The organism is Mycolicibacterium sichuanense (assembly GCF_033741125.1).
GTDB lineage: Bacteria > Actinomycetota > Actinomycetes > Mycobacteriales > Mycobacteriaceae > Mycobacterium.
Genome location: NZ_JAWQPU010000013.1, coordinates 1 through 55,490 on the forward strand (window position 1 = coordinate 1; position 55,490 = coordinate 55,490).

The 55,490-nt window shown below is 65.8% G+C and carries 58 protein-coding genes and 3 pseudogenes (1 of these 61 running past the window's edge); 37 read left to right on the forward strand and 24 right to left on the reverse strand.

What is annotated here, in order from left to right; all coding sequences use genetic code 11:
- Positions 1-809: 809 nt before the first annotated feature.
- The 5 genes from SBI80_RS25995 to SBI80_RS26015 all read right to left on the reverse strand — a co-directional run bounded on the left by SBI80_RS25995 (position 810) and on the right by SBI80_RS26015 (position 6,564).
- A complete protein-coding gene (locus tag SBI80_RS25995; protein WP_318977813.1) occupies positions 810-1,034 on the reverse strand; it encodes a hypothetical protein in 225 nt (74 codons plus the stop codon).
- A gap of 515 nt (positions 1,035-1,549) precedes the next feature.
- Positions 1,550-3,631 carry a transketolase gene (tkt, locus tag SBI80_RS26000; protein WP_318977815.1) on the reverse strand — a complete coding sequence of 694 codons (2,082 nt, stop codon included), beginning with the start codon at positions 3,629-3,631 and terminating at the stop codon, positions 1,550-1,552.
- 16 nt (positions 3,632-3,647) lie between these two features.
- On the reverse strand, positions 3,648-4,805 hold the full coding sequence (locus SBI80_RS26005; RefSeq protein WP_318977817.1) for a glycerate kinase: 1,158 nt from the start codon (positions 4,803-4,805) through the stop codon (positions 3,648-3,650).
- Positions 4,802-5,704, reverse strand: a complete 903-nt coding sequence (locus SBI80_RS26010; protein ID WP_318977819.1) for a 2-hydroxy-3-oxopropionate reductase — start codon at positions 5,702-5,704, stop codon at positions 4,802-4,804. Before SBI80_RS26010 ends, SBI80_RS26005 begins: the two co-directional genes overlap by 4 nt.
- Positions 5,701-6,564 (reverse strand): hydroxypyruvate isomerase family protein, encoded by an 864-nt coding sequence (locus SBI80_RS26015; RefSeq protein WP_318977821.1) that lies wholly within the window; start codon positions 6,562-6,564, stop codon positions 5,701-5,703. Before SBI80_RS26015 ends, SBI80_RS26010 begins: the two co-directional genes overlap by 4 nt.
- A 150-nt stretch (positions 6,565-6,714) precedes the next feature.
- Between SBI80_RS26015 and SBI80_RS26020 the strand changes: the two genes are divergently transcribed.
- From SBI80_RS26020 to SBI80_RS26045, 6 genes are all read left to right on the forward strand, one after another.
- On the forward strand, positions 6,715-7,644 hold the full coding sequence (locus SBI80_RS26020; protein WP_318977823.1) for a LysR family transcriptional regulator: 930 nt from the start codon (positions 6,715-6,717) through the stop codon (positions 7,642-7,644).
- A 210-nt stretch (positions 7,645-7,854) separates the two neighbouring features.
- Complete coding sequence (locus SBI80_RS26025; protein ID WP_318977824.1) at positions 7,855-9,453, forward strand: APC family permease; 1,599 nt, start codon at positions 7,855-7,857, stop codon at positions 9,451-9,453.
- Between the two features lie 65 nt (positions 9,454-9,518).
- A complete protein-coding gene (locus tag SBI80_RS26030; protein WP_318977825.1) occupies positions 9,519-10,442 on the forward strand; it encodes an aldose epimerase family protein in 924 nt (307 codons plus the stop codon).
- A complete protein-coding gene (locus tag SBI80_RS26035; protein ID WP_318977827.1) occupies positions 10,443-11,486 on the forward strand; it encodes an aldo/keto reductase in 1,044 nt (347 codons plus the stop codon).
- Positions 11,483-12,352 (forward strand): amidohydrolase family protein, encoded by an 870-nt coding sequence (locus SBI80_RS26040; protein WP_318977829.1) that lies wholly within the window; start codon positions 11,483-11,485, stop codon positions 12,350-12,352. The genes SBI80_RS26035 and SBI80_RS26040 overlap by 4 nt, the downstream gene beginning before the upstream one ends.
- Positions 12,349-13,623, forward strand: a complete 1,275-nt coding sequence (locus tag SBI80_RS26045) for an aspartate aminotransferase family protein (protein ID WP_318977831.1) — start codon at positions 12,349-12,351, stop codon at positions 13,621-13,623. Before SBI80_RS26040 ends, SBI80_RS26045 begins: the two co-directional genes overlap by 4 nt.
- A gap of 104 nt (positions 13,624-13,727) precedes the next feature.
- Here SBI80_RS26045 and SBI80_RS28265 read toward each other — a convergent pair.
- Positions 13,728-13,863: pseudogene (locus tag SBI80_RS28265) on the reverse strand (arabinosyltransferase C-terminal domain-containing protein); the annotation flags it as partial.
- A 412-nt stretch (positions 13,864-14,275) separates the two neighbouring features.
- Here SBI80_RS28265 and SBI80_RS26050 point away from each other — a divergent pair.
- On the forward strand, positions 14,276-14,482 hold the full coding sequence (locus SBI80_RS26050) for a polysaccharide deacetylase family protein (protein ID WP_318977833.1): 207 nt from the start codon (positions 14,276-14,278) through the stop codon (positions 14,480-14,482).
- Between the two features lie 694 nt (positions 14,483-15,176).
- Here SBI80_RS26050 and SBI80_RS26055 read toward each other — a convergent pair.
- Entirely contained in the window at positions 15,177-15,620 is a 444-nt protein-coding gene (locus tag SBI80_RS26055; RefSeq protein ID WP_318977835.1) for a MarR family winged helix-turn-helix transcriptional regulator, read from the reverse strand.
- A 234-nt stretch (positions 15,621-15,854) separates the two neighbouring features.
- Between SBI80_RS26055 and SBI80_RS26060 the strand changes: the two genes are divergently transcribed.
- The 3 genes and pseudogenes from SBI80_RS26060 to SBI80_RS26070 all read left to right on the forward strand — a co-directional run bounded on the left by SBI80_RS26060 (position 15,855) and on the right by SBI80_RS26070 (position 18,292).
- Positions 15,855-17,149, forward strand: a protein-coding gene (locus tag SBI80_RS26060; RefSeq protein WP_318977837.1) for an IS3 family transposase whose coding sequence is annotated in 2 segments (ribosomal slippage) — positions 15,855-16,128 and positions 16,128-17,149 — 1,296 coding nt in all. Because the reading frame shifts where the segments join, the coding sequence is not laid out codon by codon here.
- An 80-nt stretch (positions 17,150-17,229) separates the two neighbouring features.
- Positions 17,230-17,652, forward strand: a pseudogene (locus SBI80_RS28270) (NAD(P)-binding domain-containing protein); the annotation flags it as partial.
- A 286-nt stretch (positions 17,653-17,938) separates the two neighbouring features.
- Complete coding sequence (locus SBI80_RS26070) at positions 17,939-18,292, forward strand: alpha/beta fold hydrolase (RefSeq protein ID WP_318977841.1); 354 nt, start codon at positions 17,939-17,941, stop codon at positions 18,290-18,292.
- Here the strand turns inward: SBI80_RS26070 and SBI80_RS26075 are convergent.
- From SBI80_RS26075 to SBI80_RS26090, 4 genes are all read right to left on the reverse strand, one after another.
- A complete protein-coding gene (locus SBI80_RS26075; protein ID WP_318977842.1) occupies positions 18,289-18,648 on the reverse strand; it encodes a hypothetical protein in 360 nt (119 codons plus the stop codon). The two genes, SBI80_RS26070 and SBI80_RS26075, sit on opposite strands and share 4 nt — an antisense overlap.
- A 113-nt stretch (positions 18,649-18,761) precedes the next feature.
- Positions 18,762-19,313 (reverse strand): YaeQ family protein, encoded by a 552-nt coding sequence (locus tag SBI80_RS26080; protein ID WP_318977843.1) that lies wholly within the window; start codon positions 19,311-19,313, stop codon positions 18,762-18,764.
- Positions 19,314-19,398: 85 nt separating this feature from the next.
- A complete protein-coding gene (locus tag SBI80_RS26085; protein WP_318977845.1) occupies positions 19,399-20,238 on the reverse strand; it encodes an SDR family NAD(P)-dependent oxidoreductase in 840 nt (279 codons plus the stop codon).
- Entirely contained in the window at positions 20,235-20,579 is a 345-nt protein-coding gene (locus SBI80_RS26090) for a nuclear transport factor 2 family protein (protein ID WP_318977847.1), read from the reverse strand. Before SBI80_RS26090 ends, SBI80_RS26085 begins: the two co-directional genes overlap by 4 nt.
- A 151-nt stretch (positions 20,580-20,730) precedes the next feature.
- On the opposite strand from SBI80_RS26090, the gene SBI80_RS26095 reads away from it, so the two are divergent.
- From SBI80_RS26095 to SBI80_RS26105, 3 genes are all read left to right on the forward strand, one after another.
- A complete protein-coding gene (locus SBI80_RS26095; RefSeq protein ID WP_318977849.1) occupies positions 20,731-21,561 on the forward strand; it encodes a MerR family transcriptional regulator in 831 nt (276 codons plus the stop codon).
- Between the two features lie 92 nt (positions 21,562-21,653).
- Positions 21,654-22,553, forward strand: a complete 900-nt coding sequence (locus SBI80_RS26100) for an alpha/beta fold hydrolase (protein WP_318977851.1) — start codon at positions 21,654-21,656, stop codon at positions 22,551-22,553.
- Positions 22,554-22,706: 153 nt separating this feature from the next.
- Positions 22,707-23,615: an aldo/keto reductase gene (locus SBI80_RS26105; RefSeq protein ID WP_318977948.1), complete on the forward strand. Its 909-nt coding sequence runs from the start codon at positions 22,707-22,709 to the stop codon at positions 23,613-23,615.
- A gap of 41 nt (positions 23,616-23,656) precedes the next feature.
- On the opposite strand, the gene SBI80_RS26110 is transcribed toward SBI80_RS26105, so the two are convergent.
- The gene (locus tag SBI80_RS26110) at positions 23,657-24,514 is read right to left on the reverse strand and encodes a helix-turn-helix domain-containing protein (protein ID WP_318977853.1); all 858 of its coding nucleotides are present in this window, start codon (positions 24,512-24,514) and stop codon (positions 23,657-23,659) included.
- Positions 24,515-24,693: 179 nt separating this feature from the next.
- Between SBI80_RS26110 and SBI80_RS26115 the strand changes: the two genes are divergently transcribed.
- From SBI80_RS26115 to SBI80_RS26155, 9 genes and pseudogenes are all read left to right on the forward strand, one after another.
- Positions 24,694-25,605 (forward strand): coiled-coil domain-containing protein, encoded by a 912-nt coding sequence (locus SBI80_RS26115; RefSeq protein ID WP_318977854.1) that lies wholly within the window; start codon positions 24,694-24,696, stop codon positions 25,603-25,605.
- A 135-nt stretch (positions 25,606-25,740) separates the two neighbouring features.
- Positions 25,741-26,853 (forward strand): VldE C-terminal domain-containing protein, encoded by a 1,113-nt coding sequence (locus SBI80_RS26120; protein ID WP_318977949.1) that lies wholly within the window; start codon positions 25,741-25,743, stop codon positions 26,851-26,853.
- Between the two features lie 41 nt (positions 26,854-26,894).
- Entirely contained in the window at positions 26,895-27,410 is a 516-nt protein-coding gene (locus SBI80_RS26125; protein ID WP_318977856.1) for a DUF4262 domain-containing protein, read from the forward strand.
- A gap of 62 nt (positions 27,411-27,472) precedes the next feature.
- Positions 27,473-29,086 (forward strand): arylsulfatase, encoded by a 1,614-nt coding sequence (locus SBI80_RS26130; protein WP_318977951.1) that lies wholly within the window; start codon positions 27,473-27,475, stop codon positions 29,084-29,086.
- 19 nt (positions 29,087-29,105) lie between these two features.
- Positions 29,106-29,528 (forward strand): pyridoxamine 5'-phosphate oxidase family protein, encoded by a 423-nt coding sequence (locus SBI80_RS26135; RefSeq protein WP_318977857.1) that lies wholly within the window; start codon positions 29,106-29,108, stop codon positions 29,526-29,528.
- 436 nt (positions 29,529-29,964) lie between these two features.
- On the forward strand, positions 29,965-30,147 hold the full coding sequence (locus SBI80_RS26140; protein ID WP_318977859.1) for a hypothetical protein: 183 nt from the start codon (positions 29,965-29,967) through the stop codon (positions 30,145-30,147).
- Between the two features lie 11 nt (positions 30,148-30,158).
- Positions 30,159-30,422, forward strand: a pseudogene (locus SBI80_RS26145) (IS3 family transposase); the annotation flags it as partial.
- A 92-nt stretch (positions 30,423-30,514) separates the two neighbouring features.
- Complete coding sequence (locus SBI80_RS26150) at positions 30,515-31,360, forward strand: helix-turn-helix domain-containing protein (protein ID WP_318977952.1); 846 nt, start codon at positions 30,515-30,517, stop codon at positions 31,358-31,360.
- Complete coding sequence (locus tag SBI80_RS26155; RefSeq protein ID WP_318977860.1) at positions 31,314-31,715, forward strand: VOC family protein; 402 nt, start codon at positions 31,314-31,316, stop codon at positions 31,713-31,715. Before SBI80_RS26150 ends, SBI80_RS26155 begins: the two co-directional genes overlap by 47 nt.
- 486 nt (positions 31,716-32,201) lie before the next feature.
- On the opposite strand, the gene SBI80_RS26160 is transcribed toward SBI80_RS26155, so the two are convergent.
- Positions 32,202-33,092: a LysR family transcriptional regulator gene (locus SBI80_RS26160; protein ID WP_318977861.1), complete on the reverse strand. Its 891-nt coding sequence runs from the start codon at positions 33,090-33,092 to the stop codon at positions 32,202-32,204.
- Positions 33,093-33,218: 126 nt separating this feature from the next.
- On the opposite strand from SBI80_RS26160, the gene SBI80_RS26165 reads away from it, so the two are divergent.
- Together SBI80_RS26165 and SBI80_RS26170 are read left to right on the forward strand one after the other, a co-directional pair.
- On the forward strand, positions 33,219-33,935 hold the full coding sequence (locus SBI80_RS26165) for an SDR family oxidoreductase (protein WP_318977863.1): 717 nt from the start codon (positions 33,219-33,221) through the stop codon (positions 33,933-33,935).
- 14 nt (positions 33,936-33,949) lie between these two features.
- Entirely contained in the window at positions 33,950-34,687 is a 738-nt protein-coding gene (locus SBI80_RS26170) for an SDR family oxidoreductase (protein ID WP_318977865.1), read from the forward strand.
- A gap of 348 nt (positions 34,688-35,035) precedes the next feature.
- Here the strand turns inward: SBI80_RS26170 and SBI80_RS26175 are convergent, their stop codons facing one another.
- From SBI80_RS26175 to SBI80_RS26185, 3 genes are read right to left on the reverse strand one after another with little or no spacing between them, the layout of a single operon-like run.
- Positions 35,036-35,419 (reverse strand): DUF4267 domain-containing protein, encoded by a 384-nt coding sequence (locus SBI80_RS26175; protein WP_318977866.1) that lies wholly within the window; start codon positions 35,417-35,419, stop codon positions 35,036-35,038.
- Positions 35,420-35,447: 28 nt separating this feature from the next.
- The gene (locus tag SBI80_RS26180) at positions 35,448-35,765 is read right to left on the reverse strand and encodes an NIPSNAP family protein (protein ID WP_318977867.1); all 318 of its coding nucleotides are present in this window, start codon (positions 35,763-35,765) and stop codon (positions 35,448-35,450) included.
- A gap of 48 nt (positions 35,766-35,813) precedes the next feature.
- A complete protein-coding gene (locus tag SBI80_RS26185) occupies positions 35,814-36,290 on the reverse strand; it encodes a DUF1772 domain-containing protein (RefSeq protein ID WP_318977869.1) in 477 nt (158 codons plus the stop codon).
- A 103-nt stretch (positions 36,291-36,393) separates the two neighbouring features.
- On the opposite strand from SBI80_RS26185, the gene SBI80_RS26190 reads away from it, so the two are divergent.
- The 4 genes from SBI80_RS26190 (at position 36,394) to SBI80_RS26205 (ending at position 40,139) form a co-directional block, all read left to right on the forward strand.
- Positions 36,394-36,996 (forward strand): TetR/AcrR family transcriptional regulator, encoded by a 603-nt coding sequence (locus SBI80_RS26190; protein WP_318977871.1) that lies wholly within the window; start codon positions 36,394-36,396, stop codon positions 36,994-36,996.
- Positions 36,997-37,662: 666 nt separating this feature from the next.
- Complete coding sequence (locus tag SBI80_RS26195) at positions 37,663-38,364, forward strand: response regulator transcription factor (protein ID WP_318977953.1); 702 nt, start codon at positions 37,663-37,665, stop codon at positions 38,362-38,364.
- Positions 38,345-39,880 (forward strand): sensor histidine kinase, encoded by a 1,536-nt coding sequence (locus tag SBI80_RS26200; RefSeq protein WP_318977872.1) that lies wholly within the window; start codon positions 38,345-38,347, stop codon positions 39,878-39,880. Before SBI80_RS26195 ends, SBI80_RS26200 begins: the two co-directional genes overlap by 20 nt.
- A gap of 112 nt (positions 39,881-39,992) precedes the next feature.
- Positions 39,993-40,139, forward strand: coding sequence for a hypothetical protein (locus tag SBI80_RS26205; RefSeq protein WP_318977874.1), 147 nt, complete (start codon positions 39,993-39,995; stop codon positions 40,137-40,139).
- A 441-nt stretch (positions 40,140-40,580) separates the two neighbouring features.
- Here SBI80_RS26205 and SBI80_RS26210 read toward each other — a convergent pair whose 3' ends face one another.
- Complete coding sequence (locus SBI80_RS26210; RefSeq protein ID WP_318977876.1) at positions 40,581-41,132, reverse strand: YaeQ family protein; 552 nt, start codon at positions 41,130-41,132, stop codon at positions 40,581-40,583.
- A 146-nt stretch (positions 41,133-41,278) separates the two neighbouring features.
- On the opposite strand from SBI80_RS26210, the gene SBI80_RS26215 reads away from it, so the two are divergent.
- Positions 41,279-42,565: a spinster family MFS transporter gene (locus tag SBI80_RS26215; protein ID WP_318977877.1), complete on the forward strand. Its 1,287-nt coding sequence runs from the start codon at positions 41,279-41,281 to the stop codon at positions 42,563-42,565.
- A 245-nt stretch (positions 42,566-42,810) separates the two neighbouring features.
- Here the strand turns inward: SBI80_RS26215 and SBI80_RS26220 are convergent, their stop codons facing one another.
- Complete coding sequence (locus SBI80_RS26220; protein WP_318977879.1) at positions 42,811-43,383, reverse strand: PadR family transcriptional regulator; 573 nt, start codon at positions 43,381-43,383, stop codon at positions 42,811-42,813.
- A 114-nt stretch (positions 43,384-43,497) separates the two neighbouring features.
- On the opposite strand from SBI80_RS26220, the gene SBI80_RS26225 reads away from it, so the two are divergent.
- From SBI80_RS26225 to SBI80_RS26240, 4 genes are read left to right on the forward strand one after another with little or no spacing between them, the layout of a single operon-like run.
- A complete protein-coding gene (locus SBI80_RS26225) occupies positions 43,498-43,911 on the forward strand; it encodes a nuclear transport factor 2 family protein (RefSeq protein WP_318977954.1) in 414 nt (137 codons plus the stop codon).
- A gap of 9 nt (positions 43,912-43,920) precedes the next feature.
- Positions 43,921-45,132 carry an acyl-CoA dehydrogenase family protein gene (locus SBI80_RS26230; RefSeq protein WP_318977881.1) on the forward strand — a complete coding sequence of 404 codons (1,212 nt, stop codon included), beginning with the start codon at positions 43,921-43,923 and terminating at the stop codon, positions 45,130-45,132.
- Positions 45,133-45,145: 13 nt separating this feature from the next.
- Positions 45,146-45,562: a nuclear transport factor 2 family protein gene (locus tag SBI80_RS26235; protein WP_318977956.1), complete on the forward strand. Its 417-nt coding sequence runs from the start codon at positions 45,146-45,148 to the stop codon at positions 45,560-45,562.
- Positions 45,562-46,599: an LLM class F420-dependent oxidoreductase gene (locus SBI80_RS26240; RefSeq protein ID WP_318977883.1), complete on the forward strand. Its 1,038-nt coding sequence runs from the start codon at positions 45,562-45,564 to the stop codon at positions 46,597-46,599. The genes SBI80_RS26235 and SBI80_RS26240 overlap by 1 nt, the downstream gene beginning before the upstream one ends.
- 382 nt (positions 46,600-46,981) lie before the next feature.
- Here the strand turns inward: SBI80_RS26240 and SBI80_RS26245 are convergent, their stop codons facing one another.
- Genes SBI80_RS26245 through SBI80_RS26255 form a run of 3 tightly spaced genes read right to left on the reverse strand, consistent with a single transcriptional unit; the run spans position 46,982 to position 48,877 of the window.
- Positions 46,982-47,674: a TetR family transcriptional regulator gene (locus tag SBI80_RS26245; protein ID WP_318977884.1), complete on the reverse strand. Its 693-nt coding sequence runs from the start codon at positions 47,672-47,674 to the stop codon at positions 46,982-46,984.
- 58 nt (positions 47,675-47,732) lie between these two features.
- Entirely contained in the window at positions 47,733-48,335 is a 603-nt protein-coding gene (locus SBI80_RS26250) for a PaaI family thioesterase (RefSeq protein ID WP_318977886.1), read from the reverse strand.
- Positions 48,332-48,877 carry a flavin reductase family protein gene (locus SBI80_RS26255; RefSeq protein WP_318977888.1) on the reverse strand — a complete coding sequence of 182 codons (546 nt, stop codon included), beginning with the start codon at positions 48,875-48,877 and terminating at the stop codon, positions 48,332-48,334. Before SBI80_RS26255 ends, SBI80_RS26250 begins: the two co-directional genes overlap by 4 nt.
- Before the next feature lie 129 nt (positions 48,878-49,006).
- Between SBI80_RS26255 and SBI80_RS26260 the strand changes: the two genes are divergently transcribed.
- Positions 49,007-49,672 (forward strand): helix-turn-helix transcriptional regulator, encoded by a 666-nt coding sequence (locus tag SBI80_RS26260; RefSeq protein ID WP_318977890.1) that lies wholly within the window; start codon positions 49,007-49,009, stop codon positions 49,670-49,672.
- Here the strand turns inward: SBI80_RS26260 and SBI80_RS26265 are convergent.
- Positions 49,669-51,393, reverse strand: a complete 1,725-nt coding sequence (locus SBI80_RS26265) for a 3-ketosteroid-delta-1-dehydrogenase (protein ID WP_318977891.1) — start codon at positions 51,391-51,393, stop codon at positions 49,669-49,671. The genes SBI80_RS26260 and SBI80_RS26265 overlap by 4 nt on opposite strands.
- Positions 51,394-51,530: 137 nt before the next feature.
- On the opposite strand from SBI80_RS26265, the gene SBI80_RS26270 reads away from it, so the two are divergent.
- Together SBI80_RS26270 and SBI80_RS26275 are read left to right on the forward strand one after the other, a co-directional pair.
- On the forward strand, positions 51,531-52,667 hold the full coding sequence (locus tag SBI80_RS26270; protein ID WP_318977892.1) for a 3-ketosteroid-9-alpha-monooxygenase, oxygenase component: 1,137 nt from the start codon (positions 51,531-51,533) through the stop codon (positions 52,665-52,667).
- Positions 52,664-52,942: a ferredoxin gene (locus SBI80_RS26275; RefSeq protein ID WP_318977894.1), complete on the forward strand. Its 279-nt coding sequence runs from the start codon at positions 52,664-52,666 to the stop codon at positions 52,940-52,942. Before SBI80_RS26270 ends, SBI80_RS26275 begins: the two co-directional genes overlap by 4 nt.
- 24 nt (positions 52,943-52,966) lie before the next feature.
- Here the strand turns inward: SBI80_RS26275 and SBI80_RS26280 are convergent, their stop codons facing one another.
- Positions 52,967-53,569 carry a TetR/AcrR family transcriptional regulator gene (locus SBI80_RS26280; protein ID WP_318977895.1) on the reverse strand — a complete coding sequence of 201 codons (603 nt, stop codon included), beginning with the start codon at positions 53,567-53,569 and terminating at the stop codon, positions 52,967-52,969.
- 190 nt (positions 53,570-53,759) lie between these two features.
- On the opposite strand from SBI80_RS26280, the gene SBI80_RS26285 reads away from it, so the two are divergent.
- Positions 53,760-54,713, forward strand: coding sequence for a hypothetical protein (locus SBI80_RS26285; protein WP_318977897.1), 954 nt, complete (start codon positions 53,760-53,762; stop codon positions 54,711-54,713).
- A gap of 101 nt (positions 54,714-54,814) precedes the next feature.
- On the opposite strand, the gene SBI80_RS26290 is transcribed toward SBI80_RS26285, so the two are convergent.
- Positions 54,815-55,490, reverse strand: partial view of an SDR family NAD(P)-dependent oxidoreductase gene (locus SBI80_RS26290; RefSeq protein ID WP_318977898.1) — the 3' portion only. Its footprint extends 107 nt past the window's final position; only the last 676 of its 783 coding nucleotides appear in the window; its start codon lies off the right edge, out of view — the gene reads right to left on this strand; the stop codon is at positions 54,815-54,817.

Consider the following 55,490-nt stretch of genomic DNA (forward strand, 5'->3'; position numbering starts at 1 on the left):
TCGGTTATCGATGTGCGTGTGGTAACCACACCGATACCGGAGGTCCTCACCTATTTCCTCACGCCACGCCGTTCACAACCTGCCTGGCCATTACAGCTAGTCGGGTTCCGCTGTGGCTTCTCAAACTTTATGTCCAATTCTCAAATCAAATGTCCACATGATGTCCAATTGGACATGAAAGTGAGAATCCGGAAACTCCGTCGACCGCTGACGGGTGTAAGGAATCAGGCACTGGGAAGACGCGGGGGCACGACGTGAGTTCGGTTGATGAGCAAATCCAAAGCGCCGCGGACGCCATCTCGTCGAACATTGCTGCGTTAAGCCATGATCGTGCGCTGCTTGCGCAGAACATCCTGAGCCAACTGCGCAACCTGGTCGAGGGCGTCGCAGTGAAATTGCACGCGGGCAGCGGGGACGGAGAATTCCAGTACGCAAAAGTTGCTCCAGCAATGGCCCACGTCGGTGCAAGCGGGCAACTCAACGTAGTTCGGCCCGCAGATGGGAGTCTCCGACGTGCGCGGTGTCTGTTTCGTCCCCCCACCGTGTAATTCCAGGTCGCGTTGTCTCGTTTCCCCTCTCGCGCTGCGCGTCTCACATCTGATGGGCGTCCCCCAACCCCAATAGATTCTCGCTTTCAGTCCAATGGGACATCAGCTGGGCGGTGGCACCACGCGGCTGTCTTGCGTCTCTTGAAGCGAGTTGCCGGCACCAAACCAAGTCGATCAGTCGGTGAATCCGATCGACTCCGCGACGGACTCTTACGGCCTCAACCCCTGAGGCGCTCGGTCAGTGCAGACCGGATGGCGTGATTAGCTGTCCTCGCGGAGGACGAGTCGCAACGGCGAGCGCATTGCCGCGATCTCGGGGGCACTGCCCGCCGGCTGCGGCACCTTCGCCACCGATGCCGGACCGGCGCTGGACGCCGCCGCCAGGGCCGACGACGCCCTGGGCACCAATCTGCGTGACGCCGCCGCGGCGGAGCGCGGCCGTCGCGGCACCTCTGGTGCGGTGGTCAACGGCGCAGCCTCTGACACCGCAGCACTGGCTCCCTCCACCCAAACCGCCGGCGGCCAACGAGCACTGGTCAGCGCCTTGCGCGCCCGCCTGGCCCAGCAATAACAAGTCATCAGCGCGCAACGCGCGCATCTTTTCCGCGGCCGAGTCCGGCTGGGCCGAGTCAACCTTGTCGCTGAGGGGTTGCAGCCTCGACGATGGCGAGTCCGCGGATGACGAGATCCGTTGTTACAACTCGGATTGGCCTAACTTGATCAGTCTTTCCCGTAAGCAACATCGGGACGGCCATTTGGGGCAGAGATCACCAGCTCGGGCGGCAGGACAAGCGAGGAGCTGGTGCCAACCCCTTTGCCGAGTGCACCGCCACCAAGGGCGAGCAGGGCGATCAAGACGACACGGGCACGACCTTCGCGCCGGTGTGGGCACGCCGACGCAGATCCTCACGGCCCTTGCCCGTTTAGACGACCGTTACCCGTCGGGCGTCACGGAGGCGCCGCTCGGACCAGTCGCGCGTCGTCTGCGGCGCGCCGGAACCCTAGGCGGTGTCCAGGCCATGCTGGCGATCGGTGCGCCCGACGACCTCCAGGACCGTGCGCGTGACGTCTTCGACGGTGAAACCAAAGTGGCGGTGGACGTCGGCGACCGGGCCCGAGGCGCCGAAGCTATCAAGGGCGATGATGCGCCCCGCGGCACCGACGTGGCGTTCCCAGCCGAACCCGGAAGCGGCTTCCACGGCGACCCGAGCCGCAAGGTGGGGTGGCAGGACGTGGTCGCGGTAGTCCGAGGCCTGTTCGTCGAATAAGGCCCATGACGGCATGCTGACCACCCGGACTGGAACGCCGGTCTCGGCTAGACACTCTCGCGCCTGCATCGCCAGCGCGACTTCACTGCCCGTGGCGATGATCAGCGCAACCGGGTCGGTGCCGTCGGCCGGGTCGGCCAAGACGTACGCTCCTCGGGCCAGTCCGGCTGCCGAGGCGACGGCGGTCCTGTCGAAGACGGGCACGTCCTGCTTGGACAGGACTAACGCGACGGGCCGGTCGTCGAGGGACATGATGACCCGCCAGGCTTCGCGGACCTCGTTGGCGTCGGCGGGACGCAGGTCGACCAGGTTGGGCATGGCCCGCAGTGAGGCGAGCTGCTCGACGGGTTGATGGGTCGGGCCGTCTTCGCCCATGCCGATGGAGTCGTGGGTGAAGACGTGAATCACCGGTTGGCCCATCAACGCACCGAGGCGCAGTGGTCCGCGCTGGAAGTCAGAGAACACCAGGAAGCCGGCCTGAAACGGCCGAAGTCCGCACAGCGCGAGCCCGTTGGCGGCCGCGGCGGCAGCGGCTTCTCGGACGCCAAAGTGCAGATTGCGACCGCCGTAGTCCGTCGGCCCGAAATGCCCGCTGGCACCCTCGAGGCCCGTCTTGGTCGACGGTGCCAGGTCGGACGCGCCACCAATCAGCCATGGCACCGTCGCGGCGACTGAGTTGAGGACCCGTTGGTTGGCGATTCGTCCCGCCACCGGCCCGTCGGCGGGGGTGAATTCGGGCAGGTCGGCGTCCCAGTCCTCGGGCAGCGTCCGAGTGACCATCGACCAAAGCTCGTCGACCAGTTCGGGATGTGCACTCTCGTATCGGGCCATCGCGTCGTCCCAGTCGTTGCGCCGCTGGGTGCCCCTGGCGCAGACACCGAGGGCGAACTGCTCATAGGCGAGGTCCGGCACGTGGAACCGGGCTTCTTGCGGCCATTGGTAGAAGCGCTTCGCCGCGCGAGCCTCGTCGTCTCCTAAGGGCTCACTGTGCGCGGACGCGGTGCCCTGTTTGGTGGGTGCCCCGTAGCCGATGATGCTGCGGACGATGACGAGCATCGGCGACCCGGTGTGCGAGGTGAACTCGTTGAAGATTCGTCGTAGCGCGGCAAGGTCGTTGGCGTCCGCCACGTAGGTGACGGTCCATCCGTAGGAACGGAACCGTGTCGCCACGTCTTCGGTGAACGCGAGTGACGTCTCGCCCTCGATCGTGATGGCGTTGCTGTCGTAGATCCAGCAGAGGTTGTCTAGTTTGAGGTGACCGGCCAGCGACGCTGCTTCCTGGCCGATGCCCTCCATCATGTCGCCGTCGCCTGCGAGCGCGTACACGCGGTAGTCGAATATGTCGAAGCCAGGTCGGTTGAATCGTGCTGCTTGCCACTTGCCGGCCATGGCCATGCCGACGCTTGTTGCCACGCCCGTCCCCAACGGGCCCGTCGTGCACTCGATTCCGTCGGCCAGTTCATACTCTGGGTGTCCCGCGCATGGACTCCCGAGTTGGCGGAATTGGCGGATGTCGTCCAGTTCGATCGCCAGGCGGTCTCGGTCTGCGCTGCGGACGCCGGCCAGGTGCAGGAGGGCGTAGAGCAGCATGGAGGCGTGTCCCGCCGACAGGACGAATCGGTCGCGGTTGATCCAGTGTGGGTCGTTCACGTCGTAGCGCAGCGTGTGATTCCACAGGGTGTACCCGACCGGCGCCAAGGCCATCGCCGCACCGGGATGCCCCGACTTGGCCTGGGCGATGGCGTCGATCACCAGCGTTCTGATCGTGTTGACGGTGACGGTGTCGACGTCGACGGTGGCTGCCAAGTCGGTCATTGCAATTCCTTTGTCGTCAAGAGGCTTCGACGCGTCGTAGTGAAGTGAGAGTTGGCTGTGGGCCGAGGTGGCGTTCGGCGATACGGTCTCCGATCATCGTGACGAGATCGGCGGCACGGGACATCGCTGCGGCGCGGTTGGGCTCGACGTCGGTCAGCGCGTAGGTGGCGCTAAAACCCGCGGCGCGGGCCTGACGGCGGTCGAGGCGGACCGTCCCTGCGACCGCTATGACCGGTACTCGTTGCGCCCGTGCGCATTCTGCGACACCCATCGGAGCCTTGCCGTGGAGCGACTGGGTGTCCAGGCATCCCTCTCCCGTGACGACCAGTGTGGCGCCGGCCACCGCGTCGTCGAGCTGAACGACGTCGCGCACCACGTCGACGCCACGCCGGAAGCGCGCGCCGAGAACTGCCATGGCACCGAAACCCGTTCCGCCAGCCGATCCGGCGCCCGGTGCCGACGTCATGTCCGTGTTCGTGGCAGCGTTGACCAGCTCGCCCCATCGTCGGAGGCGGTTCTCGAGGAGCACGACCTGAGCGGGCGTGGCCCCCTTTTGCGGGCTGAAGACTGCCGCGGCGCCGCTGGCCCCCAGAAGCGGATTGGTGACGTCCGCAGCGAGGGTGAACGCGGTGCGTGAGAGCCGCGGGTCCAAATCGGTGAGGTCGAGGGAAGCGGCGTTGGCGATCGCGTTGTAGGCCAACGGCAGCGGCCGACCGCGGTGTGTCTGCAGCACGGCACCCAGCGTCTGGAGCATGCCTGCGCCACCGTCGGTGCTGACACTGCCGCCGAGCGCCAAGATGATGTCGGTGCAGCCCATGTCGAGGGCGTGCCGGACGAGGTGGCCCACGCCGAGGGTGGTTGCGGTCAGGGGGTTGTCCCTTCGGGGTGCGCCCCCAATCGACGCGGCCATCTCGACGACGGCGGTGGAGCCGCGGACTGCGATCCTGGTTGTATGGCGACGGGTGTCCCACGGACCCGCCGCCATCGCCGGGACCGCCACGAACCCCGCGGCGAGGAAGGCGTCCAGGGTGCCTTCGCCGCCGTCGGCGACCGGGCGCGCGACGACGGTCACGTCGGGGCGTCGTAGCCGTATTCCGGCGGTCAGGGCGTCGACGACCTCGGGGGCGGTCAGGCTGCCCTTGAACTTGTCCGGCGCGAGGACGAGGGTCGTCACGGTGTTGGGCGGCCGGAGAGCCGCTCGACGAGCCGGAACAAGGCGGAGTGGTCGAGGTCGCCGTCCCCCTGGGCGTGGGCGCTGGACATCAGCTGGGCCACGACGGCGCCCAGCGGGGTGGCGGTCCGCGACGTCCGGGCTGCGGTGGTGAAGATTCCGAGGTCCTTGTCGTGCAGGGCAATCCGGAAACCGGGGGCGAACTTGCGGGCGACCATGGATCGCGCCTTGCGGGCCATCACGGTGCTGCCGGCCAGCCCGGCCTCGAGGACCGAGATTGCCTTCTCGGTGTCGACCTGCTGCGCTTCGAGGAACAGCAAGGCCTCGGCCAAGAGTTCGATGTTTCCCGCCACGATCAACTGGTTGGCGGCCTTGACGGTTTGGCCTGCTCCCACGGGGCCGACGTGAACGATGGTCGTACCGAGGTGTCGAAGCACCGGGGTGGCGTCGGCGACCGACGCCGCGGATCCGCCGACCATGATCGACAGCGTGCCGTCGACCGCGGCCTGTTCGCCACCGCTGACCGGGGCGTCGAGGAAACGCAGCCCGCGGCCCTCCGCCGCCTCTGCGACCGCGCGCGCAGTGTCGGGGCGGATGGTGCTCATGTCGACGAACAAGGTTCCGGGAGCCGCCGATTCGACGATGCCGTCGGCGCCGAGCGCCACGGCCTCCACGTCGGGGGAGTCTGGGAGCATCGTGACGACCACGTCCGCGTCGCGGACGGCGCCCGCGACGTCGTCGGCGGGCCGCATGCCCTTGGCGACGAGCGCGTCGACCTTGGCCATGGTGCGGCTGAAACCCACGACGTCCAGACCGGCGGCGCACAGGTTTGCCGCCATCGGCGAGCCCATGATGCCGAGCCCGATGAACGCCACGGTCGGATTGCTCGTTGGCGCGCTCATCGAACCATCTCGGCGGCAGGCGAATCGGCGTTGACCTGCAGGCCTGGCGCCAACTGGTACAGCCAGGCGAGCCCGGCGACCGTGTCACCGGAAGGCACGTACTCCAGCCCGAGTCCACCGGTGTAACCGGACTGCTCGAGGAGGTCGACCAATCCGATGATGTCGGCGGCCCCGGTCCCGGGCTCGTGGCGACCCGGTGCGTCCGCGATCTGCACGTGCCCGATTCGGTCGACGTGGTCGGTCACCACGCGGCGGACGTCGTCGCCGTTGACGGTCAGGTGATACAGGTCCGCCAACAGCGCAATCCTGCCGACCTGCGTGCGCTCACGGACCTTGGTGATCACGGCGAGGGCGTCGCCGGCTAGCTTGAGGGGGTAGGCCCCAACCCCGCTGACTGGTTCGACGAGGACAGTTGCGCCAATCGCGTCGCATTGTTCCGTCGCGGCGGTGAGGGCGTCGAGGGCCGCCTCGTCCTGCTCGTCGGTGCTCAGCCCGGGGACCCGGTTGCCGTAGAGCGCGTTGAACGCCGTGACGCCCAGGCGGGCGCCGATGTCGACCGCGACGGCCATGCTGTCGTCGAATTCGCTTCTGCGGGAGGGGTTGGAGACGACGCCCCGGTCACCCCCTGGCATGTCGCCGGCGAAGAAGTTCAGCCCGCGCAGCGCCACCCCGGCGTCGGCGACGGATGCGACGAAGGCGTCGACCTCGGCCGGTGGTGGCGACGCGACGGTGAACGGCCACCAACACTCGATCGCCTCGAAGCCGGCGGTCGCCGCGGCCGCGGCCCGACGTTCGAAGGGCACCTCGGCAAACAGCAGGGAGATGTTCGCCTGCGACCGTGCCCACAATGCGGAAGCCACCACGTCCTCTTTCCAAAACCGTTGGGCTGCAGGTTCGTGCAGCGTCACCGACACTAGGGTTCGCAACAGTCGGGGACAATGACGAACACCCGCCGAGATTATTCGTCGAAGCCGAACAGTCAGGGCGCCGGCCGAGTACTCTTTCGCCGCATGACCCAGCCCAACGTCAGCCTGCGCCAGCTGCGCGCATTCCTGACGGTCGCCGAGCACCGCAGCTTCTCCCGCGCGGCTGAGCAGCTGTTGGTGTCCAATCCGTGGTTGAGCGAGACCATCAAGGACCTGGAACGCCAGCTCAAGCTGCAGCTCTTCGTCCGCACCACCAGGTCGGTCGAACTGACCGACGCGGGCGCGGTGTTCTCGCATCTGGTCGCCCAAATCCTCGACGACCTCGACGCCGCCATCAAGTCAGCTCAGCGGACCGCGGACCGGGATGGCTCGGCGTTGACTCTGGGCTACACCATCGGGGCGGGGCTGGAGGTCATCCCGTGGTTGCTCAGGACCTTCGCCGCCGAATATCCACAGCGCTTGCTGCGGTCGGTGGAGTACGACTTCGCCGATCCGACCGCCGGACTGCGGGACTCGTCGGTCCACGCCGCCATCATCCGGCCGCCCACCGGTCTGGCCGGACTCACCACCTTGGAACTGGTCAGCGAGGACCGGGTGGTGTGCGTCCCGGACGGGCACCCCCTGGCAAGCCAGGACAGCGTGTGCGTCGCCGATCTGCTCAAGGAACCCATCATCGCCGCGCCGAAGGCCCCCGGTCCGTGGCGGGACTACTGGCTCCTCAGCGAGTACCGCACCACCCCCGCCATGGTCGTCGACGAGGCCAGTACGCGCGACGCCGAACTGCACCTCGTTGCCCGTGGCGTCGGTATCAGCGTGACTTCGGCTGGTGCGCAACGCTTCTACTCACGGCCAGGTGTGGCGTTCCGCCGAATTCGCGACATCCCCCCGTGCGTGGTGGCCTTGGCGTGGTGGCCCGAGCACACCGCCAAGGTCGCCGATCTCGTCGCCATCGCCACCGGATTCAGTGCCGTCGCAGAACAGCTCAAGGCGGCCAACCGGCTTGCGATCCCGTGATCATCATTCGGAGAAGCCGAACAATGGGCCGTCACCTTCGTCATTGTGTCGGGTCGACCGCGGCCATACGGTCGATCCACTCCGATCGGTGGTCTCGTCAAGACGTTTCGTAAGCCGTAACCGCCACCGAGTTGGTGTCAGCACATCCCCGGCCGCTACGAGATGCAGCGGCACTTCGGCCCGAGGGTCGCCGCACGAGAAATGGGAAGCATGACCTCACCAGCAGAATCACCGGGAACACAACCAAAACTGCGGCGCTCGTTGGCCACGTGGGCGGCCATCTCGCTGTCCGTGGCCGCGATGGGCGCCAGCCTGGCGGTCAACATCAACCCACAGGGTGCGGGCGCGACGGTAGGACGCGCCGTGCCCTTGACCTTCGTCCTCGCCACCATTGGTGTGCTGCTGGTCGCGTACGGGTTCGCCCGGATTTGTAGTCGACTCAGCCACGCCGGCTCGGTGTTCGGCTTGACCGGTGTGACGATCGGCCCTCGGGCCGGGGTGGTCGCGGGGTGGTCGCTCCTGGGTGCGTACCTGAGCTTCATGCTGACCACGTCGATGACGGCGGGAATCTTCGGCGCCGAATTCCTGCGCGGGCTAGGTCTTTACGAGACGACGCCGGACATCGTGCCATGGGTCATCGCCCTGGTCTCGGTGGCCATCGCGACCCTGCTGGCCATCTCTCCGGTCAAGAAGTCGATGGCTACCCTGCTCTGGGTGGAGATCTGCACGACCGCGGTCATCGTGGTCATCGCGGTCGTCGTCGTCGTGCGGGTCGCCGGCGGCAGCGCCCCCGGTGGGCAGAGGTTCAACCTCGACATGTTCAGCGTGCCGCCAGGTATCTCGACGAGCACCCTGTTCCTCGGCATCGTCTTCGGCTTCCTGTCGTTCGCGGGATTCGAAGCGGCGGCCAGCCTGGGCGAGGAGACGACCAATCCCAAGCGGGCCATCCCGATCGCCATCTTCGGCGTGGCGTTGTTCGGAGGCTTGTTCTACATCGTCGGCACGAGCGTGGAGATGCTGGGCTTTGGCACCGACGACGCAGGCGTTGAGGCGTTTTCGAAGTCAGCCTCGCTGTTCGGCACCTTGGGTGAGCAGTACGTCAGCCCCGTCGTCGGCGACCTGGTGACGTTGGGTACCGCCATCTCCGCGATGGGATGCGCCCTGGCCACCGCGGTCGCCGCGTCGCGGCTGCTGTTCGCGCTGAACCGCGGGGCGTTCGAACGCCGCGGCTTCACCAAGGTCTCGGCGAAGTCGGGCACGCCCATCAGCGCGACCCTGTTCGTCTGCGGGCTGGCCGCCGCCATCATCGTGGTGATGCGGGTGTTCGTCACCGACACCGCCTTCGACCTGTTCGCCTGGTCGGGAACCGTTGGCACGCTGGTACTCCTGGTGGCCTACGCATTGTTCTCCATCGGTGCGTGGTACTACCTCTGCGTTCGCGCACCGAGGCTGGGTCACCAGGCCGCCGCCCTCGACTACGTGGTGCCGCTGCTGGCCATCGCCGTCATCGGCTACACCATGTTCCGCAACGTCTCACCATGGCCGACGACGGGTGCGGGACGCGCCAACATCGTCATCGCGGCGGTGTGGGTGGTCACGATCGTCGTGATCATCTTCGCCGCTCCCAAGACCACGCGCCGGATTGCGGAATCGCTGAGCCGCGACGAGGGACTCACCACTGAAGCGGGTTACTTGGCCGTCGCGGTCGAAGAAGTCGACGAGCACCTGCATCGAGGATCGACCGGCGGAGGCACGCCACGGGTGACCGGCGGCTTCCACGGTGAGACTCCAGAAGTCGCCAAGCCATGATTCGCAGGTCAGCGCATCTCAGCATCGACGACGACTGGACTTACCACGGCTTACGAGTGGTACGGATGCAAAACGAGCACCTGGTCCTCGACGTGCTGCCCGAACGCGGGGCCAACATCTTTCGGGTGGTGGACAAGAAGCGCGACCTCGACCTGCTGTGGAAGTCACCTCGAATTTCGCCCCACGTGGCGGCGGTGCACGCCGACTTCGACGATCACTGGGCCGGCGGCTGGGACGACGCCTTCCCTGGGGGAAGGGCGTGCCGCAACCGCTACGGCGACCTGCTGCCCTACATGGGCGAGGTGTGGACGGCACGATCGAGTCATCGGATCCATTCCAGCGCAGATGAAATCGTGCTCACCACCACGGTGCGTACGCCGATAACGCCGGCCGAACTGACGCGCACCATCACGCTCCGCGCCGACGAGCAACGCTTCACCCTCGGGTACACGCTGCGCAACATCGGCACGATGCCGTTCGACTACAACTGGGGAGTGCATCCCAGTCTCGCGCTGAGATCGGGAATGCGGTTCGACATCCCGGCGACCAGAGGACTAGTCGACGAGGCCGGCGGCGAGGTGCTCGGCCGGCCTGGCGACGAGTACGACTGGCCGATGCTGCGTGGGCGCGATTTGCGCCGTGCCGACGACATCGACGTCGGGGCCTTCGCCCTGCACTACCTGACCGGTTTGAGTGCGGGGTGGGTGGCCGCCACCGACGTCGCCGACAGGCGTGGCTTCGGGCTGTGCTTCGACCACGACTTGTTTCCGGTGGTGTGGTTCTGCCTCGTCTACGGTGGCTGGCGCGGTTATCACCAGGCACTGGTCGAACCGTGGACCGGCTACCCGAGCCCCCTCGACGAGGCCGTCGCCGCTGGACGCGCCCGCCTGCTGGGGCCCGAGGAGAGCGAGTCGACCGAGGTGGTCGCCGTCGTCTACGACGGCGTGGACCAGGTCGTCGACCTCCAGTCTGACGGAACGGTGCGATAGATGACCACGAACACCCCCGGAGCGCGGTCGCGCATCCGTCACGACACTGCCGTACGGCTCGGTCGCACCCCACTTACGGTGACAGCTCTCGGGTTTGGCGCGACTGCCATCGGCGGCATGTACACCGAAGTCAGCGACGGCGACGCGGAGGAGACTGTCGCCGCCGCGTGGGACGCCGGCTTGCGCTACTTCGACGCCGCCCCGCAGTACGGCCGCGGCAACGGGGAGACCAGGTTGGGCCGCGGGTTGGCACGGTACCGGCGCGACGACTACGTGCTGTCCAGCAAGGTCGGCCGCTTGCTGCGCGCCGACGCCGATCCGCATCCGGACGACTTCGACTCGACGGGCCAACCGTATGACGCAGGCGCGCCAGATGTCGCCACGGTGTACGACTACTCTCGCGACGGCGTGCTGCGATCGATCGAGGAGAGCCTGATCCGGCTCGGCACCGACCGACTCGACGTTGCCTTGGTCCACGATCCGGACGACTACGTCGACGAGGCCTTGGCGACGGCATTACCCACCTTGATCGAGTTGCGCGACCAGAAGGTGGTTTCCGCGATCGGGGCCGGCATGAACCAGACCGCCGCACTGGAACGCTTCGCCCGGGAAAGTGATCCCGACATGTTTCTGCTGGCGGGCCGCTACACGCTGTTGGAACAGACTGCGCTGCAATCCTTCCTGCCGTTGTGCACCGAACGTGGAATAGCCGTCGTCACGGGCGGCGTCTTCAACAGCGGCCTCCTGGCGAACCCCGGGCCGCAAGCGCGCTACGACTACGACCCCGCCCCGGCCGACGTGGTCGCCCGAGCCCACCGCCTGTTCGAGGTGTGCCGGCGTCACGACGTACCCCTGAAGGCAGCGGCCCTGCAGTTCCCCCTGGCCCATCCCGCGGTCGTCGCAGTGCTGACCGGGGCCCGCAGCCGCGCCGAGATCGTCGAGAACGTCGAGCTGTTCGACCGCCCGATCCCCGAGGAACTGTGGAGCGACCTGGTGTCGCAGGGACTGCTCGACGAGAGCGCCCCCGTGGGTGAACCCCGGTGAAAGTAGTCGACGCACACCATCACCTCTGGGACCCGCAGATCGGCGAGTATCCGTGGATGGCCGGGGACTTCGAACCGCTGCGGCGGCGCTACGACGTCTCGGACCTGCGGCCGTATCTCGTGGCCAACGACGTAGTTGCGACCATCGTCGTCCAGGTCCGCGCCGATCTGGCCGAGACCGTCGACCTACTCGAACTCGCCTCGCGTACAGCAGAAGTCGTCGGTGTGGTCGGTTGGGTCGACTTGACGTCGGCGGACGTGTCCGGCCAGATCGCCCTTCTGCGCGAGGGCATCGGTGGTGAGCAGCTGGTGGGATTGCGGCACGCGGTCGCCGACGAATCCGACCCGCGCTGGCTCCTGCGTGACGACGTGGACGCGGCGATGCGGAAAGTGGCCGCCAGCGGCTTGGCATTCGACCTGGAGATCACCTCGCGAGAACTCGCCGCCGCCGACACGTTGGTGCGCCGGCACGCCGATGTCCGCTTCGTCGTCGATCACGGTGCCAAGCCCCCGATTGCGACCGGATGGTCCCAGGACTGGGCCGACGGGCTTGCCGCCCTGGCCGAGAAGCCGAACGTGTGGTGCAAGCTCTCGGGCCTGGTCACCGAGGCGTCATGGAGCGGGTGGCGGGTCGAGGACCTGCAGCCCTACGTCGACCATCTGCTCGACACGTTCGGGGTGTCGCGGCTGATGTTCGGATCGGACTGGCCCGTATGCGAGTTGGCCGCGCGCTACGACCACGTGTTGGCCGCCGCCACGGTGACCCTTGCCGCGCTCAGCGACGACGATCGTCGACACGTCATGTACCAGAACGCCTTGACCGTCTACCGACCACCTCGTATGAACCTAAGGAAAGTGCACTCATGAACGGCGTCACCACGATTCAGCACGACCTTCGGGAGCGCGCGAAGCGCGTGTTGCCGGGCGGCGTCAGCAGCAACACCCGGCTGCTGAACCCACATCTCATCGTCGAACGTGCCAGCGGCTGCCGGCTGTGGGACGTCGACGGCACAGAATACCTCGACTATCTGCTGGGGCAGGGGCCAAACTTCCTGGGATACGGTCCTCCCCGCGTGGTGGAGAAGATCGTGGCCGCCCAGCACGACGGCATCATCTACGCAGCCACTCATCGACGCGAGATCGAGGCCGCTGAGCGTGTTCTGGGCGTCCTGCCGTGGGCCGATCAGCTGCGCTTCGGCAGCTCCAGCAGCGAGATGATTCAGGCCGCCTTGCGCATTGCCCGCAACGCGACGGGACGGCGCAACGTCCTTCGGTTCCACGGGCATTACCATGGCTGGTTCGACAACATCCAGATTCGCTCGGAGGGCGACCGGGTCGTACCGGGCAGCCTCGGGCAGCTCCCGGAAGCGCTCGACCCGGCGCTGACCGTCGAGTGGAACGACGCCGAGGCGTTCTCCGCGGCATTGAGGGATCATGGCGACACGATCGCCGCCGTGGTGATGGAACCCATGATGCTCAACGCTGGGGCCATCGTGCCGGTCGACGGCTACCTGCAGCACGTGCGCGAGGCGTGCACTCGATTGGGCATCGTCCTGATCTTCGACGAAACGATCTCGGGCTTCCGGGTGGCCCTGGGCGGTGCCGCTGAACGTTTCGACGTGTCGCCGGACCTGGCGGTCTACGGCAAGGCCATGGCCGCCGGGTGGCCGTGTGCGGCGTTGGTCGGCCGCGGTGAGCTCTTCTCCGACGTGGCCACCGGCGCGCTCACCCACGCCGGCACCTTCAACGGAAACACCATCGCGACCGCCGCAGTGTTGGCCTCGCTCGACGAACTCGAGGACCGCAGCGTCTACCGCCACGTCGAATCGGTGGGCACCGCCCTGATCGACGGCCTGACCGCACTGCTCGAACATCACGAGGTACCCGTCAAACTGCAAGGCTTGCCGATGGCCTTCCACGCTCGTTTCGACACGAGCAGCGAACCGCTTACCAGCTTCGCGCAGGTGCAGGCCCTGGACGGCGAGCGTTACGGACGGTTTGCGACCAAGCTCATCGACGCCGGCATCTGGGTGGCGTATCGCGGAATCTGGTACGTCTCGGCAGCACACACCGGCGCCGACGTCGACGAGACACTCAAGCGATTCGACGCGGCGCTAGGCGACGCCGGAGACGACTGAGCCAGCCGCGGCGTAGCGATCACCCTGTCCTCGGGGTGCGGGCTTCAAATGCCGCATCGCTTGATCGGCGTCGTTCGATTCGCGCCATCTCACTGTTGCCTACCCGGGGGGTACCGCTCGACTTCACCCCAGGTCGCGGTCGAGGTCATCCCGGAGGTAGGAGGGCAGGGTGCGCGCGGTCAGCAGCGGGTCGATCCATCCCAGTGGTCCGCCTCCGAAGGCGTCTTGCCAGGGGGTGGTTGACGACGATGATGCCGTCACGAGCCAGGGCGACGATGACGATCTTGGTCGGTGTGGAGCTTGAACCGAACCGATCGTCGAGGTGTGCGGTAGTCGTCAGACCTGTTGTGGTGGGCCTTGCGTGCTGATCGAGTGAACGACTCTCGCGGAGCCTGGGTTGGCGACATGGCCCGACGGTAAACGGATCCGCCAGCATTTAGAAGAGGTGATCTAAATGCAGATCACCTGATCAGTTCATCGAAATATCGTGCGTGGTCCACGATGAACCGACGCCGCCATCGCACGAACCGGCTATCGCGGTCCCGTCACCTTCCGCCCGCCCTACGGCAAGAAGCTATGGGAACTCCCGCATTACCTCGCAGAACACGGGCGAACGACGGTCACCTGGGATCTGGGACCAGATTCGGCCGGCATGCCGACCACCGACCAGATCGTCAAGGACACCGTAGAAAACGTCCGCCCAGGCTCGATCGTCTTGTTGCACGTCATGCTGGAAAGCCGATCAGCCTCGCGCGCCGCTGTGCCCCAGAATATCGACCGGTTGCAGTCCGATGGCTACCGGTTCGTCACGGTGAGCGAACTCCTCACATTTGACGAAAACCATTCCAACGCAGCATAATTCGTCCCTGTCCGTCCTAAGGCAGGATCTGATCGGCCTCGAATCTCTACATTCGAGAATGATCGTGTTTAGCCGGGATTAGCGGAGGCACGAACCCGACTTTAGGAACCGGGAGTTGCCATGACCGTGGTGCCGCGTTCGATCAACTGGACGACGTTGCCCTCAGGGTCGACAGCATCGCAACGAGTTTCGTCTCCAAAGCGCCACTCGCCGACGACCGGGTCGACTCTGCCGCCCAGATCGACCGCGAGAGCGCGGATGGCCGAGAGGCTCGCAACTTCCATGGCGAGCTTGATAGGTGGGCGGACGATTTAGCGGGCGGTAGCAACGGTCCTTGCTGCCTCCGACATCGACGGACATCGTCGCCCCTCGAGCAATGACGCGGGTTTGAGGCGCAATCCCTATGACACGACGGGAGCCATCTGCGCCAGCGCAAGTCAGGGATCGGGATATGACACCGAAAAGAGAACGTACGGGTGCTTGTGCGAGGCCTGCCAAGAGAAGCGGCGTTGAGGTCGCCAATAGCTCGCGGCCGGCGCTGGGCGACCAGATAGCAGAAGGCGGCGGCCGAAATCCACACTGGCGCAGGTTCTGTCGTGAGACGAATCGGAGATGACACGACGTGAGACGGCTAGAAGTGCCAGAGCTCACGGCTGCTCGACGTCGAGCACCATCGCGTTTAAGAAGGCTCGGGCTACCAGTGCCATGCGTCGCTACCAAGGTTGGTCACAGTGCGCTGCAAGACCTCAATGGTAGTGGCGTAGTCGCGGTCAGATATTCCCAGACGTCGCTCGTCGTTTAGTTGACGCTGGACCTCGGCGGCGGCACGAAACTGCTTCGTACCCGTGTCGGTCAGACGAATGCGGTCACCCGAGCGTTCGATCCACCCTTTGTCGATAGCAGCCGCGATCGCGTGCACGATGCTGTCGTCAGACTCGTTAGGGCCGACGACTGACACAATTTCGCCTTGGCTCATACCGGTGGGGTGCATCGATAACTGGTGCAGCACCCACCACTCTGGTTGTGTTAGACCCAGTTCCGTCAGTCGGCCGCGGGTGCGGGTTCGGATGGCTTCTCCTGCGCGTAAGGCCCAGAACCCCAGTGGCTGTTGCGCAGCGGGTTGCATCTCTTTTCTCATCCACTCACGCTAAAACCTCAACTTATCTTGACGTCAAGGCATGCCCTTGGTGGAGTGAGCGGTCCACCAGGACAATCGCGACGCCGAGACGAATGACCGCTGCTGTGACGTTGGGCGCGGTGCTCTCAGGTCTTCGTGGTTCACTCGAATCCTGTTCACCCGAGAGAAGGTGGAACGACATGGAGAACCTTTCCGCGTTTGATGCGCGCCTCCTTTCTTGGGAAGGTGCATTTCATGCCGAGCAAGTACGACCCGGAGACGCGGGCGAAGGCCGTCCGGTTGGTGTTGGAGCATCGCGAGGACTATCCCAGTGAGTGGGCCGCAATCACTGCGGTGTCCAAGCGGCTGGGAATGAACGCCGAGACGCTGCGGAACTGGATCCGCAAACAACAGGTCGTCGACGGGGCCCGTGATGGGGTCACCAGCGAGGCCGCCGCGGAGATCAAGGCGCTCAAGCGTCGCAACGCCGAACTCGAGCAGACTATCGAAATCCTCAAGGCGGCAACGTCTTTCTTCGTGCGGGAGAGCGACCCGCACAACCGCCGCTGACCAGTTCGGTCAGTGCGTTCATCGCCGACCACAGGGATCGCTTCGGGGTCGCTCCGATCTGCCGCGTGCTCACCGAGCATGGCATCCAGATCGCCCCACGTACGTTCTACGCCTGGGCCTCGCGAGCACCCTCGAAGCGGGCCTTGTGGGATGCCGCCATCGCCGAGGTCTTCGCCGGCTTCTACGAGCCCGACGAGCACGGGCGCCGCCCGCCGGAGTCGTTGTACGGGTCGGTGAAGATGTGGGCTCACCTGCAACGGGAGGGTTTCCCGGTGGCCAAGTCCACCGTAGAGCGCCTGATGCGCCGCCATGGCTGGCACGGCGTTCGGCGGCAGAAGTCAGTGCGCACCACGATCAGTGATCCGGCTGCCGAGCGGGCCCCCGATCTGGTGGATCGCCAGTTTCGAGTACCCACCCCGAATGCGTTGGTCGTCGCCGACTTCACCTACGTCAAGGTCGTCACCGGGGCGTTCGCCCACGTCGCGTTCGTCATCGACGCCTACGCCGGGGCGATCATCGGATGGGAAGCCGCCAGCGTCAAGCAGACCCATTTCGTGGAGTCCGCGATCCGCCAAGCCGCTGCGCTACGGGCTCGGCAAGGCCACCGGCTCGATGGCGCCATCCATCATTTTGATGCCGGAAGTCAGTACACGGCAATACATTTCGGCGAAGCACTGTCTCTGTCGGGGCCGCGGCCCTCGATCGGCAGTGTCGGCGATGCCTATGATAACGCGCTGGCCGAGACGACCATCGGGCTCTACAAGAACGAGTGCATACGTGCCGACTCACCGTTCCGGCGGGGCCCGCTGCGCAACCTGGGTGACGTGGAGCTCATCACCGCCGACTACGTCAGCTGGTACAACCAGCAGCGCCTCGTGCACCGCCTGGGGCGCATCCCACCCGCCGAGGCAGAAGCCGAATACTACGATCAACTCGACGCCAGCCAACCGGCCGGCTCGCAGAATCCCGAGGGTGCATGAAACCCGGGATGGTTCATGGTCGGGTCAGAGCCCTACGGCGATGCGCAGAGTCAACGTCGGATGCGCGCACCGGTGACGTGATGAGCGCGTTACGCGTGGCGGTCCTGGGTACCGGTGCGATGGGCGCCGGAATGGCGCGGTCCCTACTCCGGGAAGGGATCGAAGTTGCGGTGTGGAACCGCACCGCGGAACGGTCCGAGCCGCTGTCGGCCGATGGCGCCGACGTCGCCTCCGATGCGGCTGCGGCAGTTGTCGACGCCAACGTCGTCGTGGCCATGCTGTTCGACGCGGCCGCAACCCTCGACGTCATGGCGACCGTGCTGCCCGCCATGAAGGACGGCGCGGTGTTCGTCCAGTGCGCGAGCGTCGGCATCGACGGCGCCGCCCAGACCGCGGCGGTCGCTGCCGAACACGGCGTCGCGTTCCTGGATTGCCCCGTGCTCGGCACCAAAGCTCCTGCCGAGCAGGGCAATCTGGTGATGCTGGCCTCCGGTGATCCCGGCCTGCGCGAGCGGGTGCAACCGGCGTTCGACGCGGTGAGCGCCAAGACCATCTGGGTGGGCGACGAGGTGGGTCTCGGGTCGAAGCTGACACTGGTGTGCAACGCGTGGATCGCGTCGCTGGCTGCCGCCGTCGGTCAGTCGTTCGCGCTCGCGGATGGCCTCGGCCTCGACCAACGGCTGATGCTCGAGGCGTTCGACGGGGCCGCGGCCGGCTCGCCGTACCTCCAGGCGAAGGGCAAGGCGATCATCGAGTCGTCTTACGCGAGCATCGATGTCCGCTCAGATTTTGGACACGCGGTTCACCGCCGATTGGCTGGACGCGCACCCGGCCGATCGCGCCCTGGTCGACGACATGGCCAGGCGCCGAATGAATTCGGCGTCGACCGAGGCCGCGCGCCGTGGCGCCCGACTCCAGCTGGAAGCTCGCGCCGGACACGACGTGTTCGACCGGCTCGGACGCATCACCAGCCCGACCCTGGTTGCGTCCGGGCGCTTCGACGGGATTGCTCCGCCGGCGAACGGCGCGTCGATCGCGGCGCAGATCCCCGGCGCGGTGGCGCGCATCTTCGACGGTGGCCACGCGTTCTTCCTCCAGGACCCGACCGCCATGCCGGAAGCGATCGATTTCCTGCGCGACTAAGCCTCACCCAAACTCGGCCGGTAATCAGCCGCCTCGCCCTCGGCGGCAAGCAATGCGCCCAGCTGACCCTCCTGTTGGTCAACAAACACGCCGATCACCTGCCGGCATACTTCCGGCACGCTCACCCCACGCGTATCCGCAATACGTTTCAGCCCGACCAGCATTGACGTAGACACGTGAAACTGCACAGCGAACTGACCGCACGAACCATCGTCAGGCGGCAACCCCGGGCCCACGACCACAGGTTCATCCACCCCGTACTCGCCCAGCTCAGCACCCCGAACTCGCTCAACAACCCCACCATCACCAACGCCGTAGGCGGGATCCGGGAACTCCTCATGACTGAACAAGCCCATTCCGCCACCCTAGACCTCGCAGAATCCCAGGTCGCCAGGCAAGCGACGCCGTTTACCAGTCCGGCTAGTCTCGCCGCGATAACGCTGTCGACGGGCACCTCCGGCTCCAGCACTCACTCCAATGGTTCGGGAGTGAAGGTGACGTCGACTCCGCCCACGGTCATCGTCACCTGACCTTCCATCACCATCACCTGCGCTGACACCCGGCGATCGACGGTCTGGGCTAGCTGCTGCACCGGTGCGTGCGGTATCTGCACCACCGACAGGTTCGGCAGCCCCGCCACTTTGGGTCCCACGGTGCGCCACCAGGTGGCTACGCTCGCGGCGAACGGAAACAGCACCACCTGTTCGGCCTGGCTGGCCGCCTTGCTCAAGGCACGTTCATCGGGCTGGCCGACGTTTATCCACTCCAAGATCCGGCCGGTGTAGTCGGAGAGCCGCAAGTCCGGTACGCCAGGGGTGGACAAGCCCGCCCCGAACGCCAACTCACCGTCGACGTCGCCGAGCCGGTGCGCGCGCAACCCAAACGCCAACAACCGCACCACCATCCGCTCGTCGGTCTCACTGGGATGACGGGCCACGGTCAACGGGTGGTCGGCGTAGTAGCCGTGATCGACATCGGAGACGCCGAGTTCGACTTTGAACACTGTTGCAGAAAGGGCCACGCCATAGTGTCCACCCTGGTGGAGTTCCCCGGGTAGCCGGGCCGCTTCGAGTGGTCGAAACTCATGTCGCGAAGTCGCAGGCAGGCTACGTAGGGAAATCTGCGCTGCGAGAGAGCGATTCGTTCGTCCGGATGTCGGCCAGGTTCTGGTCGAGCGCATCGACCACGGCTTCGTATCCGCCATTGCCCAGGACCAGACGGCGGGGAGGCGGGTCTTGGGCCATCGCCGCGATCACCGCATGGGCACCGCGGCGCGGATCGCCGGGCTGCACACCGTCCATCTCAATGAAGGCGGCGCGGACCTGCTCCAGCATGTCGTGATAGTTCGGAATCATCTCCGCGACAGGCTCATTGGCGAAGCCGGCATAGGCGTTTGTTCGGAACGCTCCCGGCTCGACCGTCAGCACGGAGATGCCCTGTGCGGCGACCTCGTCGCGCAGCGCATCGGTGACGGCTTCGATCGCAAACTTCGTCGCACTGTAATACCCGAACCCGGGCGCCGACACGAGCCCGGCCACCGAGGACACGTTGACGATCCACCCGGTTCCGCGGGCGCGCATGCCGGGCAGCACCGCCCGCGTCACGGACAGCACCCCGAAGAAGTTCAGCTCGAACATCGCCCGTATCGAGGACTCGTCCATCCCCTCGATGGATCCGTACCAACCGCGGCCGGCGTTGTTCACCAGCACGTCGATACCTCCGAAGTGGTCTTCGGCGGTGCGCACCGCGCGCTGCACCGCCGCGGCGTCGGTGACGTCCATCGGCACGACGAGGACGCGATCGCCGTACTGCTGCGCCCACGTCGCCAGCTCGTGCGGACGCCGCGAGGTGAGCACCGCCCGATCCCCGGTCTCCAGCGCCGCCTCGGCGAACGCCATCCCGAAGTTGCCGGGCGTGCCCCCTGTGATGAACCATCGCCTGCTCACGGCTCGATCACCACCCGGCTGATCAGCGCGCCGTCGAAGGTGAAGCGGTAGTGCAGATCGGCGACCCCACCGGGGAAGTCGCCCTCCAGGTGCTGACCGACGTCGACGCCCGCGTCGGTTGTCATCGCGCCGGTGAACTCGGTGGTGTAGGTGAACTCGCTGGCTGCGGTCGCGATCCAAGATCCGATCTCGTCATGTCCCGTGTAGTCGTGGCCCTCGTCGGTCACCACGGCATCGGTGGTGAGCGTGGCCAGCGCTTGATCCACCTCACGGGCATCGAGTGCGGTCATGAACGTTCTTACGCTGTCCGGGAGTGCATCCCAGTCTGTGGTGTTGGTCATGACCCCACGATGGAGGTTGCCGTAAGGGGAAGGTCAACCCTTGGGCGAAAAATCATCGGAGACGCGCCGTGGTGTTGACCCTCCCCCAAGGGGAGGCTTCAGGATGGCCGCGTCCCATCACATGGGCGGTGCAAACGCAGAGGAGGACGCCATGGGCGCACAGGTTTCGATCGGAGACTTCGCGGTGATGACGAGCCTGAGCCGCAAGGCGCTGCGGCACTACCACGACATTGGCATCCTCGAGCCGGTCCACATCGACTCCCACACCGGCTACCGCTACTACGACACCAGCCAGGTCGATCACGCGCACATCATCCGACGGTTCCGATCCCTGGGCATGTCCATCCCGGACATCAAGGCGCTGCTGAGCACCGACGACGCCGCGGCGCGTACCGAGATCATCACGACCCACCTCGCACAGATGGAGGAGCAGCTGCAGCAGACCCGTGACACGGTCGGCGCGTTGCGCGAGCTGCTCTCGCCGGTGCGCGTGCCTGCTCATGTGGAGGTGCGTCGTGAACCGGCGCTCGCCGTGTGGTCCATCGGCTCCATTATCGAGACCGCGGAGATCGACACCTGGTTCGGAGCGGCGTTGACAACGCTGCGCAACGCGGTGACTGCGGAGACGGGCGCGGATCGCGCGGTCGTACCGGGCGGGCTTTACGACCGAGCACTGTTTCTCGAATCACAGGGCGCGGCAACCCTTTTCGTCCCCGCGCCGCAATCCGCTGACCCCCCGGATGGCATTAGCGCCGAGGTCCTGCCTGCAGCCGAATACGCGGTACTCACCCACCGCGGCGGTCACGATGACGGCATCGACCGTAGTTACGCGGCGCTGGGCACGTACGTGAACGAACATCTGCTCAGCCACCAGGGGCCGATCCGTGAGCACTACTTCGGCAGCACGCCGTCACAGCCGACGACGTTCAGCGCTACGGAGATCTGCTGGCCGGTCTTCAGCACCACGCCAGCGCCGGACTGACAGCCGGGGGGCCGACTTGTTGCCCCCCTTGGCCGCGATTCTGGGTCGACACTGGCGGTGGACACGGATAAACACGCAGAAAGGCGTACACCATGACCACAGCGCGCGATGTAGTCGTCCACCACGGTCGGGCCTGGGTTGATGCGGAAGAGTCGGTTCGTATCGGCTATACCGTCGCCGCGCCACCTGACCCGACGATGACCGTCGTACTTCTGCACGGCGCGCCTCAAACCCGCTACGAGTGGCGCAAGGTCATGATGCCGCTCGCGGTCGCCGGCTACCGCGTGATCATGCCCGACTACCGCGGTGCCGGCGCGTCCGACAAACCCCGCGACGGCTACGACAAGTGGACAATGGCCGGTGATATCTGCACTCTCGTGCACGAGGCGCTGGGAGTAACAGAGCCTGTGTCGCTTGTCGGTCACGACCTCGGGTCGACACTGGCCCTGAGTTTTGCGCTGCGTTACCGCACTGATGTCGTCAGCGCCACGTTCATGGAAGCTCCGCTGCCGGGCACTGACTATTACGAGTGGCGGGTGGCCCAAAAATCCGCCTGGCAGTTCGGTTTTCATGCAAACCCGGACATCGCGGTCTACCTCACGCACGGACGCGAACGTTGGTACATCACTCGCTTCTTCGACGACTTGACCTACCAACCGAACGCGATCTCTGAGTCTGATATCGACGTTTACGCCCGCGCCTACGAAGCCCCGGGAGCCATGCGGGCGATGTGTGAGATCTACCGAGAGCTCGACCGCGACGCGCAAGACAATCGCACCGCGCTGCGAGAACGCGGCAAGCTCACCATCCCTGTATTGGCTTCCGGGGGTGCTTCGAATCATCTCGCAAGACATTTCCGGGCGATGTGTGAAGAGGTCGCTGATTCGGTGACGAGTCAGCTGGTGCCAGACTGCGGCCACTGGGTGGCCGAGGAGCAGCCGGCGTATTTCACCAGAATGTTCTGCGAGTTCGATGGAGCCGCTCGGGCTTGATGGTCGGCACCGTCGGCGGGTAGCTGGCACGCAGACGAACTAGGGGGGTGTATTACTCCCCCCGAGAGCCGCCGGCCGGCGCCTAGCGTGGCTGCAGTGGGGCTGATCGGGTCGGAATCACAGGTGCCCGTGGGCCGTATCGGAAACTCAGAAATGGAGGTAGTCGCAATCGTGAACATGCATCCGGAGACAATCAGCATTGCCGGAAAGAAGGTGTCACGCTTGGGTTTCGGTTCGATGAGATTCACCGGCCGCGGAATCTGGGGTGAGCCCCAGGACCGGGACGAATGCATAGCCGTGGCGCGCCGGGCGGTCGATCTCGGTGTGCAATTCATCGACACCGCCGACTCCTACGGCCCGCATGTCGCCGAACAGATCCTGTATGAGGCGCTGCATCCGTACCCCGATGACGTCGTGATCGCGACGAAGGCGGGCCTGACCCGAAACGGACCCGATGTGATCGACACTGAGTCGGGACCGAAACGCCTCGGCCCGGCGGCCTGGCCACCGGTCGGACGTCCCGAATACCTGCGGCAGCAGGCATTGATGAGCATGCGACGTTTGGGTGTCGATCAGATCGATCTCTTGCAGTTACACCGAGTGGATCCGAAAGTGCCACTGGCAGACCAGATCGGGGAACTCAAGGCGCTCCAGGATGAGGGCAAGATCCGCGAGATCGGCATGTCGCAATGCACGGTAGCGCAGCTCGACGAGGCGCGTCAGATCGCCGACATCGTGAGCGTCCAAAGTCGGTTCAACGTCGTCGACCGGAGTGCCAACGACATGTTGGAGGTGTGCGAACGCGATGGGCTCGCGTTCATTCCGTGGGCGCCGGTGGCGCAGGGCGGTCTTCCCTCGGCTCACCAAGCGCTCGCCGACGTCGCCCGGGCGCACCAGTCCACGGTGGGACAAGTGGCGATCGCCTGGCTCTTGCATCTCTCACCGGTCATGCTTCCCATCCCTGGCACGTCGCGCCGCGCGCATCTTGAAGAGAATACGGCAGCCGCCGAAATCGGGCTGACACCAGAAGAAATCGACCAGCTCACTGCGGCCACCAGCTGATTGGCGCAGTGAATCCCTTGGTGCTGCAGCGAGTATGGGACTTACTTGGACAGGGCCGACTCAGCGAGGGCCTGCAGCAGGGCGACAGCGTCGGGAGAGGGGCCACCGTCGAGCGCACAGTAGACAAACAGCCGCTGGTCGGGGGCATCTGCCACCTCGAGTGCCTCGAAATGGAGGTGCAGTTCGCCGAGTTGCGGGTGATGGAAGAGTTTGTCCTCGCTGGGGCGCGGACGCACGTAGTGCGTAGCCCACAGCTCGGTGAATACCGAACTCTGAGGCGAAATTTCTTCCACGACCTCTGCAACGCGGTCGTCACTGGGAAAACGGGTCAGCCCCCAACGGAGGTTGCCGACTGTCTGCGTGGCCACGTGGTGCCAGTTTGGATAGAAATCTCTGGCGGCAGGGTCGAGGAACACCATGCGGGCGAGGTTGGTGATGTCGGCAAAGCCGCTGTACATCGCGCGGCCGGCCGCGTTGATGGCAAGGATGTTGAGGCCGAGATCGAGGACGAACGCCGGCACACGCAAGCCATGATTCAGCAGATGCTGGACTCCCGCGGAGGCGGTGGTGGTCGCGTGAGCTGGCGTCGCGAGAGGGGCCGGATGGACGAGCGAGATGAGGTAAGTGGTCGCGTGCGCGTCCAGGCGCAACGCGCGCGCGAGGGCACGAAGCACTTGCAGCGACGGGCGGTGCTCTCGACCTTGTTCAAGCCTGCGGTAATAGTCGGTGCTCAATCCGGCTAGGAGTGCGAGTTCCTCTCGACGAAGGCCTTGAACCCGCCGGCCGGTGCCAGGTATGAGGCCAGCGTCCTGCGGCGTCATCGCTTGGCGTCTCGCTCGTAGGAAGGAACTGAGCTCCGCTGATCGATGTGCCGTAGCGCTGTCCATAGGGGACATCATCCCAGCGGGCAGGACCGCACACCGCTCAGTGATCGATCACGCCGGTTGCTCGCTCGCAGTGATCCGGCTTATCGCCAAGGTTGGACATCCTTCACAGGTCTTCGTAACCTTTCCGAGACCTGAGACCCATGCGCGGCAATTCGAGACGACGTCGTCGGCAGTCATAAGGATGCGCAGTCATGAAATTCCACCGGCCCATCGCGGCGATCGCGGTTGCCGCGGCGCTCTGCGTGGCCCGGGCCGGTTCTGCGTTCGCCGAGCCAGAAGTGGACGAGCTGGCCAAGCTGAACGAGTTGACCACGCAGGCGCAACAACTGATCGAGAGCGCTCAATCCGTCGAGCGAGACCTCGAGAGGAAGGTGCAGCTCCAGAACGACGCAGAGCAGAAGCATGCCGGCGATGTGGTGGTGCTCGAATCCACCCGGGCCCAGCTGGCCGCTTACCAAGCACATGTCGACAGAGCCGCGGCGGCGTTCTATGCCGGCGGGCGCACCGATAGCGTGAGCGCGTTCTTCACGGCGTCGTCGCCCCAGCGCCTGATCGACGGGCTGGCCTTCCAGCGAGCGATCACCGACGAGATGTCGGGACAGTTGACGAACTTCCGCAACGCCAAGCAGCAGGCAGAGGTTGCCGCGGCAGCCTCGGCCGAATCCGCGGCCACGGCCAAAGCGACCGCCGACGCCGCTGCTGCCCTTCGCGCCGACCTGGAGAAGAAACAGGCGGAGATCGAGGGCCAGGTCAGATTGGTGCGGGCGACCTATTACTCGCTGCCCGCCGCTCAGCAGGCTTTGTTGGGCCCCGGCGGCGCGATCCCCACCGTCGGGATGAGCGGTCTGGTCCCCAACGCCCGAACCCTCGCGGCGTACATCATCGCGACCTTCCCGGGGGTGCAGTCCATCGGGGGCGTGCGCCCAGACGCGCTTCCCGATCATCCGAGCGGCCACGCCATCGACATCATGATCGGATCGGATATGGCACTCGGCGATGCGATCAACGCCGACGTCCAGAGCCAGGCTGCCCGCTTCGGGGTGTCATACACGATGTGGCGCGTGGCCAACCACTTCAACCACGTCCACGTCACGGTTTCCTGAATCTGCCGCTGCAGTCGCTGGTCCGTCGTCTTCGACGCTCAGGTAGACATCGCCGAACACAGTTCGTAGCCTGACCCGGGGGTATCGACAGCTGGGCCGGGGCCGCTTCATGACCGAAGGATCGTGACAATCCGCATGATCGGGATTCGCCACCCCCTTCAATGGACGATGCGCGCCGCCGGACCGGCGTTCCTGGTGATGGCCGCGGCGATGGGTGGGGTGCATGCCGAACCCGCAGACGACGCGTTGGCCAAGCTGAACGACCTCTCTGCGCAGGCGGTGCGCAGCCGCGAGGCGGTCACCACAGCCCAGCGCGATGCCGACGCCGCCCAAGCTCAACAGGCCGCAGCGGAGGATCGCCAGCGCGCCGACCTTGCGGCATTGGAGGCCGCAGACACCCAGCTGAAGCCCTATCAGGCAGCCGTCGACCGCCTCGCGGCGATGACCTACATGAGCGGCGGTGACAGTCAGATGACCACAGCGCTCACCGCCTCATCGCCGCAACGTCTCATCGACGGACTGTCGTTGCAATACGCCGTGGACGCCACGACCGCCAACCAGTTCAGGGCGTACCGCGAAACGCGCGAGCGCGCCGCGGCCGCCGCCCAGGCCTCGGAGCGCTCGGCCGCAGATGCCCGTGCCGCCGCCGACCAAGCTGCCGCAGTCCGCGCGGACCTGCAGGCAAGATGGCAGGACCTGCTGCGCCGCATCGCAGCCGCGGAGGCGCAGTACGCACTGTTGACTCCGCAGCAGCAAGCGGTGATCGAGAGCGCTGTTCCACCGCCACTGCCGCCGGAAACGCCACCGGCGCAGGACCCCGCGATCGTCGCGATGCCCGCTGTCCCTCCCGGTGACCTTGCTCCGCCGCCCGCGGCGGTCATTCCAGACGAACCCGAAGCATTACCCGTGGGCGTCGCCAATGAGGTTGGCCTACAACCCAATACCATCATCGCCGCCAGAATGATCAGCGCGCAGTTCCCCCAGATCGCCACTATCGACGGGGTACGGCCGGACCCGAAGCCGTGGCATCCGCGCGGTCTCGCGATCGACATCATGATTCCCAACCCGGAGAGCCCGGAAGGCATCGCCCTCGGCGATCAAATCCGCGCGTTCGCGCTGGCCAACGCGGGCCGGTTCGGATTGCAGGACGTGATCTGGCGGGGTGTCTATACAACGCCGGCCGGACCCCAAGCGACGGGATACGGTCACTTCGACCACGTCCACATCACCACGACACCGCGCGGCTGATAGACCGTCCATCGCCCCCGAACCTGTCGGAGGGTGCGCGCATGCTTGCGGCATCCACGACGAAAGGGTCCGTGATGTGCTGGAAATGCGACAACCCGGACGACACGACCGAGGAGTACCTGGAACAGTTGCGCGCGATGATCCAGGACCACGGCTGGGCTGTTCAATATGTCGAAAGTGATAAGCGACCGTTGGCGTACACGGTCGGGCTACACAGCCGAGGTCTTCCGGAACTATTGATGACGGGACTGTCACCCAACGTCTCCTGCCGGGTGCTCAACTCGATTGCGCACATGATCGTCGACGACGGCGTTGTGCTCGCCCCGGCGATGCACATCGACTTCGCAGATCGGTTTCTTCTCGAGGTTGTTGAGGTGGAGCATCCCGATGTCCACATGAGATTCGCCGTCGAGATCTTCGGCCCGGAAGTCCTTGCGCTGCAACTGGTGTGGGCCGACGACAAGGGGCGCTGGCCGTGGGCCGCAGGGTGGGGCCATGGCCGCCGTCGCCAGCCCGTCCTCGGGCGACGCGCCCCGTGGCCGAACGCTGCCGCCTGAACCACATTCTTGGTGAGTCAATAACGGCGGATCGCGGCGCGGGCGTGACAGGATCCTTCAGCGTGACACGTCCCAACTTCCTGGTCATCGTCGCCGACGACCTCGGGTTCTCCGACATCGGCGCCTTCGGCGGCGAAATCAACACTCCCAACCTGGACCGGCTGGCCCACGCCGGCATCAGGCTCACCGATTTCCATTCCGCTCCGGCCTGTTCGCCGACGCGGGCGATGCTGCTGACCGGAACCGATCACCACGTCGCCGGCATCGGCACCATGCTCGAGATGGCCGCCCCTGGATTCCAGGGTGCCCCCGGCTATGAGGGGTATCTGAACGACCGGGTCGTGGCGCTGCCGGAACTGCTGCGCGACGCCGGCTACCAGACGCTCATGTCGGGCAAGTGGCATCTGGGCAGCACGATCGACAGGTCTCCGTGGGCGCGGGGATTCGACCGATCCTTCGCCCTGTTGCCGGCTGGTGCCAGCCATTACGGCACCCGCGGGGGTGGCGGGTTGTCGGCCGCGCCGACGATGTTCACCGAAGACGACCAGTTCGTGACGGTAGGGGAGGACTTCTACTCCTCGGATACCTACACCGACACGCTGCTGCGGTATCTAAGCGAACGTCCCGAGAGCCCTGGAGACCAGCCTTTTTTCGCCTATCTGCCCTTCCAGGCGCCACACTGGCCGCTACAGGCGCCGCAGGAAACCATCGCCGCCTACCACGGCCGCTACGACGCCGGACCGGACGCACTGCGTGAGGAGCGGCTGGCGGCGCTCACACGATTGGGCCTCTACCCACCCGACGTCGAGCCGCACCCGGTGGTCGCAGACGGCACCCCCGAATGGGCCGACATGACCGACGAGGAGCGCGCCGTTTCCGCCCGCAAGATGGAGGTCTACGCCGCGATGGTGGACAGGATGGACTGGAACATCGGCCGGGTGATCGACTACCTCGACCGCACCGGCGAGCTCGACAACACGGTCGTGATCTTTCTGTCGGACAACGGCGCGGAGGGGACGATCGTCGAGGCCATGCCGCTGCGCGGCCCCGAAATCGAGGCTTTCGTCGCGCAGCATTGTGACAACAGCCTGGACAACCTCGGCGCCCCCAGCTCCTATACCTGGTATGGCCCACGCTGGGCGCAGGCCGCGACCGCGCCGTCGCGGCTGCACAAGGCCTTCACCACCGAGGGCGGAATCCGCGTGGTGGGCTTCGTCACCTGGCCGGGTTTTGCTCGTCAGGGGGAGATCGGCACGGCCTTCACCACCGTCATGGACATCGCCCCGACCGTGCTGGAGCTCGCCGGCGCCGCGCATCCCGGTACCGAGTACAGGGGCAGGGAGGTGGAGCGGATGCGCGGCCGGTCGATGGTGCCCTACCTGTCCGGACAGGCGGACGACGTGCATGATTCGGACACCGGCACCGGTTGGGAGTTGTTCGGGCGCCGCGCTATTCGTCAGGGCGATTGGAAGGCGCTTCACCTGCCCGCGCCCTACGGCCCGGGCACCTGGCAGCTTTATGACCTCTCACGCGATCCCGGCGAGGTTCACGACCAGGCCGCCGTTCGGCCCGACAAACTGGCGGAGTTGCTCGAGTTGTGGGACCGCTACGTTGAGGACAACGGTGTGATCATCGGGCCCGTGTCGCTGTTCGAGATCGACGTCGAGGCCTTTTGATCGGGCCTAAACTCGGCTCATGCCAAGGAAACTCAGTGATGAACAAGTTGAGGCCTTTGTCGACAGCCGCCCGGGTTGGGCGATACTGAGCACCATCGACAAGGATGGATTCCCACATTCAGTACCGCTGGGATACTTCCGGCTGGGTCGCGACATCATCATGGGTGTGCGAGACGGGACGCACAAAGTTGCCAACGTCGAAAACAACCCCAACGTGAGCGTCTTGCTGGAGGAGGGCTCCACCATGGCGGATATCCGGGGAGTGCTGTTTCAAGGCCAAGCCCACGTCGTTCGAGAACCGAGCCAAGCGCTTCAGCTCGCGAGGGACGGTGCTCGGTTGCGGGGCGTGCCCGAGCCGGAGTGGCCGACCGCACCAAGGCCCGGTGCGGCCTACATCCGAATGACACCTGTGCGCACAGTGTCTTGGAATTACGCAGATTAAACCCGTCCAGGTCTCCTATGGGGCGCCGCTGCCCTGAAACATCCGCTCGAATCCATACGCCGAACGGCAACGGTATTGCCTCCCAGTCTCACTATAGGGCGGGGAGGGGGCCTTGCCGCAAGGCCCCTGTCGCGCTGCACAATCGTCCGGCGGTGCATGATTCTCCGACGAGATGTCGTGGCGAAAGCCGTTCTGGCTGAGGGTAATCAGATGGATCAGGGGGCGAACATGGATGAAGTGCTGGATGAGGGCCCGTTCTTTCATGGCACCAGCCACCCACGAATCGGGGTGACGGTCAGCCTTCTAATAGATGGGCCAGGCCCTCGACACCGGTAATTGTGGGGCGGTAGCGCCAGCGTACCGGCGACTCCAACCGGGCGTCTCGGTCCAATTGGTAGACGCCTTCGGCGTATCGGGAGCCGTTTTCGGTGACGTGATGACGGTCTACGAGTCGGTAGCCGAGTGTCCAGCCGGGGCGACGGGTGAGATCGCGATTGGCCTGCACCCGCGCAATGCGTTGTCGAGCGAGCTCGCTCGGCGTGCGACCCGCGATCCAGGTGACGAAGTGCGCCTGGCTGGCCGGCAGCACGGCGTCCGGTCGAGCGGCACGCTGGGCTGAGGTGAGCCCGTCGTATGGCAGCCACGATGGCCCGCCGCGCCGGCTGGCAGGTCAACAACAAGCGCATCCGCCGGCTGTGGCGCGAGGAAGGACTGCGGGTCCCGCAGCGCCGCCGCAAGAAGCGGCTGACCGGCATCGGTGTCGCCGTCGGAGCGATGTCGCCGATCCGGCCGAACGTGATCTGGGCGATGGACTTTCAGTTCGACACCACCGCCGATGACCGCACGCTGAAGATGCTCAACGTGATCGACGAGTTCACCCGCGAAGCGCTCGCGAGTCAACGTTAAAATCAACTGTGGGCGAGGGTCGGACACCGTGCTGGGAGATGGTCTCAGCGGCCTGTGACGGTCTACCGGGTGTGAGCTCGATGATCGGTTATCGCGCCCTCGACGTCCCTGAGGGCTCTCACCTCGGGATGCCGTCGTCGCATTTGACCTTCATCGTCAGCGGGGACGACGGCGTCGAGGCCGCCCCAGATGCCGCCCAGCTACCGCTTGCCCGCCCGCAACGCGTGATCCTCGGCGGACTGCACGTCCGCGCCAGTCATGTGCGCCAGCACCGCGGTCAGACGGGAGTGCAGTTGGCCGTGCACCCGTTGGCCTCGCGCGCGCTGTTCGGCGTACCCGCCGCCGGTCTGAGCGTCAGTGACTTCGACGGATCGGCCGTCTTGGGTACAGGCCTAGCGGCGGAGCTCAGCGATCGGGTAGCCGAGGCGACGTCATGGCAACAAGGTTTCGCGGCGGTAGCCGACCACCTGCGGCGCAGCGCCGCGACAGCTGGTCAGGATGCGGTGCGGCCCGAGGTGCGCTACGCCTGGGCGGTACTGCAGCGCCATGGCGGACGTGTGTCGGTGGCGTCGGTGGCCGCTCAGGTGGGACTCACGCAACGTCACCTGTCGACCCTGTTTCACCGCGAGGTAGGGCTTGCGCCCAAAGCCGTTGCTCGGCTGATGCGCTTCGAGACCGCAACGGCACGGATCGCGCGGTCGATCGTGCGGGACGGCCGGGTCGATCTCGCCGCCGTCGCGGCTTCGACGGGCTTCTTCGACCAGGCCCATCTGAGCACTGAGTTCGTCGCATTCACCGGCCGCCCGCCTCGGAAGTGGATTGCCGAGGAGTTCCGAAACATCCAAGACGGCGGCCACCAGATGGCAGATCCTGGTGACCATGACCCCGTCGAATCCGGCCGTCTGGCCAACCCTGCAAGCCCATGACGCACCCGCGCTGATCGACTATCTCGTCGAGACCCTTGGCTTCGTCGTCACCGCCCGCTACGGCGACGGCGACCGAGTCGACCACGCGCAGTTGAATTGGCCGGAGGGCACCGGCGGACTCATGATGGGCAGCCACAAGCCGGGCACGGATTGGTGCCGTGAACCCGGCAGCGCTGGCGCCTACATCGTCACCGCCGACGCCGACGAACTGCACGCGCGGGTGACGGCAAAGAACGCCGACATCGTGCGGTCGGTGTACACCACCGATTACGGTTCGCGGGAGTTCGCCGTTCGTGACCCCGAGGGCAACCTGTGGAGCTTCGGCAGCTACACCGGTGAGCTCCCGCGAAGCTGACGTCGACGCACAGGTGGTTTGGCGATGGTCGGCCCGACACCACCAACCCCTGCCTCGAATGCCTTGCCGCGAGACAGAGCCACCGGTCAATACTCCATAGCGCGCAAGGGTGAATGCGACTGCGTACTGCCCGGGATGAGCAGTTGCAAGGGCGGCGTTTCGCTCGAGGTAGCCGGCGGCGCGCAACCGGTCGATGACCGAACGTGCCGATTCCAGGCTGCCGCTCTGGGCGTAGTTGACGCCGAACGTGCCGTTTAGGCTTCGGTGCAAGCTGGCCGATGTCCATCCCGGCACGTCTCGGGAGAAATGAGCCGCCGGGAACCGCCTCATCCAACGGCAGCAATCGCCGACCGAAGTCACAGGAGGGGTCAACGATCAGTCGCCTTGTCAACGATGATGACGACTCATCCTCGGATCAGGCGGGACACAGGTTCGGCCCGGGCCCGCCGGACGACGTAGCCAACCTCGCCACGGTGCTGCGGGTAGCTAGCCGACGAGCAACGCCCTTGCCGCTGAAACGAATTCAGCGACCAACGGGTTCACCTCGCCCACACGGGTGGCGACGACGACGCGGCTGGGCGGAAAGCCATTCAGTGGTATCGACGTTAGATCCGGGCGCACCGAGCTGCGGCGGTCGCCAACGGGTAGGACCGCGACGGCCTGACCACTCGCGACGAGTTCGAGCCTGTCCTCGAAGCTCTCGATGACGGGTCGGGCCGACATCGGGCCTGGGGCGCTCGACCGATGGGTGTCCGCGGGGAAGATCGCTCGCGTTCCGCCGTGTGAGCAGATGATCGACTCGCCATTGGCGAAATCGTCCAACGAGACTGACACCCGTTCGGCGAGAGGGTGATCGGCGGGTATGACGAGCATTCGTGGCTCGTCGTAGAGCGTGGTGACGCGGACGTCGTCGGTCGGGATGAACAGCGGCGCCCTGGCGACCAACACGTCAACCTGTCCGTCGATGAAGACCCCTTCTTCGTGACATTCCAGGTGGCGGGTCGTGACATCGGCGTGTGGGTGCTGGCGACGTACTTCCCGAACAGCCGGCGTGACCACGAGGTCTTCTACGTAGCCGATGACGATCTTGCCCGCGGGTGCATGGGCTCGGGCAGTGACCGCCGCTTGGCGGGCCGCGCGCAGCATCGTCTGCGCCTCGGGAAGAAAGGCCTTGCCGGCTTCGGTCAGCAGAGCCCCCTGCGGAGTGCGTTCGAGCAGACGGACACCGAGGCGGTGCTCCAACCGCTGGATCTGCCTGCTCAGGGATGGTTGCGCCACATGAAGTTCGGCGGCGGCCCGGGTGAAGTTCAGATGTTCGGCGACCACGGTGAAATACCGCACCAGCCGCAGCTCTAGATCGACTCCGAGATCGTTCACCCGACGTCCAACCTGGATGCATTCGGGGCTATTCCATTTCGGCATGGCGGGGTACCGATCAAGTCTTGGACAGGTGCTGCCGACGGTCGAAGACTCGGCAGCATGAGCAGATACGACGGCAAGCGCGTGGTGATCACCGGCGGAAGCAGCGGCCTGGGCCTTGCGGCCGCCCGATATCTGATCCGGCATGGTGCACGGGTCATGGTCACCGGACGGCATCAGGACACCCTCGACGATGCCGCCCGGCAACTAGGTGGTCGCGACATCACTGTTCAGAGTGACGCGCGTTCACTCACGGCTATCGACGCGCTCGCCGACCGCGTCCGTAGCGACTTGGGCACCATCGATGCGTTGATCGTCAACGCGGGCATCGGCAGCTTCGATCCATTCTTCGCCGTCACCGAGCAGACTTTCGACGATGTGTTCGCGATCAACACCAAGGGCCCGTTCTTCACGGTGCAGAAGTTGGCGCCCCTGCTGACCGAGGGCAGCGGCGTGGTGCTGACGACCTCGATCGCGAACCAGACGGGCTGGGATGCACTCAGTGTGTACTCGGCGAGCAAGGCGGCGCTGCGGTCGATGGCCCGCACGCTCAGCAGGGAGCTGCTGCCGAAGGGGATCCGCGTCAACGCGATCAGCCCCGGCTCGATCGACACCGGGAAGTTGGAGAAGGAAGTGCCCGAAAGGGCTGCGCAACTCAAGGCTGAATTCGAGGCCAGCAGCCCAATGCGGCGGTGGGGTCACCCCGATGAGTTCGCACCTGCCGTGGCATTTCTGGCCTTCGACGCGACGTACGTCGCAGGAATTGAACTCGTGGTCGACGGCGGCGAATCGCAATTGTGAGAGGAGATCTGAAAGTGACCGTTTACGAGGGGAAGAGGGTCGTCATCACCGGAGGAACGAGCGGAATCGGACTGGCCACCGCCAAACTTCTGGTGGATGGCGGCGCGCGCGTACTGGTGACTGGCCGCACGCCGTCCTCGCTGGATTCGGCACGAACGACATTGGGTGCCGGTGGCATGGTCGTCGAAAGCGATGCCGTCTCGGGCATCGACTCACTCGTCGGCCGGGTGGCGGCCGAACTCGGTGGCGTCGACCTGCTGGTGCTCAATGCCGGCGCAACGGACACCGCGACGATCGCGGACACCGAGGAGTCGATGTACGACAGACTATTCGAAATCAACACCAAGGCACCGTTCTTCACCCTGCAGAAGTTCCTTCCGCTGCTGCCGGTAGGCAGCGCCGTAGTGCTCACGACGTCGGTCAGCAACACGAAGGGGATTGCGACGACCAGCGTCTATTCGGCCACCAAAGCGGCACTGCGATCCATGACGCGGACCTTTGCTCGTGAACTTCTCGACCAGGGCATCCGGGTGAACGCCGTTTCCCCCGGACCGATCGACACCGGCATCCTAGAACGCACCATGTCGGCAGAGGCCGCCCGCGAATTCCTCGACCAAATCAAGGCCGACAACCCGATGGGCAGATTCGGCGAACCCGAGGAGGTGGCGAAGGCGATCCTCTTCCTGGGATTCGACGCCACCTACACGACCGGCACCGAACTCCTGGTCGACGGCGGCGCGTCAGACCTCTGATCACGCTGTGTGATCGGGGCATGGTCGATTGCTCGGCTGCTGCCGAGTCGGCCAGGGCGTACGCGCACACGGTTGCGCCATTCGGGCCGGCGCCGACCGGTGTTCCGGCGCCGTGTCCACTGGCCTGCAGGGCGATCCGCCCACCGTGTTGGCCGGCCCACCGCGCTGCCTCGGCGACCTCATCGGAGGTGTAAGGATGGGCCACTGCGGCCTGCTGGATGACCGCGGCAATGTGCGGGGTGGTCGCGGCCCGGTAGGTGTCGATGCGTGGTACGGAGTTCGGATCGCCTCTGGCGTGGGTCATTTCCCTCCCTTGAATTGCGGTTGGGGTGATCTACGGCGGCGGGGTCAGGAGGCGAGCAGCAGTGCGGTGGTGATGAGCATGACGGCGGCCGTGCCGCCGTGCACGCCGTAGGCGACGGACTTGGCGCCGCTGCTGCGTAGGACGATGGTGGCGTCGACGATCGGGATGAGGGTCGCCGCTAGCATCACCCAGCCCAGCAGATGGGTGGCGTGGGCCAGCACCAGGATGATCACGAACAGTCCGGTCGTGATGTCCCGGATGCCCTTGACGCTCAGGTAGGCCCGCACTCCGGGTTGATCGAGATCAGGCAGTACGCCGTAGCCGGCGGCGGCGGTGCGTGGGGCGATCAGGAAGCGGGCGCCGATGAAGATGATGGCCGCGGCGAGGATGCCGGCGAGGATGTAGCCGATGGTCGTGGTGACGGTCATGTCGAGTGCTCCTGGGGATTGGTGGGGCTTATCGGGTGGGGGAGAACGCGGTCGGGTCGAGCAGGGTGGTGTGCACGTCGACGATGTCGGCGACGTCGAAGCCGGCCATGTCGGCGGCGAATTCGGGGCTGGCCATGACGCGTTGGGTGACGTCGTCGGGGTCGGTGCCGGTCGGGTACTCGATCACGGCGATCAGCCGGTGGGCGTCGTCGCCGTGTTCGGTCCACACTCCGTGGGTGGTGACGCCGAACGCGGCGAAGGTCGGCAGGTGGCGTGCCCAGTGCACGTCGGCGTAGCGGCGCAGCACCTCGGGGGAGGCCAGGGTGTAGATCCGCAGCTGAAACATCGCTGCTCCTTTCAGTCGAATGGGCGGTGGACGGTGTTCGCGTGGCCGTTAGGTCAGCAGGACCGCACAGGCCGTGGCTACCGCGAGTCCTTGCAGGGCGGCGCGGGCATTGATCACCGAATCCCAGGTGGCTTGCAGTGCACGGCCGTTCGGCAACAAACGACCCGTCTCGGCGGCTGCGGTGAGTCGTCGATTGATGGGGGCGCTGAGTCGGGTGTAGATCAGTAGCCAGATCAGCAGGGCCGCCAGGGCGGTGCCGGCGGCAAGGGCCTGCATGGTGTGGCCGGCGACGGTGGCGGTGACCACGCTGGCGGCGGCGGCGAGGATGCCGAGCACGCCGGGTACCGGCATGCGCCGATCGGCGTAGCGATGCACGTACCCGATCGTCGTGACCAGCGTTTGGTCGTCGACACGGGCCAGGGCCGGGCGCAACACCATCGCGCAGAACACGTCGGTGCCGTACACCACGCCGGTACCCAACACCGTGAGTAGGGCCGCAGCCCGGATGAGTAGATCGATGTGCATGGTCAGACTCCTTCGGTGGGACTTAAGTGCTAGCGACGCTAACCCCCATCTCCAACCGTGTCAATAGCACTGCTATTCCATATAGCGGTGCTACCATCAGGTGGTGAGCATCGAGGAGCGCCGCGAGCGGGAGCGCACGGCCCGCCGGCAACTGATCGTCGCGACCGCCCGCGCGCTGGCCGAAGCCGAAGGCTGGGATGCCGTGACCACCCGTCGACTGTCGGCCGAGATCGAGTACAGCCAGCCGGTGCTCTACAAGCACTTCGCCGGCTTGCAGCAGATCGCGGACGCGGTCGCCCTCGACGGCTACAGCGAGATCGCCGAGGGCATTGCTGCTGCCGTTGCCGCCGGCGGGACAGCCGAGGCAGTCCTGACCCGGATCGCCTGGGCGTACTTGGGTTTCGCGCGTGACAACCCGGCGGTATACGACGCGATGTTCACCCGGGTGAGCGCCCTGCGCTTCGCGGAGCAGGACACACCGGCGCCGTTGACGGCGGCATTCGCGGCGCTGCGCGACGCGGTTGGTCGCGTCGCCGGCGGGCGAAACGTGGATGCGCTCACCGAGGTGTTTTGGGCCGCGTTGCACGGCTTGGTCACCCTCGGTGGCACCGGCCGGCTCCCCGGCGAGCGGATGGGCGAGCGGGTAGGCCTGTTGGTTGCGCAGTTCACGGGTTTGCAACCCCTGGCTCAACAGGACCACAGATGACCGACCGTTTCGCCGTCCGAGGTTTGGCTGGCGCCATCCGCGCCGTCATAGTGGTTCGGCACCAACAGGTCACGATGTCTCCCGCATGCCGTCACCTGGGGCGTGGCGACCCGCCCCAGACGCACCCATGAGAGCAAGCGCGATCCCCGCCGAGCCGAGGGCGGCTCGGTAGGAGCGTTTGATGGTCGTCGTCATTCGGAGAACATCCTCTCGGTCGTCGGCTACCGCGGCGGGTCCGCGCTGGCCACCCCCGCGGTGAAGAGTGATCCCAGAGTGACCGATCCGGCGCACAGCGCTGCAGCGGCGATCCGACGGGACGTGGACGTGCAGTGGCAAGGTAACGAATTCCCCTCTCTCGTAGTCGATGTCAACGGAATGGTCCGCCGACGCTTTCGACAGTGCCATGGATTCGATGGCGGTGGGATGGCGGCACCAGGTGGACGCTGATGAGTCGCGCTCGAGCACTGGAACGGCATCGAGATGTGCCGTCCAACCGGGTAAATGGCGCGCCGAGGGCGCCACCGTCGAGTCTGGCCAGTCACGGACAAGCACAGCTGCTGCATAGACTCCGCACAGTGCATCGCTACAGAGCTGCTACAAACTTGCCAGGTGCACAACACCGGTGACCTAGCCCGTCGATCGCCTGCGCTGGCGGGCGCCGACCGCATCACCCAACCCGACGGTTCCCCGATCAGAGTGCTCGTCGTCGACGACGAACCGGCGCTCAGCGAACTGGTGTCGATGGTGCTGCGCTATGAGGGTTGGGACGTGGCCACGGCTGCCGACGGTGCTGCGGGCATCCGCCAAGCCGCCGCCTCGAGCCCAGACGTGGTGGTCTTGGACCTCATGCTGCCTGATATGAGTGGGCTGGACGTGCTGCACGAATTGCACCGCATCAGACCGGAATTACCCGTACTGCTCCTCACGGCCAAGGATTCGATGGAGGATCGCATTGCCGGGTTGGCCGCTGGAGGAGACGACTACGTCACCAAGCCCTTCAGCGTAGAAGAGATGATCCTTCGACTCCGAGCCTTGGTGAAGCGGTCCGGACGCGGTGTGGTCGACGGGTGCAGTCAACTAGTCGTCGGTGACTTGGTCTTGGACGAGGACAGTCACGAGGTGACCCGCGCGGGGGAACAGCTGTACCTCACCGCCACCGAGTTCTCGGTGTTGCGGGTACTCATGCGCAACCCGCGACGCGTGCTCACCAAGGCCCAAATCTTGCACCACGTCTGGGAATACGACTTCGACGGTCGATCGAACGTCGTCGAGTTGTACATCTCGTATCTGCGCAAGAAGGTGGACGCGGATCGGTCCCCGATGATCCACACCGTCCGCGGCGTCGGGTATGTCATCAAACCTCATTAGCGCCGCCGACCGCGCGCGGGTGGTCCGCCTGTTCACACCCCGCACCTGGCCGCTCCGCATCCGCCTGGTCGCAGTCGTGACGGGTCTCGGAATCTGTCTGTGCTTCGCAGTGGGCGCGGGGACCCTGCTGGCGATGCGGCGATACCTCATGGGTCAACTCGACGATCAGGTCCTCGAGGCGCAGTCACGGTCCACGACGTTCTACGAGATGGGCAGGCCGCCGGCAGAACGCTTCTCCGGGCCTGGCCCGATGTTCCTCGACGGGCCCGGTCAGTCGGCGGGCACGGTCGGGGCCACGCGGTCTGACGACTCCGTGATCGAGGCGGCGGTCATCACCCCCACCGGCAACCGGGTCGGGCTTAGCCCGGCGGCAGTCGCCGAACTCGCGCGGGTGCCGACCACGGGAATGGTCAGCCTCGCGCTCGACGGCGTGGGCGAGTACCGGTTGACCGCGGTGCCGATCGGCGAGACCAACGCGGTGGTGGTCTCCGGGCTCCCCATGGCTGACGTGGAAGCGACACTCGCGTCGGCGGCGTGGATCATCGCCGTCTCGTCGACGGTGGCGCTCCTCGCCACCATTTCCGCGGTGATGGTGATCATTCGCCGCCAGCTGGATCCCCTGTCCCGCATGTCCTTGGCGGCGCAGCGCGTCGCCCGCCTTCAGCTGGATCGAGGGGAGGTACGTCTGCCGACACCCTTGGAGCCCGTGGATCCCGCCACGGCACACACCGAGATCGGAAGGCTCGGCACCGCCTTCAACACGATGGTGGACCGGGTGGCCGAGGGGCTGACCGCGCGGCACACCAGTGAGACAAGGGTGCGCCAGTTCGTGGCGGACGCAAGTCATGAACTGAGGACACCGCTCGCCTCCATTCAGGGCTACACCGAGTTCGCCGCGCATCTCGTCGGCGACCTCGACGAGCAAGGCCACCTTCGCAACCGATCCGACCTGGCCCATGCGCTCGGTAGGGTTCGCGACGAGTCCCGTCGCATGAACGAACTCGTCGAGGACATGTTGTTGCTGGCACGACTGGACACCGGCAGGCCCGTCGAGCGCGAACCGGTCGACGTATCGGATCTGCTCATCAACGCCGTCCACGACGCACACATCGCGGGACCCGACCACCGATGGGTCCTCGACATCCCGCCCGACACGGTCAGTGTGATCGGGGATCGTTCACGTCTCTTTCAGGCAATGGCGAACCTCCTGTCCAATGCCCGTGTGCACACCCCGGCGGGCACGAAGATCGTCACCTCCGTGGTGTCGAATGTCGACCGCTCAGTGACACTAACCATCCTCGACGACGGGCCGGGAATTCCAAGTGGTTTGTTGCCCAATGTCTTCGAGCGCTTTGCCCGGGGTGACGGGTCCAGGTCTCGCGCCGCGGGCAGCACGGGACTCGGATTGGCGATCACTCGTGCCGTGGTGATCGCACATCACGGCGTCATCGAGGTCGAGAGCAGTGGCAATGGCACCTGCTTCACGGTCACCCTGCCCGTGTCGGCCGACGGGTGATAGCCCGTCGATACTATTTGCACAGCAACGGCACATGCTGACGCGGCATGCTACGTGGGACCGATCGTATTGGCGACGACAGCCAATGCGTGATCTCGTCGAGCATGGAGTGTTGAGCACGTTGTTTCTTCGCAAGGGATCTGGCGTCGGAGCGGCCGTCGTTGCCTTGCTCGGTAGTTCGACCGCCGCGGGGCATGCCGAGTCCGTGGACGTTCCGGACGTCGTTCGTCAGGTGACGACGATCGACGGCTGGCGGTGACGCTGTCCTTGGCGAATGCGCGATACGACGCGGTGCCAAACATGGCCAACGCTCTTCTGTCGAAGGAGGGCTTTCTCAGTGGCAGGGTCACACTCACCGTCGACGGGTCCTGGGTCCAAACATCGGCACGACGCGGCCGCGCGTGCTTAGGTCGGCTGGGTCGCGCCGCTTCACCGGCTGCCATTCGACGCTTTCACCGCGTGCCGCCGATCACCTGGCGACACCGGTACGAAGCGGAGCGACTGATCCTGGATTCGGAGTAACTTGGCCAGACCGACCGCAAGCTGGCGAGGGTCCAATTTCGGTTTCCTGTTGCACTTCTGGTCCGCTCTCGGGTCTCGCTGGCGCACTGCCGTCGGGGCAGCGATTCAACAGCCGTCAGCGGGGTTGTCTTCGGTGGACTCGTCCTTGCCGGATCGACTAGTGCCGCGGCTCAGGCGTTCACGCCAATGGCTCCGGCGTGAAGGTGGCGTCGACGCCGCCCACGGTCATCGTCACCTGACCTTCGATCATCATCACCTGCGCCGAAACCCGCCGATCGACCGTCTGGGCCAGTTGCTGCACCGGTGCGTGCGGTATCTGCATTACTGACAGGTTCGGCAGCCCCGCCACTTTGGGGCCCACGGTGCGCCACCAGGTGGTCACGCCGGCGGCGAACGGGAACAGCAGCACCCGGTCGGCCTTGCTGGCCGCCTTGCCCAGGGCGCGTTCATCGGGCTGGCCAACGTTGATCAATTCCAGCACCCGGCCGGTGTAGTCCGCGAGCCGCAAGTCCGGCACGCCGGGGGTGGACAGGCCCGGCCCGAACGCCAACTCTCCGTCGATGTCGTCGAGCCGGTGTGCGCGCAGCCCAAACGCCAACAACCGCAACACCATCCGCTCATCGGTCTCACTGGGATGGCGGGCCACGGTCAGCGAGTGATCGGCATAGTAACCGTGATCGACATCGGAGACGCCGAGTTCGACCTTGAACACTGTTGCAGAAAGGGCCACGTCATAGTGTCCACCCTGGTGGTCTCCCCCAGGTAGTCAGGTACGTCAGCGCGAGGGCCAACCACGTGATGGCCGCGGAAGGGGGCGCCGCCCAAGCTCATGGCCGTTCTGCAAAGCTGCTTGGCAGCGAACCACCGAGGAGAACCATGTCGACACCGCGGGACACCGCTGCGTTTGAACCCGTGGCCACGCACGGGCCGACTCGCGCGTGGGCCGCCGTCGGGGTGCTCGCGCTCGCCGGCACCCTCAACTACGTCGACCGCTTCCTGCCGGGAGTGCTGGCGGAGCCCATCAAGCATGACTTGGCGTTGTCCGACACGGCAATAGGCGTGATCAACGGGTTTGGGTTCCTCATCGTGTATGCCGTGCTCGGCATCGTGATCGGGCGTCTAGCCGACCGCGGTCTGTTCGGCGCAGTCATCGCCGGCTGCCTGACGTTGTGGGGTTCGATGACCATGCTGGGCGGTGCGGTTCAGTCTGGCGTGCAGCTCGCGCTGACCCGCGTCGGCGTGGCTGTCGGCGAGGCGGGCAGCACACCGGCAGCGCATGCCTATGTGGCGCGCAATTTCGTTCCGGACAAGCGGTCGGCACCGCTGGCCGTCATCACCATGTCCATCCCGTTGGCCAGTGCCGCCAGCCTGCTCGGCGGCGGCCTACTGGCCGAGAGCATGGGCTGGCGAATGGCGTTCGTGGTGATGGGCGGGATCAGTGTGCTGCTGGCGCCCCTGGTGCTGTGGGTGGTTGGTAGCGGGCAAAGCCTGCCCACCCGGCCGCCGCGGGATCGCACCGCCGCGCTGAACTGGTGGGATCTGCTGCGCAAACCCAGTTTCCTGGCCATGGTGGCCGGCACCGCACTGGTGTCGGCGGCGGGCTACTCGCTGACCACCTTCGCACCCGCGTACTTGATGCGCGCCCGGGGGATGTCGCTTGGCGAGGTCGGCGTCGAGTACGGCGTGGCCGCCGGTGCGCTCGGTGTTCTCGGGCTGCTCATCGTCGGTCGGATTGCCGACCGGCTTGCTACCCGTGACCCACGGTGGCTGCTGTGGATCGTGGTCATCCTGATCGCGGCCCTGTTGCCGGCGTCCGCGCTGGCGTTCGTCGTCGACAGCCGCACGTGGTGCGTGTGGCTGCTGGCACTGGCATACGTCATCGGCACCGCGTATCTGGCGCCGTCCATCGCGGCCATTCAGCGACTGGTGCTACCCGAACAGCGTGCGACGGCGTCGGCGATCTTCTTGTTCTTCAACGCGACTCTGGGTGCCGTCGGGCCGTTCCTGACCGGTGTGATCAGCGATTCACTGACCGGAGAGCTCGGCGCGCAGGCACTGGGCCGTGCACTACTGATCCTGGTGCCGACCACGCAACTGGTGGCGATCGGCTGCTACGCGACTGCCGCGCAACGCTTCCGCCGCGACATCGTCGAGGAGTGTTGATCGGCTGCCTGCGAAGCAGTGCTGCAGCCCGAGGTGCTCGACCAGCGTCTCGACGTCGGAGACCTAGGCATTGGTGAAGTAGTCGCGCTGCGGATCCCACTCACTCTCGCCACGGCCGCGGAAGTCCGGGGGCCCAGCACCCGGTGGTCGCGGGCGAGCTCAGCCGCCACGGTGTCCCTCGGTAACCGCACGACATGTTCGTGAATCGAACAACGCCGACGGCCGGATGGCGGCTCCGCCGCGTGCTACGAGTCGACGCCGGACCCGGGGAACCGACGGTCGATGATCGACAGGGCGTGCTCGGCCCAGCGGATGTTGTCCTGCTCGAAGGCAATTCCCCGAAGCAGGGTGAGGTAGGGGCCCACGGCGTTGGTCGTCGCCAGGTGGTGATCTTCGGACTCGCTGCCGAGCATCCGGGTCCTGATCCGTTCGAGAAGCGCCAATTTGTCGGTGGCCCGCTGGACTTGGTTGGCCACGGCGTTGCGAACCGCCGTTGCATCACCCGCGTCGAGGGCTTGCACCATGACGAGCAGGTCGTCGCGGATGGCAGTGGGCTTTGCCGGCTGGCAAGTGAAGTCGCGGATCGCGTCGTACCCGGCGGTGGTCAAGGTGTAGAGCCGCTTGGTGGGGCGACGTTCCTGCGGGACGACGCGGGCTTCGATGAGGCCGTCTGCGGCCAGACGGTCGAGCTCACGGTAGAGCTGCTGGGGAGTGGCGGTCCAGAAATTGGCGACTGAGCGGTCGAAGCGCTTGGCCAAGTCGTAGCCGGACGCCTCCCCCTCGAGAAGGGCTGCCAACACCGCCTCGCGAAGGGCCATGCCTTGACACTACCTCCAGGTAGTCAACGAAGTGATTAGTCGCGTATGGACAATCTGCGGCGCCGAGTTTAGTGTTCGTGACGACTATTCAATTCGATGACTAGGGGTAGTGGCATGCAGCAGTTTCGCCGGGCTGTCGAGGCGCGTGACGACGACGCGATCGCCGCGCTTCTGGCCGACGACGTGGTGTTCACCAGCCCGGTCGCCTTCACGCCGTATCCGGGCAAGGCGACCACCGCGGCGATTCTGCGTGCGGTGCTGCGGGTGTTCGAGGACTTTCACTACGTCCGTGAGATCACCGACGTCGACGGCCGGGATTCGGCGTTGATCTTTCATGCCGTCGTGTCCGGCAAGCAGGTCAACGGCTGCGACTTCCTCCATGTCAACGAGGAGGGCCTGATCGACGACTTCACCGTTATGGTCCGTCCCCTGTCGGCTGCGGTCGCCGTGTCGGAGGCCATGGGCGCCCAATTCGACCGCATCCAGCGCGAAGCCGCGGCGGCGCCCACCCACCTCCCTGAGAAATGAGGAATCACAATGGCATTCAGCTTGGATCTCACCGAGGAGCAACTCGACCTGCAGAAGTGGGTGCACGGCTTCGCCACCGATGTACTGCGTCCGGCCGCGGCCGAATGGGACGAACGCGAAGAGCTGCCCTGGCCGGTCCTCGAGGAAGCCGCCCGGATAGGCCTGTACAGCTGGGAGGCGCTCAACCAATTCTTCGCCGATCCCACCGGGCTGCTGATGTGTCTGGTCGCCGAGGAGCTGTTCTGGGGTGATGCCGGGGCGGCGATGGTGATCTTCGGGACCAACCTCGCACTCGGCGGCCTGCTGTCGGCCGCGACCCCCGAGCAGTTCGCCGAATGGGGTCCGCAGTGCATCGGTGACGCTGCCAACCCGAGACCGGGGGCGTTCTGCGTGTCCGAGCCCGACGCCGGATCCGACGTGTCCAACCTGCGTACGCGAGCCCGCTACGACGAGGCCACCGACGAGTGGGTGCTCAACGGGCAGAAGGCGTGGATCACCAACGGGGGAGTGGCCGCGGTGCACGTCGTGGTCGCCTCGGTCGACCCCGAACTGAAGTCCCGCGGCCAGGCCACCTTCGTGATTCCCGAGGGCACCCCCGGTCTGGTCGCCAACCGCAAGATCCTCAAACTGGGGCTGCGCTCCTCGCACACCGCCGACGTCTTCCTCGACGACGTGCGGGTGCCTGGTCGGTGCCTGCTGGGCGGCAAGGATTGGCTCGACGAGCGACTCGCACGCGCGCGGGAGGGCACCCGTACCGGGACCCAAAACGCGATGGCCACCTTCGAACTCACCCGGCCCATCGTGGGGGCCCAGGCGTTGGGCATCGCCCGCGCCGCCTACGAGTACGCGCTGGACTACGCGAAGGGCCGCCATGCGTTCGGGCGGCCGATCATCGACAATCAGGCCATCGCATTCGCCTTGGCCGACATGCGCACCGAGATCGACGCAGCACGTCTGCTGGTGTGGCGCGCGGCCTGGATGGCTGCCAGCGGCAAGACGTTCGAGGCCGGGGAGGGGTCGATGTCGAAACTCAAGGCCAGCGAGGTCGCCGTCTGGGCCACCGAACGGGCCGTGCAAATCCTCGGCGGCGCCGGATACAGCCGCGAACACCCCGTCGAACGGTGGTACCGAGACGCCAAGATCTACACCATCTTCGAAGGGACGTCCGAGATTCAGCGCCTCGTCATCTCCCGGGCAATCTCCGGGACGAAGATCCGCTGAAATGGGCGACGCCATGCACCCGTTCCAGCGCGCCGTCGAAGTCCGGGACATCGCGGCGATCGAGGATTCGCTCGCCGACGACGTCGTGTTCACCAGCCCCAACACCTTCCGGCCATATCGCGGAAAGTCCATCACCGCAGCGTTTCTGCGAGCAGTGCTGCGTGTCCTCGACGACTTCCGCTACGTCCGGCAGATCACCGACGGCGAGGGTCATGACCACGCATTCGTCTTCGAGGCCAGAATCGGCGACGTCGCCGTGTCCGGGTGCGACCTGGTGCACGTCGACGGCGACGGCAAGATCGACGACCTCGTCGTCATGGTCAGACCGCTCTCGGCAGCCAACGCCCTGCAGGTGGCGATGGGCGCCGAAATGGAGCGGATCCAGCACGAAGCTACGATGACCGCGGGGTCCGATCGGAAGGATGCGTGATGCGCATAGGCCTGGGGATCAACTACGCCGGCGGATTCAAGGAAGTCGCCGCGGAAGTCGCGGACCTCGAACGCGCCGGCCTGGACATCGTGTTCGTTCCGGAGGCCTATTCCTTCGATGCGGTCAGCGCGCTGGGCTATCTCGCGGCCAAGACCGATCGCATCCAGCTGGCGTCGGGGATCCTGCAGCTCTACACCCGCACTCCGACCTTGACGGCGATGACCGCCGCCGGGCTGGACTACGTCTCCGACGGCCGCTACATCCTCGGACTCGGTGCGTCGGGACCGCAGGTGATCGAGGGTTTTCACGGGGTCCCCTACGACGCCCCGATCGGACGCACCAGGGAGGTCGTCGAGATCTGCCGGGCGGTGTGGCGCCGCGAGCGGCTGCAGTACGACGGCAAGCACTATCAGATTCCGTTGCCCGCCGAGCGGGGCACCGGGCTGGGCAAGTCGCTCAAGCTGATCAATCACCCCGTCCGCGAACGCATTCCGGTGCTTCTCGCGGCGCTGGGACCCAAGAACGTCGAACTGGCCGCCGAGATCGCCGAAGGGTGGCAGCCCATCTTCTTCCTGCCGGAGAAGGCGGAGCAGGTGTGGGGTCAGCCGTTGGCCGCAGGTAAGGCCAAGCGCGATCCCGCGCTAGGCGACCTGGAGGTGTTCGCCGGGCCGCCGCTGGCCATCGGAGATGACGTCGACGGCCTGCGCGAGTGGGTAAAGCCCCATCTCGCGCTCTACATCGGCGGGATGGGCGCCAAGGGGAAGAACTTCTATCACACGCTGGCCGTCAAGTACGGCTACGGCGCCGAGGCCGACCGCATCCAGGAGCTGTACCTGGCCGGTGAGAAGGACTTGGCCGCCAAGGCCGTACCGGATGCGCTGGTGCGCGACGTGTCATTGATCGGTTCGGCGGACTTCGTGAAGGATCGTGTCGCGGCCTTCCGCGAGGCCGGTGTCACCGTCTTGAACGTCGTACCACTGGCAGGCACGGCCGAGGAACGCGTGAAGCTGGTCGAGAAGCTGCGCTCACTCTGCTGAATCCGTGCGTCGGGGTGTCTGCTCCGGTGAACGCTCGTCGACGAGGGCGACTTCGATCAAGGGCATGTTCGAACCTTCCTGTGAGCACGCGGGTCGGCGAACTGCCCGCGCGTGGTCACGATGTTCGATCGCCGACCGCCATGAAGGCTGCGGAGCCCGGCGACGTGAGCTGAGAGTGAGAGTGCCGACTACAGCGCCGATGTAGATGCCGAGCTGTTCCACGAGATGGCGGTGCGATCTCCGTGGAAAGTGTGGAAAGCTGACCCACGCCTCGCCCCGCACGACCACCCACTGCGATGCTGCGGAAGCCGTCGCGGGAATCACCGATGGCGCGATGATTCCGGTTGGTGGATTCGCATGGCTTGCATGCAGTCCGCAGCGGCTATCCGCCCGACGCGATGGTCGAGGAGAGCACCGTCAAGGACCCCTGCCGAGCCACACGCTTCGCGTGTGGAACGCTTCGCGCGGGCCCACCGCCGTCGACGAACATTGGAAGGGCTGCCGCGCGGGCGAGGTGCTGCACGAGTTGGTCGACCGATGTCCGTCGTTGCGCGATCGCGGGAATGTTGGTCATGCAGACGTCGGTGAACAACTCCGCCATCGGCTGGTGCACGCCCGAAGGGCTCCCATCCATTGCGGACAGGAAGATGCGGGTCATCTGCTGGCGCACCGCGTCCGCAGCTCCGACTGACGCGCCGCGTGAGTACAGGTACGGCCGAACCATGGCCTCGGCAAGCTGAGGCACGTGGGCGAGTTCGCCTAGGAGTTCGGATGCGACGGCGAGCAGCCGTTCATGGGGGGAGAGGTCGGACCTGGGCGGTGTTGCCGCAAGGTCGAACTCGGCGAGCCATTGCTGCAGGCAGGCCAACAGTAGATCGTCCTTGGACGGAAAGTACAGGTACACAGTGCTTGCGGCGACACCGGAAGCTGCGGCGACCGCGCGCATCTGGCAGTGCGCATAGCCTTGCGTGGCCAATTCGAAGGCCGCGGCGACGACGCGCTGACGACGTTCGGTTCGGCGAGCCCTCGGTGCGAGTTCTATCGCGATGTTGGATTCGGTGAGTCGTGGCGGCACGTGTGAGGCCTTTCGGAGGTACTCGTGGAAATGGTTGAGTGCGGTGCGGGGTTGACGGTCAGCGGGCCGGCGGGCCGGGGTGGAAGAACACACCGTGGGCTCGGACCGTGACGCCCTCCGCGGTTGCGAGATGTCCGACGGCGAAGGTCTTGCGACCCTCGACGCGGTCCACCCGGGCTTCGGCGTGCAGCGGTCCGAGCGGGGTACCCGCCTCATAGCGAATGGTCAGCGTTCCGGTGACGGCCGGCCGGCCGGGCTCGTGCGCGGTGGCGCCCAGCATGTGGTCTAGCAGCAGGGCGCAGATGCCTCCGTGCACGTGGCCCGGCGGGCCCTCATAGGCCGCGCCGAGCGTCACGTCCGCCCACGTGCGGCCGTCGTGGGCATTGCGGTGGACGACCAGCGGTGGCGCGAAGGCATTGCGCAGGCCCATGACGACGTTGCCCCAGGCGCGCGAAGTCCCGCCGGGAGCCAGCCGTATGCCGAAGGAGTCGGTGAGCTGGTCATGGCTCAGATCGTCGACAGCGGCGTCGATCTTGGCCTGCGCTGCCGCAAGAGCGGCGGGTCCGGCCTGGCTGCGGATCGTCACGTCGACCAACCGCCGCACCGAGTCGGTCAACCCGGCGTAGAGCCCCTCCGGAACGGGTTCGCCGGCTGCGGTCACGTCGTCGTCACGGCATCGCCCACGGGAGCAGCCGGCCGGTCGGTGAAGCCACCGTAGCCACCTCGGTAGAACAACAGCGGTTGACCGGCGAGCGCTCTCAACGCCGTCACATGGGCCACGACGATGGTGTGATCACCGGCGCCGTGCTCGAACTCCAGATCGGCCTCGATGCTGGCCAGGGCGCCATGGATGCGGGGGGAGCCGTTGCCGGCGGGACTCCAGTCGACGCCGGCGAACTTGTCCTCCGATCGGCGGGCGAATTGTGCGCAGACGGCTTTCTGGTCGGCGGCGAGGATGTTCAAACACATCCGGCCCGTGGCGCGGATCATCGGCCAAGTCGTCGAGGACAGGGCGGGACAGAACGACACATAAGGCGGTTCAAGCGACACCGAGGTCACCGACTGGCACGTGAAGCCCAACGGTTTGCGGCCGTCGTGGCCGGTGATGACGGCGATGCCGGTGCAGAAATGACCGAGTACGGCACGCATGTCCTGCGGTGCCGGGCGGATGGCCGCCGCGGCCCCGGACTCGTCGGATCCCATCGATGTTTCGTCCCTTCGCGTGGTGGCCCGTCCCACGATCGTCGGGTACCGCGACGGTGCGCAACGGTCCGTCCCATCCAGCGGTTCATCGTGCGCAGGGCGGTGACCTGGGTTGTTACGCTTGGCTGCGTGACAGAACCCGCATCGGCCAGCAAGCCCCAGCTGTCAGCCACCGGTTGGGCGCTGCTGGGGATGCTGTCCTACGAACAGGAACTGTCCGGCTATGACATCCGCAAGTGGATCGACTGGAGCATGCGGTTCTTCTACGGCAGCCCGGCCTACAGCCAGATCTACTCAGAATTGAAGAAGCTCGAGAAACTCGGGTTGTTGACTTCGCGTGTGGAGAACAACGGCACGCGCTCCCGTCGGCTCTACAAGATCACGCAGACCGGATTGGACGCGGCCACGCAGTGGGCCCGCGACGCACCCTTGGAGCCTCCGTCGTTGAAGCACCCGGCGATCCTCAGAATCACGCTGGGGCACCTCAGCGACCCCGCGGCGCTCAAGGACATGCTCCAAGAGCACATCGCCTACATCGACCAGATGCAACGCGACGCCGCCAAAGAGGCGCGGTGGGCCGGCGCCGATCCCTCCTGGGCATACGCCAAGATCGCTCTGGATTGGGCGGAGCGCTACTACGCCTCTGAGCGGGAACTGACCCTAAAACTGATCAAGGACCTCGACGAGGCCGAAGCGAAATTCCCGAAAGTCGGTGAGGGCGCCAAGATTCCGTGGCCCGATCCGACATTCTGGTACGAGATCGAAAAGCAGGTCGAAGCCGAGGAGGCCGACTAGCGCGAGGTCGGGACAGCCTGGCTCCACGCGGCGTCGAGCGCGGCGACGTAGCCGTACACCAGTCCCTGTGCGATGGTTGCGCCTGCACCCGGGTAAGTGTGCCCGAAGGCGTTGGCCGCGGTGTTCCCGATGGCATAGAGCCCGTCGATGACGGTGCCGTCCTCGCGCAGCACGCGAGCATGGTCGTCGGCACGCAGACCGCCGCAGGTGCCCAGGTCGCTCAGCACCATCTTGACCGCGTAGAACGGACCCTTGAGCAGCGGGCGCAGATTCGGGTTGGGGGTGATGGTGGGGTCACCGTAGTAGCGATCGTAGGCGCTGCGACCGCGGTTGAAGTCGGGATCCTGACCGGCAGCAGCGTTCTCGTTGAATCGGAGTGCCGTGCTCTGGAATTCGTCCACCGGGATCCCCATCTTGGCGGCCAGGTCTGCGAGGTCGTCCGAGCGCACGGCGATGCCGGCGTCGTACCACCGCTGCGGAATGGGCATGCGCGGGAACAGTTCTGCGGCAAATACGTAGCTGTTGCGGTACTGCTGGTCGAAGACGATCCACATGGTCTCGACCGGCGTGCCGGCGCTCTCCAGAGCCAGGATCCGTTGCCCGAAGCTCATGTAATCCGCCGATTCGTTGGCAAACCGCTGGCCGCGCTGGTCGACGATGAACGATCCCGGCAGGGAGCGTTCGGCCAGCAGGACTGCCGGCGCGGCGTCGGGTAGCGGTGCGACCGCGGGGAACCACCAGGATTGGTCCATCAAGGCGATGTCCGCGCCGACGTCCTGACCGATGCGGATCGCGTCGCCGGTGTTGGTCTCAGCACCCAAACTCAGGTGAGCGCCCAGACTTTCGGATTGAAATTTGTGCCGCATGGACATGTCGTGATCGAAACCTCCAGCGGCGAGCACGACGCCGCGGCGCGCCGTGATGGTGTAGCTGGCGCCGTCGTGCTCGACGACGGCGCCGCTGATCCGACCGCCGCTGGACGCGAGGGAGGTCAGCGTGGTGTCGAGCCAGATCGGGATACCGGCGGAGATCGCGCCGGCGAACAGTCCTGCCGCCAGGGCTTGCCCTCCCGCGGCGTAGCGCCGACCCAGAAGCAGACCGCCGACGCCCTGCGCCAGACGCTTGGCGATGGTCGGGATGCCCTTACGGGGCACGCGACTCATGAGGTTCAGCCACCGGTAGTCGGCACCGGTGGTCGGCATGGGGATGCTCACCTCCATGATTCCGGATCGCAGCACCGACCGGTACTGCCCCAACTTCGCGGTGTCCAGGGGACGGCATTCACAGGTGCGTCCGGCGGCTGATCCACCGGCTGCCTCGGGGTGGTAATCGGAATACTCCCTGGCCCAAAACAGCTTCATCGGGGTCGTGCGTCGCAACATGTCGATGGTGGCCGGCAGCTGCTTCAGGTACGCCGCTGATCGTGCCGCGGGCGCGGAGTCTCCCACCACCGCAGACAGATAGGTCTCAGCGCGGCTGGAAGGGTCATTGCCACCACCTTCGGCGATGACGGAACTGGCCGGCAGCCACAACGCTCCACCAGAGCGGGCGGTCGAGCCGCCCACCACGGCGGACTTCTCGATCACGAGCACGGACAGTCCCTGCTCGCGGGCCGCGAGTGCGGCAGCCAGGCCGGTGCCCGACCCGACGACCAGCAGGTCGACCTCGGTGTCGGAAATGGTCAACCCGGCGGGGATGGTCTGGGGGCGGGAGGCGGTCACGGGGGTGACGATAGGTGTCGTTCGGCCCCCTGGGATTCCCGTGTCCTGTTGAGCGGAACGCCCACCTGTCACCGGTGCGCTCGAGCAGTTGGATGGACCCAGCAGCCCACACCGCACCCATCGAAGGACGGCACACGATGACGACGCACGCTGACGCCGACGACATCCGGCTCATCGAGGCCGGATCGGCCCCTGCGCGATTCGCCCGGGGATGGCATTGCCTGGGTTTGATCCGCGACTTCGTCGACGGCAAACCCCATCAGGTCAATGCCTTTGGGCAAAAGCTGGTGGTGTTCGCGGGTGAAGACGGAATCATCAACGTGCTCGACGGTTACTGCCGACACATGGGCGGCGACCTGTCTCAGGGCACGATCAAGGGCAACGAGATCGCCTGCCCCTTCCACGACTGGCGCTGGGGAGGGGACGGCCGCTGCAAGTCGGTGCCGTACAGCAAGCGCACTCCGCGGTTGGCCCGCACGGCGTCCTGGCCCACGCTGCAGCAGGACGGAATGCTGTTCGTGTGGAACGACCCCGAGCGCAAGGCGCCACCGGAGGACGTCACCATCCCTCACATCGAAGGCGCTACCAGCGATTCCTGGACTGACTGGCACTGGTACAGCACCGTCGTGCACACCAACTGCCGTGAAGTCATCGACAACGTCGTGGACATGGCACACTTCTTCTACATCCACGGCTCTCTGCCCACCCATTTCAAGAACATCTTCGAAGGCCACGTCGCCACCCAGTACATGAAGAGCGGCGGCCGCCCCGATATCGGTGATCCCGAAGGCTCGCGGATCCTGGGTACCACGTCGTTGGCGTCCTACCACGGGCCCTCCTTCATGATCGACGATCTGACCTACCACTATCCAGAGTTCGACCAGCGCACGGTCCTGATCAACTGCCACTACCCAGTAGACGCCAATTCCTTTGTCCTGCAATACGGAATCGTGGTGGAGAAGAACGCGTACATGCCCGACGATCTTGCGGTACAGACCGCCGTCGCGCTGGGAGACTTCGTCAAGATGGGCTTCGAGCAGGATGTCGAGATCTGGCGCAACAAGACCCGGATCGACAATCCGCTCCTCGTCGAGGAAGACGGTCCGGTCTACCAGCTGCGGCGTTGGTACGAGCAGTTCTGCGTCGACGTCGCCGATGTGACACCGGACATGGTCGACCGCTTCGAATTCGAACTCGACACCACCCGGCCTCGTGAAGCGTGGATGAAGGAAGTCCAGGCCAACATCGCCGCGCGCTCGGCGGCAGCCGGATGACCGTCCGCCCGGACATCCGGCTGGCAGACGCCCCGATGGTGCCGGTGGCGTGTCGGCGGTGCGGCGCGGGGGTGCAGGTGCGCAAGAGCAGCTGGAACCAGACCAGTGTTCAGTGGACCGGGCCAGCGCTGCGTAATTGCGAAGAGCGTTGTGAAGCAGGGCAATTGGCCGAACTTGGGGGGGACGATCTGTTCCTCGCGTGCTCGGCGCTCAACCGCTCGATCGTCGATGCCGTCCGGACGGGTGAGCTGCCGATCCTAGACGACTCCGTCTGAGAATGGCCGTTGGCCTGGTGTCCGTCATCGGGGCCTGAGACAACCCACGATCATCTCCATGGCGACACGCAGGGCCGATCGCAGACTGGTGAAATCTCCGTGCTCCACCCAGTACACGTAGGCGTGACGACACGCCTGGGTTACCAACTGAGCGGGTAACTCCCGTGCGAACGGGTCGGTGCCCAGGTCGAACCTCGCGTCTAGGAAATCGGTGATGGGCCCGACGAGATGCTGTCCCCAATCCAGCCACCGAAGCCGGTACTGGGGATCCCCCAGTACCAGCGCCATGAAAGCCCGGTCGACCTCCACTTGGCCGCGTTTCGGGACCTCAGTGCTGAACGCGCGGACCAGAACGTCGACGGCATCGCCGCTCGTGCCGCCATCGGCGAGGACACGGAGGCTGAGACTGCCGAAGCGTCCGAACAGCGGAAGGACCACGTCCTCCTTGACGGGGAAGTGGCGATGAAACGTCCGAGGCGCAATGCCGACGGCCTGGCAAATGCGGTCGACGGTAGCCGACAGGGACTCTTCCGCCAGGAAGATGTCGCGCGCCGCCATGGCGATCTCAAGGCGCAATTCCTCTGCGCGGCGCTCGGTCAGTGTCGCTGGCCTAGCCCTTGCTGCCATGGTGCGGGCTCCTCTCGTCGGCTCCCGGATCGTAGCGAGTGCCGCTCTCGGAGGCGGCCCGCCCATCGCGGCTCCCGATGACCGGGATCCGGACTCGTAGCGAAACGCATTTTGGCTACCGTCGACATGTCAGATTCTGACACAGAGACTGAATCTGTCACTCATTGCCAGCCCATTGCGAGGAGGACACGTGTCAACCGCCACCGAGGACCCCGTGAACGACATCCAGGCCGGCGCCGAGGCCGCCGAAGAGTTGAACTATGACGACTACACCCACGAATTCATGGGGAAGGTCGGCAACATCCAAGACTTCTCCCGCGACTTTCTGCTGGGACTGGCCAGGGTCTTCGAAGATGTTCTGAACTTCATGCCCTACGCACACGCCAAGATCTACTCGGAGAAGGTCGGCATCAACGCTGCGATGGATGTCGCAGCCGAGGTCTCACGCGCTGGCATGCGCCAGGTCATGCCGATGGGCAGGTTCGTGGCACCCCCGGGATGGGATTGGAAGAACGCGCAGTATCAGGCGATCCCCTTCGACGTCCAGACCGAGGACCTCACCAAGCCGGCCTTGATCCGGCTGATCAAGACGTACTGGGACCAGTACCTCAAGGGGCACAACTACTTCATCGACCAGTGGACGAAGATCATCCCCGAGGAGGAGGTATGGCTGGCCCTGCCCGACATGTACCAGCTGATCATCGATTATCAGTATCCGAAGCTCGCCAAGGTCTTCAAGATCGAGCCCGTGCACGTGGTGGACTTCCTCAAGCTCGCGGTCCTCAGTATCGACGGCACCTTGGGTTATGGCGGTGAGTACATCGTCTACAACCCCGACCACGTCGTGCTGAACATGCGTCGATGTGAGGTCCTGCAGAAGTACACCGACGAGGGGCTCTATCCGCCGGCGCGGGCGTGGATGAACTGCACCTTCGAACAACGCATCTCGGCACCGTTCTTCCCAGGGTGCACGTTGGCCATCAACCTGCCCCCGAAGGACTTCAAGTTCGCACAGGGCGAGCCGTTCTGCGTGTGGACGTACACGCGCGGCGAAGAGAACCACGCCGCAGCCGCCGCGGCTCCCGACCCACGCAAGTCCGCGATGGAGCGAATTCCCTTGATGGACGTGACGGTATCGAAGTGAGCTGGACCGCGTCGGTCGGTCGGACAGCCGCCCGACCGACGCGGCATCGGCTCAGCGTCGAGCGGTCGGCGCGAACCCCGATTGGCCGCACTCCGAAGTCGTCACGCGTGCGCGCCACCGTCGACGCGGATCTCGGTTCCGGTGATGAAGGCCCCGTCATCAGAGGCCACCATCGCGATGACCGACGCGACGGCGCTGGCGTCGCCCAGGATGGCGTTGTCGGTGCCGTGCAACAACGGAGTCTGTTTGGCCCACAGTCCCAGGTCGTAACCCTCGGGCATCTTGTCCAGGGTGCTGTTGGCCAACGCCGTCGACACCCCACCGGGCTGAATGTTGACCGCACGCAGCCCCTGCTTGGAATACTCCAGCGCCAGCGAGTGCGTGAAGCTGAGAATGCCACCCTTGCTCGCCGCGTAGGCCGCCATGTACGGATGAGCGAACGTGGCGGCGGTCGAGCTGAAGTTGACTACCACGCCCCGGCCGGAGGCCAGCAGTGCCGGCAACGCCTGGCGGGTCATCAGGAAGGTGCCGGTCAGATTGACCGCCAGCGTCCGGTTCCAATCCGCCAGGCTGGTCTCATGGGTGTGCGAACAGGTCTGCATCGCCGCGACGTTGACCAACACGTCGAGCCCGCCCAGATCAGACACCGCGGTGTCCACGGCGTCGATGACGTCGTCTTCGACGGAGATGTCGAGCACCGCAGTGGTCAACTGCTTGTCGGTGCCGGCCGCCGCGGCGGCGGCGGCAGTGGCGGCGAGACCTTCGGTGGAGATGTCG

What these genes read in the sequence shown, in the direction of transcription:
- tkt (WP_318977815.1), bottom strand. Translation starts at nt 3,631, where the DNA reads ATGACCGACTTGGCAGCCACCGTCGACGTCGACACCGTCACCGTCAAC.
- SBI80_RS26010 (WP_318977819.1), bottom strand. Translation starts at nt 5,704, where the DNA reads ATGAGCGCGCCAACGAGCAATCCGACCGTGGCGTTCATCGGGCTCGGC.
- SBI80_RS26020 (WP_318977823.1), top strand. Translation starts at nt 6,715, where the DNA reads ATGACCCAGCCCAACGTCAGCCTGCGCCAGCTGCGCGCATTCCTGACG.
- SBI80_RS26025 (WP_318977824.1), top strand. Translation starts at nt 7,855, where the DNA reads ATGACCTCACCAGCAGAATCACCGGGAACACAACCAAAACTGCGGCGC.
- SBI80_RS26030 (WP_318977825.1), top strand. Translation starts at nt 9,519, where the DNA reads ATGCAAAACGAGCACCTGGTCCTCGACGTGCTGCCCGAACGCGGGGCC.
- SBI80_RS26035 (WP_318977827.1), top strand. Translation starts at nt 10,443, where the DNA reads ATGACCACGAACACCCCCGGAGCGCGGTCGCGCATCCGTCACGACACT.
- SBI80_RS26045 (WP_318977831.1), top strand. Translation starts at nt 12,349, where the DNA reads ATGAACGGCGTCACCACGATTCAGCACGACCTTCGGGAGCGCGCGAAG.
- SBI80_RS26050 (WP_318977833.1), top strand. Translation starts at nt 14,276, where the DNA reads ATGCCGACCACCGACCAGATCGTCAAGGACACCGTAGAAAACGTCCGC.
- SBI80_RS26055 (WP_318977835.1), bottom strand. Translation starts at nt 15,620, where the DNA reads ATGAGAAAAGAGATGCAACCCGCTGCGCAACAGCCACTGGGGTTCTGG.
- SBI80_RS26075 (WP_318977842.1), bottom strand. Translation starts at nt 18,648, where the DNA reads ATGGGCTTGTTCAGTCATGAGGAGTTCCCGGATCCCGCCTACGGCGTT.
- SBI80_RS26090 (WP_318977847.1), bottom strand. Translation starts at nt 20,579, where the DNA reads ATGACCAACACCACAGACTGGGATGCACTCCCGGACAGCGTAAGAACG.
- SBI80_RS26095 (WP_318977849.1), top strand. Translation starts at nt 20,731, where the DNA reads ATGGGCGCACAGGTTTCGATCGGAGACTTCGCGGTGATGACGAGCCTG.
- SBI80_RS26100 (WP_318977851.1), top strand. Translation starts at nt 21,654, where the DNA reads ATGACCACAGCGCGCGATGTAGTCGTCCACCACGGTCGGGCCTGGGTT.
- SBI80_RS26105 (WP_318977948.1), top strand. Translation starts at nt 22,707, where the DNA reads ATGGAGGTAGTCGCAATCGTGAACATGCATCCGGAGACAATCAGCATT.
- SBI80_RS26110 (WP_318977853.1), bottom strand. Translation starts at nt 24,514, where the DNA reads ATGATGTCCCCTATGGACAGCGCTACGGCACATCGATCAGCGGAGCTC.
- SBI80_RS26115 (WP_318977854.1), top strand. Translation starts at nt 24,694, where the DNA reads ATGAAATTCCACCGGCCCATCGCGGCGATCGCGGTTGCCGCGGCGCTC.
- SBI80_RS26120 (WP_318977949.1), top strand. Translation starts at nt 25,741, where the DNA reads ATGATCGGGATTCGCCACCCCCTTCAATGGACGATGCGCGCCGCCGGA.
- SBI80_RS26125 (WP_318977856.1), top strand. Translation starts at nt 26,895, where the DNA reads ATGCTTGCGGCATCCACGACGAAAGGGTCCGTGATGTGCTGGAAATGC.
- SBI80_RS26135 (WP_318977857.1), top strand. Translation starts at nt 29,106, where the DNA reads ATGCCAAGGAAACTCAGTGATGAACAAGTTGAGGCCTTTGTCGACAGC.
- SBI80_RS26140 (WP_318977859.1), top strand. Translation starts at nt 29,965, where the DNA reads ATGACGGTCTACGAGTCGGTAGCCGAGTGTCCAGCCGGGGCGACGGGT.
- SBI80_RS26150 (WP_318977952.1), top strand. Translation starts at nt 30,515, where the DNA reads ATGATCGGTTATCGCGCCCTCGACGTCCCTGAGGGCTCTCACCTCGGG.
- SBI80_RS26155 (WP_318977860.1), top strand. Translation starts at nt 31,314, where the DNA reads ATGACCCCGTCGAATCCGGCCGTCTGGCCAACCCTGCAAGCCCATGAC.
- SBI80_RS26175 (WP_318977866.1), bottom strand. Translation starts at nt 35,419, where the DNA reads ATGACCGTCACCACGACCATCGGCTACATCCTCGCCGGCATCCTCGCC.
- SBI80_RS26180 (WP_318977867.1), bottom strand. Translation starts at nt 35,765, where the DNA reads ATGTTTCAGCTGCGGATCTACACCCTGGCCTCCCCCGAGGTGCTGCGC.
- SBI80_RS26185 (WP_318977869.1), bottom strand. Translation starts at nt 36,290, where the DNA reads ATGCACATCGATCTACTCATCCGGGCTGCGGCCCTACTCACGGTGTTG.
- SBI80_RS26200 (WP_318977872.1), top strand. Translation starts at nt 38,345, where the DNA reads ATGTCATCAAACCTCATTAGCGCCGCCGACCGCGCGCGGGTGGTCCGC.
- SBI80_RS26215 (WP_318977877.1), top strand. Translation starts at nt 41,279, where the DNA reads ATGTCGACACCGCGGGACACCGCTGCGTTTGAACCCGTGGCCACGCAC.
- SBI80_RS26220 (WP_318977879.1), bottom strand. Translation starts at nt 43,383, where the DNA reads ATGGCCCTTCGCGAGGCGGTGTTGGCAGCCCTTCTCGAGGGGGAGGCG.
- SBI80_RS26225 (WP_318977954.1), top strand. Translation starts at nt 43,498, where the DNA reads ATGCAGCAGTTTCGCCGGGCTGTCGAGGCGCGTGACGACGACGCGATC.
- SBI80_RS26230 (WP_318977881.1), top strand. Translation starts at nt 43,921, where the DNA reads ATGGCATTCAGCTTGGATCTCACCGAGGAGCAACTCGACCTGCAGAAG.
- SBI80_RS26235 (WP_318977956.1), top strand. Translation starts at nt 45,146, where the DNA reads ATGCACCCGTTCCAGCGCGCCGTCGAAGTCCGGGACATCGCGGCGATC.
- SBI80_RS26240 (WP_318977883.1), top strand. Translation starts at nt 45,562, where the DNA reads ATGCGCATAGGCCTGGGGATCAACTACGCCGGCGGATTCAAGGAAGTC.
- SBI80_RS26255 (WP_318977888.1), bottom strand. Translation starts at nt 48,877, where the DNA reads ATGGGATCCGACGAGTCCGGGGCCGCGGCGGCCATCCGCCCGGCACCG.
- SBI80_RS26270 (WP_318977892.1), top strand. Translation starts at nt 51,531, where the DNA reads ATGACGACGCACGCTGACGCCGACGACATCCGGCTCATCGAGGCCGGA.
- SBI80_RS26275 (WP_318977894.1), top strand. Translation starts at nt 52,664, where the DNA reads ATGACCGTCCGCCCGGACATCCGGCTGGCAGACGCCCCGATGGTGCCG.
- SBI80_RS26280 (WP_318977895.1), bottom strand. Translation starts at nt 53,569, where the DNA reads ATGGCAGCAAGGGCTAGGCCAGCGACACTGACCGAGCGCCGCGCAGAG.